The 57,671-nt window shown below is 43.6% G+C and carries 49 protein-coding genes and 1 tRNA gene (2 of these 50 only partly in view); 13 read left to right on the top strand and 37 right to left on the bottom strand.

What is annotated here, in order from left to right:
- Window positions 1-577, bottom strand: the 5' portion of a protein-coding gene (locus tag ACFSKO_RS18190) for a threonine aldolase family protein (protein ID WP_380254281.1). The gene continues 488 nt to the left of window position 1, outside the view; the window shows 577 of its 1,065 coding nt (coding positions 1-577); its start codon is at window positions 575-577; its stop codon lies beyond the left edge, outside the window.
- A 169-nt stretch (window positions 578-746) separates the two neighbouring features.
- Here ACFSKO_RS18190 and ACFSKO_RS18185 point away from each other — a divergent pair, with 169 nt between their 5' ends.
- Complete coding sequence (locus tag ACFSKO_RS18185; RefSeq protein ID WP_380254279.1) at window positions 747-1,232, top strand: Lrp/AsnC family transcriptional regulator; 486 nt, start codon at window positions 747-749, stop codon at window positions 1,230-1,232.
- 19 nt (window positions 1,233-1,251) lie between these two features.
- Here the strand turns inward: ACFSKO_RS18185 and ACFSKO_RS18180 are convergent, their stop codons facing one another.
- From ACFSKO_RS18180 to ACFSKO_RS18150, 7 genes are all read right to left on the bottom strand, one after another.
- Window positions 1,252-1,998, bottom strand: coding sequence for a sulfite exporter TauE/SafE family protein (locus tag ACFSKO_RS18180; RefSeq protein ID WP_380254277.1), 747 nt, complete (start codon window positions 1,996-1,998; stop codon window positions 1,252-1,254).
- Between the two features lie 271 nt (window positions 1,999-2,269).
- On the bottom strand, window positions 2,270-3,478 hold the full coding sequence (locus ACFSKO_RS18175) for an aminotransferase-like domain-containing protein (RefSeq protein WP_380254275.1): 1,209 nt from the start codon (window positions 3,476-3,478) through the stop codon (window positions 2,270-2,272).
- Between the two features lie 157 nt (window positions 3,479-3,635).
- Window positions 3,636-4,235, bottom strand: coding sequence for a class I SAM-dependent methyltransferase (locus ACFSKO_RS18170; RefSeq protein ID WP_380254273.1), 600 nt, complete (start codon window positions 4,233-4,235; stop codon window positions 3,636-3,638).
- Between the two features lie 2 nt (window positions 4,236-4,237).
- Window positions 4,238-6,064 carry a TRAP transporter permease gene (locus tag ACFSKO_RS18165; RefSeq protein WP_380254271.1) on the bottom strand — a complete coding sequence of 609 codons (1,827 nt, stop codon included), beginning with the start codon at window positions 6,062-6,064 and terminating at the stop codon, window positions 4,238-4,240.
- A 93-nt stretch (window positions 6,065-6,157) separates the two neighbouring features.
- Entirely contained in the window at window positions 6,158-7,114 is a 957-nt protein-coding gene (locus tag ACFSKO_RS18160) for a TAXI family TRAP transporter solute-binding subunit (protein ID WP_380254269.1), read from the bottom strand.
- A gap of 211 nt (window positions 7,115-7,325) precedes the next feature.
- Window positions 7,326-8,360 carry an aldo/keto reductase gene (locus ACFSKO_RS18155; protein ID WP_380254267.1) on the bottom strand — a complete coding sequence of 345 codons (1,035 nt, stop codon included), beginning with the start codon at window positions 8,358-8,360 and terminating at the stop codon, window positions 7,326-7,328.
- 122 nt (window positions 8,361-8,482) lie between these two features.
- Window positions 8,483-8,752, bottom strand: coding sequence for a hypothetical protein (locus ACFSKO_RS18150; RefSeq protein ID WP_380254265.1), 270 nt, complete (start codon window positions 8,750-8,752; stop codon window positions 8,483-8,485).
- 391 nt (window positions 8,753-9,143) lie between these two features.
- Between ACFSKO_RS18150 and ACFSKO_RS18145 the strand changes: the two genes are divergently transcribed.
- A complete protein-coding gene (locus ACFSKO_RS18145) occupies window positions 9,144-10,277 on the top strand; it encodes a M14 family metallopeptidase (protein ID WP_380254263.1) in 1,134 nt (377 codons plus the stop codon).
- Between the two features lie 53 nt (window positions 10,278-10,330).
- The gene (locus ACFSKO_RS18140; protein WP_380254261.1) at window positions 10,331-12,289 is read left to right on the top strand and encodes an ABC transporter substrate-binding protein; all 1,959 of its coding nucleotides are present in this window, start codon (window positions 10,331-10,333) and stop codon (window positions 12,287-12,289) included.
- Window positions 12,290-12,338: 49 nt separating this feature from the next.
- On the opposite strand, the gene ACFSKO_RS18135 is transcribed toward ACFSKO_RS18140, so the two are convergent.
- The 9 genes from ACFSKO_RS18135 to ACFSKO_RS18095 form a co-directional block, all read right to left on the bottom strand.
- Window positions 12,339-13,118 carry an MBL fold metallo-hydrolase gene (locus ACFSKO_RS18135; protein WP_380254259.1) on the bottom strand — a complete coding sequence of 260 codons (780 nt, stop codon included), beginning with the start codon at window positions 13,116-13,118 and terminating at the stop codon, window positions 12,339-12,341.
- A 4-nt stretch (window positions 13,119-13,122) separates the two neighbouring features.
- A complete protein-coding gene (locus tag ACFSKO_RS18130; protein WP_380254257.1) occupies window positions 13,123-13,911 on the bottom strand; it encodes a TatD family hydrolase in 789 nt (262 codons plus the stop codon).
- Window positions 13,911-15,500 (bottom strand): methionine--tRNA ligase, encoded by a 1,590-nt coding sequence (gene metG, locus ACFSKO_RS18125; RefSeq protein WP_380254255.1) that lies wholly within the window; start codon window positions 15,498-15,500, stop codon window positions 13,911-13,913. The genes ACFSKO_RS18130 and metG overlap by 1 nt, the downstream gene beginning before the upstream one ends.
- Before the next feature lie 7 nt (window positions 15,501-15,507).
- On the bottom strand, window positions 15,508-16,614 hold the full coding sequence (locus ACFSKO_RS18120) for a DNA polymerase III subunit delta' (RefSeq protein ID WP_380254253.1): 1,107 nt from the start codon (window positions 16,612-16,614) through the stop codon (window positions 15,508-15,510).
- Window positions 16,598-17,248, bottom strand: coding sequence for a dTMP kinase (gene tmk / locus ACFSKO_RS18115; protein WP_380254251.1), 651 nt, complete (start codon window positions 17,246-17,248; stop codon window positions 16,598-16,600). Before tmk ends, ACFSKO_RS18120 begins: the two co-directional genes overlap by 17 nt.
- 5 nt (window positions 17,249-17,253) lie before the next feature.
- Window positions 17,254-18,411: a D-alanyl-D-alanine carboxypeptidase family protein gene (locus ACFSKO_RS18110; RefSeq protein WP_380254249.1), complete on the bottom strand. Its 1,158-nt coding sequence runs from the start codon at window positions 18,409-18,411 to the stop codon at window positions 17,254-17,256.
- A 98-nt stretch (window positions 18,412-18,509) separates the two neighbouring features.
- Window positions 18,510-19,463, bottom strand: coding sequence for a septal ring lytic transglycosylase RlpA family protein (locus ACFSKO_RS18105; RefSeq protein ID WP_380254247.1), 954 nt, complete (start codon window positions 19,461-19,463; stop codon window positions 18,510-18,512).
- Between the two features lie 144 nt (window positions 19,464-19,607).
- Window positions 19,608-20,849, bottom strand: coding sequence for a lytic murein transglycosylase (locus ACFSKO_RS18100; RefSeq protein WP_380254245.1), 1,242 nt, complete (start codon window positions 20,847-20,849; stop codon window positions 19,608-19,610).
- A gap of 102 nt (window positions 20,850-20,951) precedes the next feature.
- A complete protein-coding gene (locus tag ACFSKO_RS18095; protein WP_380254243.1) occupies window positions 20,952-21,425 on the bottom strand; it encodes a hypothetical protein in 474 nt (157 codons plus the stop codon).
- Between the two features lie 139 nt (window positions 21,426-21,564).
- Between ACFSKO_RS18095 and ACFSKO_RS18090 the strand changes: the two genes are divergently transcribed.
- The 3 genes from ACFSKO_RS18090 to ACFSKO_RS18080 all read left to right on the top strand — a co-directional run bounded on the left by ACFSKO_RS18090 (window position 21,565) and on the right by ACFSKO_RS18080 (window position 22,597).
- Entirely contained in the window at window positions 21,565-21,903 is a 339-nt protein-coding gene (locus tag ACFSKO_RS18090; protein ID WP_380254241.1) for a hypothetical protein, read from the top strand.
- 69 nt (window positions 21,904-21,972) lie between these two features.
- The gene (locus tag ACFSKO_RS18085) at window positions 21,973-22,332 is read left to right on the top strand and encodes a FliM/FliN family flagellar motor switch protein (RefSeq protein WP_380254239.1); all 360 of its coding nucleotides are present in this window, start codon (window positions 21,973-21,975) and stop codon (window positions 22,330-22,332) included.
- A gap of 175 nt (window positions 22,333-22,507) precedes the next feature.
- Window positions 22,508-22,597: transfer RNA gene (locus ACFSKO_RS18080), tRNA-Ser, on the top strand.
- 87 nt (window positions 22,598-22,684) lie between these two features.
- Here the strand turns inward: ACFSKO_RS18080 and ACFSKO_RS18075 are convergent.
- From ACFSKO_RS18075 to ACFSKO_RS18060, 4 genes are all read right to left on the bottom strand, one after another.
- A complete protein-coding gene (locus ACFSKO_RS18075) occupies window positions 22,685-24,652 on the bottom strand; it encodes a nitric oxide reductase activation protein NorD (protein ID WP_380254237.1) in 1,968 nt (655 codons plus the stop codon).
- 62 nt (window positions 24,653-24,714) lie between these two features.
- A complete protein-coding gene (locus tag ACFSKO_RS18070; protein ID WP_380254235.1) occupies window positions 24,715-25,497 on the bottom strand; it encodes a CbbQ/NirQ/NorQ/GpvN family protein in 783 nt (260 codons plus the stop codon).
- A gap of 113 nt (window positions 25,498-25,610) precedes the next feature.
- Window positions 25,611-26,957, bottom strand: a complete 1,347-nt coding sequence (locus tag ACFSKO_RS18065; protein ID WP_380254233.1) for a cbb3-type cytochrome c oxidase subunit I — start codon at window positions 26,955-26,957, stop codon at window positions 25,611-25,613.
- Between the two features lie 18 nt (window positions 26,958-26,975).
- On the bottom strand, window positions 26,976-27,431 hold the full coding sequence (locus ACFSKO_RS18060) for a c-type cytochrome (protein ID WP_380254231.1): 456 nt from the start codon (window positions 27,429-27,431) through the stop codon (window positions 26,976-26,978).
- Between the two features lie 363 nt (window positions 27,432-27,794).
- Here ACFSKO_RS18060 and nirK point away from each other — a divergent pair, with 363 nt between their 5' ends.
- Window positions 27,795-29,099 carry a copper-containing nitrite reductase gene (gene nirK, locus ACFSKO_RS18055; protein ID WP_380254229.1) on the top strand — a complete coding sequence of 435 codons (1,305 nt, stop codon included), beginning with the start codon at window positions 27,795-27,797 and terminating at the stop codon, window positions 29,097-29,099.
- A gap of 66 nt (window positions 29,100-29,165) precedes the next feature.
- The gene (locus tag ACFSKO_RS18050) at window positions 29,166-29,957 is read left to right on the top strand and encodes a formylglycine-generating enzyme family protein (RefSeq protein WP_380254227.1); all 792 of its coding nucleotides are present in this window, start codon (window positions 29,166-29,168) and stop codon (window positions 29,955-29,957) included.
- 27 nt (window positions 29,958-29,984) lie between these two features.
- On the opposite strand, the gene ACFSKO_RS18045 is transcribed toward ACFSKO_RS18050, so the two are convergent.
- The 4 genes from ACFSKO_RS18045 to ACFSKO_RS18030 form a co-directional block, all read right to left on the bottom strand.
- Window positions 29,985-30,497, bottom strand: a complete 513-nt coding sequence (locus tag ACFSKO_RS18045; RefSeq protein WP_380254225.1) for a hypothetical protein — start codon at window positions 30,495-30,497, stop codon at window positions 29,985-29,987.
- Window positions 30,498-30,576: 79 nt separating this feature from the next.
- Window positions 30,577-31,308 carry a Crp/Fnr family transcriptional regulator gene (locus ACFSKO_RS18040; RefSeq protein WP_380254223.1) on the bottom strand — a complete coding sequence of 244 codons (732 nt, stop codon included), beginning with the start codon at window positions 31,306-31,308 and terminating at the stop codon, window positions 30,577-30,579.
- A 21-nt stretch (window positions 31,309-31,329) separates the two neighbouring features.
- Window positions 31,330-32,085: a Crp/Fnr family transcriptional regulator gene (locus tag ACFSKO_RS18035; RefSeq protein WP_380254221.1), complete on the bottom strand. Its 756-nt coding sequence runs from the start codon at window positions 32,083-32,085 to the stop codon at window positions 31,330-31,332.
- Between the two features lie 152 nt (window positions 32,086-32,237).
- On the bottom strand, window positions 32,238-33,551 hold the full coding sequence (locus ACFSKO_RS18030) for an NAD(P)/FAD-dependent oxidoreductase (RefSeq protein ID WP_380254219.1): 1,314 nt from the start codon (window positions 33,549-33,551) through the stop codon (window positions 32,238-32,240).
- A gap of 363 nt (window positions 33,552-33,914) precedes the next feature.
- On the opposite strand from ACFSKO_RS18030, the gene ACFSKO_RS18025 reads away from it, so the two are divergent.
- Window positions 33,915-34,790, top strand: a complete 876-nt coding sequence (locus tag ACFSKO_RS18025; RefSeq protein ID WP_380254217.1) for a LysR family transcriptional regulator — start codon at window positions 33,915-33,917, stop codon at window positions 34,788-34,790.
- 131 nt (window positions 34,791-34,921) lie between these two features.
- Here the strand turns inward: ACFSKO_RS18025 and ACFSKO_RS18020 are convergent, their stop codons facing one another.
- The 3 genes from ACFSKO_RS18020 to ACFSKO_RS18010 form a co-directional block, all read right to left on the bottom strand.
- The gene (locus tag ACFSKO_RS18020; RefSeq protein WP_380254215.1) at window positions 34,922-35,095 is read right to left on the bottom strand and encodes a hypothetical protein; all 174 of its coding nucleotides are present in this window, start codon (window positions 35,093-35,095) and stop codon (window positions 34,922-34,924) included.
- A gap of 368 nt (window positions 35,096-35,463) precedes the next feature.
- A complete protein-coding gene (locus tag ACFSKO_RS18015) occupies window positions 35,464-36,117 on the bottom strand; it encodes an EndoU domain-containing protein (RefSeq protein ID WP_380254460.1) in 654 nt (217 codons plus the stop codon).
- An 89-nt stretch (window positions 36,118-36,206) separates the two neighbouring features.
- A complete protein-coding gene (locus tag ACFSKO_RS18010; RefSeq protein WP_380254213.1) occupies window positions 36,207-42,911 on the bottom strand; it encodes a VWA domain-containing protein in 6,705 nt (2,234 codons plus the stop codon).
- Between the two features lie 552 nt (window positions 42,912-43,463).
- Between ACFSKO_RS18010 and ACFSKO_RS18005 the strand changes: the two genes are divergently transcribed.
- Window positions 43,464-43,709, top strand: coding sequence for a hypothetical protein (locus ACFSKO_RS18005; protein ID WP_380254211.1), 246 nt, complete (start codon window positions 43,464-43,466; stop codon window positions 43,707-43,709).
- 624 nt (window positions 43,710-44,333) lie between these two features.
- On the top strand, window positions 44,334-44,810 hold the full coding sequence (locus tag ACFSKO_RS18000; RefSeq protein ID WP_380254209.1) for a helix-turn-helix domain-containing protein: 477 nt from the start codon (window positions 44,334-44,336) through the stop codon (window positions 44,808-44,810).
- Between the two features lie 180 nt (window positions 44,811-44,990).
- On the opposite strand, the gene ACFSKO_RS17995 is transcribed toward ACFSKO_RS18000, so the two are convergent.
- The 3 genes from ACFSKO_RS17995 to ACFSKO_RS17985 form a co-directional block, all read right to left on the bottom strand.
- Window positions 44,991-45,116, bottom strand: coding sequence for a hypothetical protein (locus tag ACFSKO_RS17995; protein ID WP_380254207.1), 126 nt, complete (start codon window positions 45,114-45,116; stop codon window positions 44,991-44,993).
- 192 nt (window positions 45,117-45,308) lie between these two features.
- The gene (locus ACFSKO_RS17990; RefSeq protein WP_380254205.1) at window positions 45,309-45,632 is read right to left on the bottom strand and encodes a hypothetical protein; all 324 of its coding nucleotides are present in this window, start codon (window positions 45,630-45,632) and stop codon (window positions 45,309-45,311) included.
- Window positions 45,619-46,680: a phosphotransferase family protein gene (locus ACFSKO_RS17985; RefSeq protein ID WP_380254203.1), complete on the bottom strand. Its 1,062-nt coding sequence runs from the start codon at window positions 46,678-46,680 to the stop codon at window positions 45,619-45,621. The genes ACFSKO_RS17990 and ACFSKO_RS17985 overlap by 14 nt, the downstream gene beginning before the upstream one ends.
- 122 nt (window positions 46,681-46,802) lie before the next feature.
- On the opposite strand from ACFSKO_RS17985, the gene ACFSKO_RS17980 reads away from it, so the two are divergent.
- Window positions 46,803-47,453, top strand: coding sequence for a DsbA family oxidoreductase (locus ACFSKO_RS17980; RefSeq protein ID WP_380254201.1), 651 nt, complete (start codon window positions 46,803-46,805; stop codon window positions 47,451-47,453).
- A 49-nt stretch (window positions 47,454-47,502) separates the two neighbouring features.
- Here ACFSKO_RS17980 and ACFSKO_RS17975 read toward each other — a convergent pair whose 3' ends face one another.
- From ACFSKO_RS17975 to ACFSKO_RS17955, 5 genes are all read right to left on the bottom strand, one after another.
- Complete coding sequence (locus ACFSKO_RS17975) at window positions 47,503-48,771, bottom strand: TRAP transporter large permease (protein WP_380254198.1); 1,269 nt, start codon at window positions 48,769-48,771, stop codon at window positions 47,503-47,505.
- 9 nt (window positions 48,772-48,780) lie between these two features.
- On the bottom strand, window positions 48,781-49,302 hold the full coding sequence (locus ACFSKO_RS17970; RefSeq protein ID WP_380254196.1) for a TRAP transporter small permease: 522 nt from the start codon (window positions 49,300-49,302) through the stop codon (window positions 48,781-48,783).
- Between the two features lie 109 nt (window positions 49,303-49,411).
- Window positions 49,412-50,401 (bottom strand): TRAP transporter substrate-binding protein, encoded by a 990-nt coding sequence (locus tag ACFSKO_RS17965; protein WP_380254194.1) that lies wholly within the window; start codon window positions 50,399-50,401, stop codon window positions 49,412-49,414.
- Window positions 50,402-50,695: 294 nt separating this feature from the next.
- A complete protein-coding gene (gene mfd, locus ACFSKO_RS17960) occupies window positions 50,696-54,178 on the bottom strand; it encodes a transcription-repair coupling factor (RefSeq protein ID WP_380254192.1) in 3,483 nt (1,160 codons plus the stop codon).
- A gap of 88 nt (window positions 54,179-54,266) precedes the next feature.
- On the bottom strand, window positions 54,267-54,551 hold the full coding sequence (locus tag ACFSKO_RS17955; RefSeq protein ID WP_380254190.1) for an FAD assembly factor SdhE: 285 nt from the start codon (window positions 54,549-54,551) through the stop codon (window positions 54,267-54,269).
- A gap of 124 nt (window positions 54,552-54,675) precedes the next feature.
- Between ACFSKO_RS17955 and recG the strand changes: the two genes are divergently transcribed.
- Window positions 54,676-56,757, top strand: coding sequence for an ATP-dependent DNA helicase RecG (recG, locus tag ACFSKO_RS17950; protein WP_380254188.1), 2,082 nt, complete (start codon window positions 54,676-54,678; stop codon window positions 56,755-56,757).
- 3 nt (window positions 56,758-56,760) lie between these two features.
- Here the strand turns inward: recG and ACFSKO_RS17945 are convergent, their stop codons facing one another.
- Window positions 56,761-57,671 carry the 3' portion of a DUF502 domain-containing protein gene (locus ACFSKO_RS17945; RefSeq protein WP_380254186.1) on the bottom strand. The gene runs 517 nt beyond the window's last position, so only the last 911 of its 1,428 coding nucleotides appear in the window; its start codon lies beyond the right edge, outside the window; it ends in the stop codon at window positions 56,761-56,763.

Below are 57,671 nucleotides of genomic sequence, written 5' to 3'. Positions count from 1 at the left end.
CAGCCGGTGTAGCCCCCAAAGATATCGATGCATTGAACAATCGCGCGCCGTCCATATGAAGAGGAATAGACCGAGCTTTGGCAAATTCAGAGATGGCTTGGATATGATCAAGGCTAACACAACAGCCCCCGTCCCCATTATGGGTGTTCTCAACAGCAATCCCACCGAGTGAGGGGCTAAGAATTGATGGGTGAGAACCCGCAGGTATTACCAGCCAGCGCTCATTCAACATATCAAGGTCAAAATATCCATGGATGGTCTGAACTGGGTAAGAAGTCAACCCACAGACAGAGGCCAGATGCCCTGTTTCGTTGAGGTGTAGATGTGATGTTTCACTGAGTATCATGGCTTTGCCCGGTGAAACCTGGCTACGCACAGAAATCAGATTTCCCATGGTTCCACTTAAAACAAATAGAGCCGCTTCTTTGCCCAGAAGTTCAGCAACATGGTCTTCAAGCTTTCTAACTGTGGGATCTTCCCCGTAAAAATTATCACCAACTTCAGCATTTGCCATACAATGCCGCATTTCCTCACTCGGCTTGGTGAGTGTGTCACTCCTGAAGTCAACTCTACGCATTGAGCACCCTGTGTTCTTTAAAATACAATCATAGTCGTCATGGTTACAGGTGCATTATGTTGGATTCTTTTGGAATATATAATCATAATCATTGAATATATGAAGTATGACGACATATTATTGACGTATTTTGAATTTATGGATCAAAACTGGATTAAGGTTAATCACGATGACATCACGACGGGCTGATCTGGATCAGGTTGATCGAAAAATACTGAATATCCTGCAAAACAACTGTAAAATCACCAATGTCGAACTGGCAGAAATGGCCGCAACCTCTGCGCCATCCTGTCTGCGACGGGTTAAACGATTGCGTGACGAAGGCTATATAGAACGGGAAGTTGCCCTCGTTAATCCGGAAAAAGTTGGAGCCAGTTTGGTGGCAATCTCGGAAGTACGATTAACTGGACACAATTTACAGGCACGAGAAAAAGCAATCCAAACTATCCGCAATATTCCCGAAGTTACTCAGTGTTATAACGTCACGGGAGATAAAGACCTCCTTTTTATCGCCATTTTGACAGACATGGCCGATTTTGAAGAAACCATCACAGAACCCTTGGCCGCCATACCAGAGATCCGTTCTATCAATAGCTATTTTGCGATCAAACGGGTTAAATTTGCCCCCATGATCCACTTTGATGAAGAGCGCTGAAATCGTTCAGATTATCCTCTCAAGTGACTTGAATAATGGCCTGATAGAGCATTCTGAAAGCCAATAGTGTGAGGACAGTGTTAAAGACGATCTTGAACATGCGTTCGGGGATCCGCCATAGAATAGATCGACCTGCCAATGACCCCAAAAAACCAGATAGTAACATCGCAACTAACAAGCCGACCCAAGGCGTGAAAACAAAACCCAAAAGCCCCAATGCGATAATCTTTAAGCTATGTTGCAAGAGCATAATAGCCGCATGGTTTGAAACAATCTCCAAGTGGCTCAATTTTGATTTTGGTAGAAATGCTGCAGCGATAGGCCCGGAAGCTCCGATAAACATGGAGGTAACAGCTGAAATAACGCCACCAAAAACAAGAGATTTCCGGCCATTGCTAATGTTCTTAAACTTAGGCCCCCACGCGCTGTAGAGAATAAATAACCCCATGATTAACTGTAGAAGATAAAGTGGTAGTGTCACCACGATTTGACTGGCAAAAGTAATGCCAGCAATTCCGCCCAATGAAAACCAGATTACGATTTTCCAGTTAATATGACGACGCAACAAATACGCACGACTGGTATTATTCGCGGTTTGTACCGCACCATGCAGAGGGATGATGGCGACAACAGGTAAAACATTAGCCATGATCGCCAGCATCACTAATCCACCTCCCAGCCCCACGGCAGTAGTGATACCGGACGTGATAAAGCTGGCCGCTATAAGCAGCAAGGTAACTTCAACAGTTAAGTCTGCTGGAATCAAAAAATTAATAATGTCTTCCATGTATTAAAAGGATATCTTTAGATTTAAATTTAAAGGCAGAAAAAGTAAAATCAACGACACTCCTACCTTTTCAGATGCATATTTTAAGGTGTGATCAGGATCATAACCATCGGATTTACTTAGAGCAAATTTCTCGAAAACAGATGAAAATTTTCTAGCTACCCATACGATAAAAGGGGACAACGTTAATTGCCCCCTCACCGTATCACGATAGTAAATTCTAGAAACTAAATTTGTTAGGTTAAAAGTCTCATACAGATTTCAACAACATACCTAGCCTGCGAATACCTTCGTTGATGGTCTCTTCATTTGCCTGTGAAAAGCTCAGACGCATTGTATTGCGGTTCGATCCGTCTGCGTAGAAAGCGTGACCGGGAACAAAGGCAACCCGTTGAGTTTCGATTGACCTGGCCAAAAGATCGGCGCCATCCCATCCTTGAGGAAGGGTTAACCAGACAAACATCCCGCCTTCCGGTTTTGTCCAGCTTACGCCTTCGGGCATGTGTACTTCCAGGGCAGAAAGCATACAATCGCGACGGGCGGAATAGGCCACAGAAATCTTGGCAACCTGTTTGTCAAAACCTTTGGACGCAACTTCATGGATTGCAATCTGGTTGATGGTCGAAGAATGCAGGTCTGCGGCTTGTTTCATCAAAACCAGTTTGCTGATCACAGGCTGTGCAGCGCAGACCCAGCCCACGCGCAACCCCGGCGCAAGCGTTTTGGAAAAACTACCGCAATAAAGGGTTCTGGTTTTATCAATGTGTCCATTGCGTTCGATATCAAGGGCCAGTATCGGCGGGATGGCTTCGCCGTCATAACGCAGGGACTGATAAGCGGCATCTTCAATCACTGGCATGTCCAGATCTTGTGCAAGATCGAGAAGGCGTTCGCGACCGGGACGATCCAGCGTTTCACCCGTTGGGTTGGCAAAGTCGACTGACACATAGGCGAACTTAACCCGACTGTTGTTATCGGCCGCAGTATCCCGGTATTCCGCCGCAGAACGGTTGCCGTTGGCCATCAAGCGGTCATACACAGGCTCATAGGCATTGAAGGCCCCAAGAGCGCCCATATAAGTCGGCCAGGTTACAAGAGCGGTATCATTTGGAGACAACAACAGCTTACCAAGATAATCCAACGCCTGCTGAGATCCTGAGGTAATGAGGATATTATCAATGGAACAGTGAATGCCCAGTTTTTCCATTTGCCCGGCAATCCACTGACGCAAAGGGACATAGCCTTCACTAACAGAATATTGCAAAGCAGCGGTTTGTTTTTCACCGCTCAAAGTATTGGTAAAGGCCTGCTGGAATTCTTCCGTAGGAAAGAGTGCGGGATCTGGAATACCACCTGCAAAGGAAATGATATCTGGCTGGTCTAAAAGTTTAAGTAACTCCCGGATTTCCGAGGCTTTCATCCGCGATGATCGCGAGGCAAATACGTTTTCCCAGTCCATGAACCACAACTCCTGTTAGTTTAGAAATTACCAGTACTTCAGGACACGTATTTATGTCAATAATGATGATATAATTATGATGCTTGTCGTAGATAACTCTCGGTCAAAACCCTTAAAATATAGAGGTCACTTATTTCATTATTAAGTTTTTTTTCGGTCAGGTTTTGTACAACGCATCCACCCAAATCCAGCGTGTCGGCTTATTATCGCTTCCAAAACCATCAATCGTCTCAATTTTCTCTACTTGGAACCCACTGTTTTTTAATAAAAATTTTAGTTTTTCAACATCCATCCCACAAAATTTACGACCAAACTTATCAACCCAATCTTGATCTTTTTCCTTAAAACTGGCTGTTAAGCCCCCTCCTCTCTTAAGACTATTAGCTATGAGATCAAATATTTTTGCTAAATTATCCGAAGGCACATGGAGTAAGGAAGCTGAAGCCCACACACCATCAAATTCATTATGAAATTCAATTTCAGAGAAATCTTTAACCAGAACCTCCCGTTCCGTTCTTTTCTCAGCCAAAGCCGCGAGCTCTGTTGATCCGTCTAATAGGGTGACATTAAACCCAGATTCCATAAAAGTCAGGGCATCATGTCCCCCACCGCACCCCAGCTCGAGTATTTTATTCCCCGGCAAGAAGCGGGATATAAAGGAGGCTCGCTTTATCAGGAAATCTTTGTCGGGTTCTCTTTTTGCATATTCTTCTGCATTTTTAGCATAATACCGAAGTGTGTCTCCCTTTACCGTCAAACTTATATTACCTCCAAAAAAAAGATAACGACCAATCCCAACCCAATAATACCGACCTTTGGTAGGATCGAACGTGCTGCGATAAGTCCATAAGATATGCAGCTCAGTCCTAGTCCAATTTGAACAAAAGCAAGCATTGCCAATACCGGAGAACTCGACAGGGCAAGGATATCCGGGTTCGCAATCATGCCGAGGGGAATGATATAGAGCCCGACCCCCAATGACATGGCCGTTAAGGCAACCTTAATCCAGTTTTCGCCGATCATCCCCGCAGCGATAAAAACGGCTCCGCAAACCGGTGGGGTAATCGTGGAAAGCAGGGCGAACCAAAAAACGAACAAGTGTGCTTGAAGTGGCTCTAATCCTAGCGATATCAAGGCAGGGCCTGCAACCGATACACAGATCACATAAGCCGCCGTTGTTGGGACTTCCATCCCCAAAACAAGGCACGCAATAGCCGTTAGAAATAAGGATGGCCAGAGTAACCCACCAGAACCGGACAAGATCATCGAGGTGATCTTTACCCCCAATCCAGTGATAGAAAGAACACCGATAATAATGGAGGCACACAGAATGATGGCAGCGATCATTGAAACTTGTTTGGCAGAGTTTATAACTGCATTTTCAAATCGTTGTGAGATTTCTTTAAGATCAAAACTTAGATTTTTATTACCACACAACATCACCGCGCCAGCGATAATCGCCATACAGGCAGCGTATTGAGGGGTAACCCCAAGACCAAACATTCCCGTAAGAAGCACAGTGAAGGGAACAAGAAAGAAAGCAGAGGTAATCAGAACATCTTTCAGCTTTGGTTTGTCTTTATCAGCAATACCCTTGAGGTCATGATCTTCTGCATAGGCGTTTATCCCCACCCAAACCGCAACAAAATAGAGAACAGCAGGTAATAAAGCGGCTGCCATGATACTGGTATAAGGTACACCTGTAAGCTCAACCATGACAAAAGCCCCTGCCCCCATAAGTGGCGGCATGATCTGGCCACCGGATGATGCAACCGCTTCTACCGCCGCCGCCAGACGCTTGGGGTAGCCGAGCTTTGTCATCGCTGGCAGAGTAATCGCGCCTGTTGAAGCCACATTGGCTGATGCTGATCCAGATATAGAGCCAAACAGGGCGGAAGAGATTACGGACACCTTAGCAGCCCCCCCTTTTAGCCGCCCAGCCGCCGCAGCAGCGACATTCATAAAGCCTTGCCCGGCCTCACCTGCATTCAAGACGGCGCCAAAAATAACGAAGATCGCAACAATGCCGACAGATACACCTGTCAAACTACCCCAAATCCCACCTTCGGCAATGGTCAGTGTGCCCAAAAAGCTATTAAGTGGCGTTCCTGCGTGCCCAAATTCCCCTGGAATGTATTGCCCCAATACTCCGTACAGCAATGCCAAGGCAGCAACGATCGGTAAAGGCCAACCAATCGCCCGTCTTGCCGCCTCCAGAATGACGCCCAGAAGGGTTATCGCCATAACGGTTTGCAGATCGTTTTCCAAAAAACCGTATTGATCTGCAAGAATGTCGTGATTTAAGGCAATCCAGATACAACATGCTCCAGCTGCAATCGTCAGCACTCCTCCGCTCACTTTAGAACCCCATCCGGTAGTTCTGGAACTAAAAACCAAAATCCAAGGCAGAATAAGCGCCATGTGAAGGGGGCGGCTCACCAGGTTTGGCACCAAGCCTGAAAAGATCAAGCTTAAGTGAAAAGCCACCAAAACAGCTGCCAACGCAAACAGGGCAAAGCGATGCAACTTAGGCGTTTTGATTTCCGGGGAGATAGGTTCTTGTAGAACTTGGGTTGGGTCAACCATAGAGCGGTACTTTATGAAAAGAAGAAAAAATCCCGACCATTATTATAACGGTCGGGATTATATTTGAATACACAGACTTAAAACATAAAAGAGCTATTTTTGAGCATCGGTAAGACTGTATCCTTTTTCAACGTAATAACGGACCGCGCCAGGATGAATTTGCCCCTCGATGTTTGCCATTAGCCCCTTGTCCACACCATTCCACCAAGCGGCAGATACACCCATTTTTTCTTTTTGTTCCCAATAGGTTTTGGTCAAAGAATAGGCTGTATCATCATCCATCGCTGTGGTCGTATAAGCAACCACGGGCAAGGATGTGGTTGTAATATCATTTTCTTGTCCGGCATAGGTTCCTGCTGGAATGGTGAGCTCCGAACGTTTGGATGCTTTAATCTGATCGTTGCTCAAAGAAAGAACATGCACACCGGTTGAAGCTGCTGCCTCAATTACATTTGGTGCGGGCCAGGAACCCGCAGTGACAAAGCCGTCAATTTGACCATTTTTAAGTGCGGGAACAGCATTGGATAGTTCAACGTTAGCCAATTCGACCTTACTTTCCAAACCAAACAACTTTAGATATTTAGCGCCTTCTTTTGCACCAAATGATCCTTTTCCAAGAAGGATTTTTTTACCTTCTAACCCAGCAAAACTGGTTACACCACTTTCGCTTGAGACCACAAAATGCATTGTCAGTGAAGGAATAGGGAAAAGCGCTCTGATTTCATTAAATTTGGGATCACCTTTGCCTTCAAACATGGCTTTACCTGCTTTGGCAAGGCGTACAAGCGCTGGAGGTGTGGTAAAAACATAATCACCGCCACGGGCACGAACTTCCATGACGTTTTGAACTGAGCCCTGACTTTCTTCCACGGTAACGATTATTTCCCCCTCAGTTCCAGCTTTCATAGCTTCTGAGATTTGAACCGCCATTTGATAATATGAAGATGTGGTCTTAGCTGATTTGTAGGTAATCCGAGTTTCAGCAAGAGATGGCATTATCACAGCAACTGACATCATGGCAGCAAGACTGATTTTCTTCATGTGTTTCATGATTTATTCCATAGGTGTTCGTTTTGAGATTTTATAGCTTTAGAAAGGTGAGCACTGTTCAAAGTAACGATATTCAACATGTTAGGATGCGTGCCTACAAAGTGTCAATCTTACCTCTGACCAGCTTGAAAATACATCAGTTATAATTTCCAAGCTGATATTGGCAACAGCTAACACTATAATAAAGGCAGCTTGAAATTATTTTCATTCGTTACAAATCGACTTTACGTCCTTCCAATGGATAGCTGGGATCAGTGTATCCTGGTGTAGAAGCATGCCCGGCAGCGACTAACCCGTTGAGAAGCTCTTCATCTTCTGCATCATAAGGATAAGATAATGCACTTAGATATCCTTGGAATTGCTCCAAAGTCCTTGGTCCAGCAAGGATAGAGCTAACGTACTGATTAGCAAGCAACCAGCCAATGGCAAAATCGACAGGGCTGTACCCTTTCTTTTCACAATGATGTTTAATTCTCTGGACAATTTCGAGTGATTCCGGTCGCCATTCCGTTTCCATCATACGCTTGTCGGCCGCACCAGCTCTACTGTCTTTATCCGGTGATACATTCGAAAGATACTTTCCTGTTAGAACGCCTCTCGCCAGTGGGCTGTAGGGAACAACGCCCAGACCATAGTAGTTGGAGCTGGGCAAGACTTCTACCTCTGGCTGTCGATTCAAAGCATTATAATAAGGCTGACAGACAATAGGCCTTAGAATAGACAATTGATCACAAAGGCGACAAATTTCTGCAATGCGCCACCCCCTATAGTTACTCAAGCCAAAATAACGAATTTTACCTGATCGAATGAGATCCCCCATTGTCTGTACCGTCTCCAACAAAGGAGTACCGTGATCTTCGCGATGCAAATAATAGATATCAATAAAATCGGTTTTTAAGCGCGAAAGCGAAGCCTCGACAGCCCGCATGATCCATCTACGACTCAAACCTTTTTTCTGTGGATCAGATTGCATTTGATTGGCCACTTTTGTTGCCAGAACCCAATAATCACGATCGCCCTTGATAGATTGGCCTACAATTTCTTCCGACCTTCCTTCATTATAAACATCGGCTGTGTCAATGAAGTTCAGCCCAGTTTCTCTGGCTGAAGATATGATTTCCATCGAATGAGCATTATCAGTACGTCCACCAAACATCATTGTGCCAAGGCAAATGCTCGATACCATCAAACCAGAATTACCAAGCGAGCGAAAATGCTTATCCCTATCCAAAGGATTTGATTTCATATTCATATGACTAGGTTTACTTTCATTAGAATGGGCAAAAATTAAAATAAGAAAAAGGTCAATAAATAACAAATAGTTACTTATTGACCTTAATCGTACACATCAAATGATAAACGTAAATATTAAAGTGCAGCAGGATAATCTTGTAGTGAATTCCCGAAGGTATAATCAGTCCACTTCAAAAGAATCACACCAACTATAGCAACAACAGCAGCAATAAGAGCTGAATAAATCAATGGTTCCAAAAGTAACTGACTATTATTTCCCAAAATGGGAAGAAGGCTTGCAAATGCACTTGCGGCAAAAATTGTAGCCAATAGGGTTCCAATTCGGCTTAACACCCAACCGGAAGATTTAAGGATCACTGGTAAATAGGAGGGTAAATCACGCATGATACAACTACCTTTCTATGCAGTAAGGAGCTAACACTACCTGTTGTTGATTATCTTTTCAATCCTGTGCGCAAATTTGCCACAAAGATTAACGTTTAAAATTGATTGTAATGATGAAGATATCTTGAACCGACAGTCACTGTATCCCGACAGCAAATTAAATTTCTCAAATGCTTAGATCCTTTCTATGTATTATTTACCCGTGAATTTTAAGAAATAAAAGTTTCATCGAAATTTTGGTTAAACGCGACCAATTTAGAAGAAACGGCTAAGAGAATCGCTTTGAACATAAAAAAATATCCTTAAACCTAAAGACTGTTCTTGCTGCCTATTTCACTTAGGGTATGCTGTTATTAAATAATTTTTGACCGTAAGTGAGCGATATTTTCCCATGATCCGTATTTCAAGTAATTTTGATTCAGGCAACATCAGTTGCCTTTCTTCTGACAACGCAAAAGATATCCAGTTGGAAATCGAAAAAGATACCAACTCCCATTTTTATCAATGGTTTTATTTCAGAATGACAGGTGCACAAGATCAAGCCTGTACACTCAAAATACTGAACGCCGGTGGCGCAGCCTATCCTGCTGGATGGGAAGACTATCAAGCAGTAGCATCATACGACCGGGAAACCTGGTTTCGGATTCCAACTACATCCTACGACGGTGAAACCCTCACTATCGATATTATTCCTGATTATAACTCTATCTACTTTGCCTATTTTGCCCCCTATTCTATGGAACGTCATGCCGACTTAATTGCAGATGTTCAACATGCCCGTTGCGTTGATTTGGAAATCCTCGGCAAAACTCTTGATGGGCAGGATATGGATCTTTTGACAATTGGGGAGCCTGACAAAAATAAAAAGTCATGTTGGATTATCGCGCGACAACACCCCGGTGAAAGTATGACAGAATTTTGGATGGAAGGCTTTTTAGAACGTTTACTTGACGAAGATGACCCTGTCGCCCGTGAATTATTGAAAAAAGCTGTCTTCTATGTTGTCCCCAACATGAACCCGGATGGTAGCAGACGCGGTAACCTACGGGTTAATGCCATTGGTGCAAACCTCAATCGGGAATGGCAAGCTCCTTCTCTAGAGAAAAGCCCTGAGGTTTATTATGTTCGTAATAAAATGATGGAAACAGGTGTTGATTTTATGTTCGACATCCATGGTGATGAAGCAATTCCGCATAATTTCATCGCTGGAACTCACGGGATTCCATCTTTTGATGACCGTCTTTTAAACCTGTTAAATCAATTTAAAGCCTATTATATGGAAGCGAACCCTGATTTTCAGGTTACGTATGGGTATCCTCAAAATACGCCCGGAAATGGTAACCTGACCATGTGTGGCAACAATACAGCCGAAACTCATGACTGCCTTGCCATGACGTTGGAGATGCCGTTCAAAGATACTGACAACAATCCAAACGAGTTTGAGGGCTGGTCTCCAGATCGCTCGTTCAAACTCGGTGCTAGCAGTCTTGATCCGCTTTATCGTTTAATAGATAACCTGAGATAAAATGTTTAATCGCTTGTATAAAAACAAATAATGACAAATTTTGTGAGGAATAAATGAGGCTCGGATTATCTGGTACCCTCGTAAAAAATAAGCTAAAAGTGTTGGTATTGACAGCAGCGATGTTCTCTACACAAAATGCTATTGCCGAGATTTATTCCTCACCACAATCAACTCTGGTGCGAGACAACCTCAAAGAAACACCTCTTTTTTCTTCGAGCGTAGCGAGTGGTAAGCTTCCCCCCATTGCTGAACGTCTCCCCAAGTCTCCTTATGTTGTTAAACAAACCCATGAATGGGAACCAGGACAGCACGGCGGAAGCATTCGAAGCCTGATTGCAAAATCCAAAGATGTTCGATTGTTTTCTGTTTACGGATACGCTCGCCTCGTTGGCTACACGCCCGATCTAGATTTTACAGTTGATATTCTCGATAATCTAGAAGTAGAAGAAGGTCGTATCTTTACCTTGACCCTGCGGAAAGGGCATAAATGGTCTGACGGACATCCTTTTACTTCTGAAGACTTCAGGTATTTTTGGGAAGATGTTGCGAATGACAGTAACCTTCATCCTTTTGGTCCGCCAGCAGAGCTCATTATTGAAGATCATCTTCCAACCGTCGAAATATTGGACGAAATCACAATAAGATACAGTTGGCCAGTTCCGAACCCTTTTTTCCTTTCACAACTCGCTGCTACCAGACCTTTGTTCTTGTACCAACCCGCACATTATATGAAGAAATTTCACGCAAAATATGTGCCTACAGACCGACTTGAAGAAAGGGTCACAAAAGCAGATGCCCGTAATTGGGTTCAATTGCATAACCGTCGTGCAAGGCAATATAAATTTACCAACCCTAAATTGCCAACACTTCAGCCTTGGGTAAACACCGTAAAACCACCATCGACAAGGTTTATAGGAAAGAGAAACCCTTTTTATCACAGGGTGGATGAACTCGGCCAACAACTCCCCTATGCTGATGAGATGATCCTTGCAGTCGCCGGTGGTGGATTAATTCCAGCAAAGGTTGGAGCTGGTGATTCCGATATGCAATCAAGAGGATTAAGTTTCTCTGATTACACTTTTCTAAAGGGAAGTGATAAACAAAATGGCTATACAGTGCGTTTATGGAAAACAGTACGCGGCTCGCACTTTGCTCTCTACCCTAATTTGAACGCCAATGATCCAGAATGGCGAAAGCTTAACCGGGACAAACGTTTTAGACATGCACTCTCCTTAGGTATTAACCGCCACGAGTTAAACCAAGTGCTCTATTACGGCTTAGGGCGCACAGGAAACAATAACATCCTACCTGGCAGTAGCCTTTACACTGAAGACTATTTCAAACGTTGGACGCAATATGATCTGGCGAAAGCAAATGAACTCCTCGATGATATCGGACTAATAGAACGTGACGAGGATGGTCTTCGATTGCTTAGTGACGGTCGTCCTATGAAGATTATTGTTGAGACCGCTGGTGAAAATAGTGAAGAGGTTGATACTCTTGAATTAATTAGCGATTCTTGGCTGAAACTGGGTATTAAGCTTTATCCAAAACCTTCACAACGGGAAGTTTTAAGAAATAGAATTTTTGCTGGCGAGACCAATATTTCACTGTGGTATGGTAACTTAAACGCCCTCCTAACTCCTCACTCATCTCCAGAAGAGTTTGTCCCGCGCTTACAACAGTCTTTCCAGTGGCCCAAATGGGGACAATATATTGAAACCAAAGGTAATGCTGGTGAAGTTGTCGATATTGAAATTGCCCGAGAGCTTAATGATCTTTATCTCATGTGGCTTACAGCAAAGTCATTAGAAGAGAAAAAATCAATCTGGAACAGAATTCTACTCATAAACGCAGAAGAAACCTTCACGATTGGACTTGTTGCTGAGATTCCGCAACCAGTTGTTCTCTCCACTAACCTAAAGAATGTACCAGAAGATGGTTTTTATAACTGGGAACCTGGCGCTCTCATGGGGATTTATAAACCGGATGGCTTCTGGTTTGAAAAATAATACAAGGGCGGTGTTTTTCACCGCCCTTGTTTGCAATATCCAGATTTCTTTACGGGATTTCTATTATTAATCCATCATACCCCGGCTCGACACCTGTAGGGCAGTTAGAAAGCAGGTCGTCATAATCGACTTGCTGGTTCATGTGCGTTAACACAGCTCTCTCTGGATTCAGTCGATCAATCCAACTCAGAGTCTTTTCAAAATGAGCATGCGAAGGGTGTGGCTCGTAGCGCAGGCAATCAACAATCCAGTATTTGATACCAGCCAACGTTTCAAATGCACGCTCATCCAAATCGAAAACATCAGTCGAATAGGCAAAATCACCAAATCGAAAGCCAATTGACTTTGTGCTACCATGATCCTGATAAAAAGGAATAATATCAATTGAACCAATGGTAAAAGGACCATTGATCGTTTGATCATTCATCATTGGAGTATAACTACTTTCCGGGTCACATGATGACGTAAATGCATACGGAAAGCGAGACGTGATTGTCTCACGATCTGATTCATCCATATAGGCTTCTATGGGGCCGCCAGCTTTGTATGATAAATATCTAAGCTCATCTAAACCATGCGTATGATCAGCGTGATCATGGGTGTAGAGCACTGCATCAATATGCTCTACACTGGCATCAAGTATTTGGTTACGAAGATCCGGCCCTGTATCAACGAGTAAACAGGTATCTTCATGTTCAACAAGCACAGAAACCCGGCGCCGTCTATTTTTGGGATTTTCTGGATTACAGTTCCCCCAGTTTCCCCCTGGTGTTCCTGAACATATTGGAACACCACCCGAACCACCACACCCTAACATCGTAATTTTCATAGGACTAATTCACTATTGGTCGTTGTGCCTTGGTAAAAAGGCGGTAGAAATTGTCACTGGTCGTAGAATGAATTTCTTCGACACTCACACCTTTAATATTAGCCAAAGCTTCTGCAGTATGGCGAACAAAGGCAGGTTCATTCTTCTTACCACGCATTGGTACAGGCGCAAGATAAGGACTATCGGTTTCAATTAAAAGCCTGTCTAAGGGCGCATTCGAAATAGTTTGGCGAATATTTTCGGCGGATTTATAAGTAATAATACCCGACAAAGAGATATAGAACCCCATATCCAGAGAAGCTTTGGCCAATTCTGGCCCAGCCGTGAAGCAGTGTATTAACGCAGGATAAGCACCTTTTTCGTATTCTTCCCTCATAATAGAAACAGTATCGTCATCGGCGTCACGCGTATGAACAACGAGCGGAAGTCCGGTTTCTCTTGCAGCAACGATGTGAGCACGAAAACTCTCAGCCTGACGTTCACGTGGTGCATGATCATAATAATAATCAAGACCGCTTTCACCAAGGCCTATGACTTTAGGATGTTGTGATTTTTCAATCAAAAGATCTGGCGCAGACAAGCCTTCAGACTCTGCTTCATGCGGATGAACCCCGATCGTGCAGTAGATATCATCATTAGCAACCGCAATTCCCAAGATAGTATCAAATGTCGAAAGCTTGGTGCCAATAGTCACCATACAACCGATACCAACATCCCGGGCTCGCTTTAAGGCGCCGTCTAAATCACCATCTTTAAGAAAATAATCTAGGTGACAATGAGAGTCGACAATCATTACGCCCCCTCTTCTTCCACATAGCGCGGGAAGATACCTTCAGGTTTATCGATAGCAATACCCGACTGTAAAGGCGTTGTCAGATGACTAAACACGCGAACATCAGCAGGCAGACTTAACTGATCCAACATTTTGTTCATAGATTGAGGCATCACAGGTTGCAACAATATCGCAATCTGACGAATACTCTCTGTGAGAACGTAAAGAACAGTTCCCATACGCTCCATATCGGTCTTACGAAGTGCCCATGGCGCTTGTTCGTCAACGTATTTATTGGCAGAGGAAATAACTTCCCACACAGACTCCAAACCTTTATGGAAGTTCTGCCGATCAAATTCGGTTCGCAATTTCTGATGTAGGCCAGATACACTATCAAGCAAGAGTTTATCCGCATCGGTAAACAGGCCGTGTTCAGGAATTTGTCCATCACAGTTTTTGAAGACCATTGAGAGAACACGCTGGGAAAGGTTACCAATATCATTGGCAAGATCCCCGTTCATACGTGAAATAATCGCACGTTTAGAATAGTCACCATCTTTACCGAAGGGAACTTCTCTCATCATAAAATAACGCACTTGATCCAGCCCGTATTCGTCAATAATCGCAAGAGGATCAATAACATTACCAACAGACTTGGAGATTTTCTGACCTTCATTTGTCCACCAGCCATGTGCGTAGATACGCTTGGGAAGCGGCAGATCAGCGGCCATTAGAAAAGCGGGCCAATAGACGGCGTGGAAACGAAGAATGTCCTTACCAACCATGTGTACCGTGGCCGGCCAGAACTCTTTATAATTCGAATTATTTTCGTCAGGATATCCAACCGCAGTCAAATAGTTGGTTAAGGCATCAAGCCAGACGTACATGATGTGTTCATCATTGCCCGGAACAGGGACGCCCCACTTGAAGGTTGTCCGACTTACAGACAAATCGCGAAGGCCACCTTTGACAAAGCTGATAACCTCGTTACGACGACTATCCGGCAAGACAAAATCAGGGTCACTTTCGTAAAGCTCGAGCAATTTATCACCAAAGGCAGATAACTTGAAGAAGTATGACGGTTCTTCCACCCACTCTACTTCGGCGCCTGTCGGGGCAATTCTTTTGCCATTCGCATCTTTTGTAAGTTCTGTTTCCGTATAAAAAGCTTCATCACGAACCGCATACCAACCGGCATAGCTTCCGAGATAGATGAACCCCTTATCTTCAAGAACTTTCCAGATATGTTGACAGGCTTTTTTATGGCGTTCTTCAGTTGTCCGAATGAAGTCGTCATTTGAAAAGTTACAAACTTTAGTTAAATCTCGGAAATTTTGTGATACTCGATCCGTAAAAAGCTGTGGGTCAATGCCCGCCTTTTCAGCTGATGCCTCTACTTTTTGACCGTGTTCATCCGTTCCTGTTAAGAACTTAACATCATACCCATCAAGGCGTTTGAAACGTGCAAGGACATCGCATGCAAGTGTCGTATATGCATGACCGATGTGTGGCTTGTCATTTACATAATAAATGGGTGTCGTGATGTAAAAGGATCCGTTTTTCGATCCGCTCATGATGAACTCCTGATAACAAAGCGCGCCATTGGGCAAGTATGCATCAGGACAGAAGTGTTTGGATCTCCATAAAGGTCGTCACTACCACTTGTTTTTTGTCCAAATTTGCATGTGTTGCACGGGCATAATTAGTCGAGCACTTCTCCCACAGGCCGAGCCATTGCGCAAGACCATGTCGCTCAATTAATGAAGAGATAAGTTTCTGTTCCTCAGGAATAACCAACTCTGGAATTTTGCCTTGCCCTGAAATCTTGGTCAAACGCGCCAACCACCACAGAAATAACTCCATTCCCGTTTTAAAGGCTTGTGGGTCTGAAACACTTAATTTATCCGCAAAGGCATACAATCGAACCATATCAAGGTTCGGTAGTGTTCCAAGCAATGCGATCATCTCTCGGTACAAATCAAGGCCACCACCAGCCCATAAATCAAGCGCTTTACCAACAGAACCTTCTGACAGCCTTGAAAGTTGAGCGGCATCACTCTCTGAAATTTCAGGAGCCTGCTCTTTTAAAAGCGTAATAACAGTCTGTTCGGTCAAAGCCGTCAATGGAAGATGACAACACCTAGAATGTAAGGTTTGTAATATTTGACCAGGAAGATGACAAACTAAAAGGAGAACCGTTTTTTCAGGCGGTTCTTCCAACACTTTAAGTAAAGCATTAGCAGCATTTCGGTTCATCTCTTCAACGGCATCAACGATAACGACACGCCACCCGCCTTCAATAGACGTTTTATGAGAAAATTTGACAATTTTACGGACGTCATCAACAGGGATAGATGTACGCATTTTTCCCTTTTCATCAGGGCTGAGTTCTAGGGTAACTAAATCCCCATGACCACGTGCAGCAATGCGTTTCGCGACCGGGTTTTCCGGTCCAATATCCAGTGATGTCGGCGGCGCCTGCTCACCAAATAACCCTTGGTCAGCATCACCTTCATTCATTAGAAAACGCGCAAACCTATACGCAAGCGTTGCTTTACCAATACCCTTAGGCCCAGTGAACATCCAAGCGTGGGGCAGTTTTCCTGAATTATACGCCTTTATCAAAGTACTCTCGGCCTGAGGGTGCTCAAGAAGGGTTTGTGTAATCCGGGGATGAATCCGAGAATTATTGTCTTCTTCTATTTTTTTAGCAGCTTTGGCCATGTATCATCTTTCCATACTTGGCCATGATAACTTTGATAACGTCGTTTGTGACTTCATTTTCCGATTTGGTCGCATCAATCACAATACAACGATCCGGATTGGATTTTGCAATAGACAGAAAACCTTTCCGCATTCTTTCATGAAAAGACACATCCATTGACTCAAATCTATTTTCTCCTACTGCATGACCCTGGGTGCGTTGTAAACCCAAAGAAACTGGAAGATCAAAAATGAGTGTCAGGTCTGGTTTAAAGTCTCCAAGGACCCATTGGTGCAAACTTTCTATACTATCCATTCCCAGTCCGTGCCCGATACCTTGATAAGCAATAGACGAGTCTGCGAAGCGATCACAAAGAGTCCATTTCCCCGTGGCCAGTGCAGGTTTTATCGTTTTTTCGACATGCTCTTGTCTGGCAGCAAACATTAATAACGCTTCAGTTTTTGGAGTCCATAAAGAGACATCGCCTCTGACGAGCAGGTCTCTAATTTTCTCTGCTCCAGGAGTGCCACCAGGTTCTCTCGTTTGGATATTTTTTATGCCGTTATCAGTGAGATAATTTGATAAAGCTTTGATTTGAGTGCTTTTTCCCGCACCCTCACCGCCCTCAAGTGAGATAAAAACGCCCCGTTCCATAACTTTTATGACTTACCTAAAATCAGATAATTTAAAGCAGAAACAATTCGACCAAAGCCACCCTCTCTTTCCACTGAATTTGCTGCAACCAATGGAATTTCTACAGTATCGATATCAGGTGCTTCAATCTTTAACGTACCCAATCGTTCACCTTGTTCAATGGGTGTTTGGATCGGCCCCATATAGCTAACAGTTGCCACCATCTTGTTTTTTGCATTTCGCGGAAGGGTCATAACAAGATCTTGTTCAGGAACCAAATTGATTGTTTTATCCGTCCCGAGCCAAACATCTGCAGATTCAACAGTCTCTCCTGCTTTAAATAGTTCAAAATTATCAAACTCTCTAAAGGCCCAAGACACCAATCGTGCTGACTCTTCTGATCTTTCCTTAGCGCTTTTCATACCATTCAAAACAAGAATAATGCGTCTATCACCTTGTGCCGCAGATGATGTGAGACCATAACCTGCTTCTTCGGTATGTCCTGTTTTTAGACCATCAGCACCAATATTTTTATATAAAAGAGGGTTTCTATTATCCTGTTTTATCCCTGACCAGGTAAAGGATTTTTCAGAATAAACCCCGTAATATTCTGGGAAATCAGTAATGATGCGATCTGCAAGTGTCCCAAGGTCTTTCGCTGTCATTCGCTGTCCAGGATCAGGCCACCCTGTAGCGTTTGCAAAACTACTATTTTCAAGTCCAATTTCACGCGCTTTTAATGTCATTTCCTGGGCAAAGTTTTCTTCCGAACCACCAAGACCCTCCGCGACAACGATACAGGCGTCATTTCCAGATTGAACAATAATTCCTCTCAAAAGGTCGAAGATAGAGATTTCAGTCCCAACCTCGACAAACATTTTTGAGCCACCCTTACGCCATGCATTTTCACTGACAGGAAGTTTATCATCCAAGGACAAGCGTCCGTCTTTCAAGCGCTCAAACACCATATAAGCGGTCATGATTTTACTCATAGACGCTGGTGGCATGGATGTCTCAGCATTTTTATTTAACAGAACTGTTTTTGTCGTATAGTCGATCAAATACGCTTCACGAGCTGAGGTATCAATTGCAGCACTAGGTTGAGAGAGAGCCAGTAAACAGGCACCCCCTAAAAGAAGGGATTTTAGGGCAAAGCGGAGAGATGGCATCTTTGAGTTTAGCAAATTTTTGACCTGGTCTTCTGGAAAGTGAGAGTAAAAATGTTAACGAGAACCAAATTTATAGAAAAAATGCGCCCGTAATAAGGCCTCATTAATCAAAATCAGTCCACGATAACGCGTGCTTCATTGTACCCATTGTCGTGAAGTATCTGCAAAAGCTTATCAGCCTCCTCAACATTAGAGAGTGGGCCAAGACGTACGCGGTAGAAAGTCCGTGAGCCCACAGGTGCATTAGCAACCTGCGCGGTTCCTAATGACGCCAAGCGCGCTCTAAGCCGATCCGCGTTATGAATTTGGAGAAAAGACCCTGCTTGAACATATATTCCACTTGGTGCTAACGGTGTCTGTGTGACGACACCGTCGGTAAAATTTGCAACGGGTTCCGCGCGAACTGAGGTATGACTTGCAGACTGGACTGGTTCAACAGAAGTACCTTGAGAAGCCCCCAATGGTTCCGCAGTAACTTCATCGGTTGGCGCTGCCAAAGTCGTGTTCTGACTAGAGGCTACTTGTGGTATGTATTCTTCACCTTGCGCTTGCGCAGCTAACTGACGGCTTTCGTCTTCGAGGATTTCGACTTTTACCTTAGCCGTTCCTTGGACTTCAAAGCCCAATAATTGGGCCGAGCGACGTGAAACATCAATTATTCTATTATTAGAAAAAGGTCCGCGATCATTAACACGTAGTTTAATTGAACGCCCATTTCCCAAATTAGTCACTCTGACAAGAGAGGGCATTGGCAATGTGCGATGTGCCGCAGTTAAAGCATATTGGTCGTAGATCTCACCATTGGCGGTTGTCTTACCGTCAAAACCAGGCCCATACCAAGAAGCAATACCGGTCTCGCTGTATCCGTAATCAACCGCTGGGTAATACCAGATTTTTTTAACCTGATAGGGAGATCCAACTTTAAAACGTCCCTTGGATTTGGTTTCGTTAGTACTAACAATTTGCTTCGTAGCATGGGAAGCAAGTTCGATTTCAGCACAACCGCTCAAGCCGATTGTAAGAGCGCAAATACATGCCGCCATACCATATGATTTTCTTAAGCGCATCGTGCCCCCCAATAATTTTTTAAGATTGTAAGCTCCTAAAGAAGATCGATCAATCAATTCTACAAATGTTGTATCACCCTAAAGCAAATTTTTATACCTCTTTAGGATCACAAGACGCAGTGTTAATTTTAAGATGTAACAGTTTTAAGATTTTCTCAATTTCAAGAGAAGTTCCTCATTAGGATAACCGTCGCCGGGTAAACCAGCCTTAATTTGAAATTCCCGAATACCCTCACGAGTTTTCTTACCTACAATTCCATCTGCTTTTCCGACATCATATCCTTGCTGAGCAAGAAGACTTTGGATTTCTTCTACCTCAGTACGACGCAACGGACGCTCGCCTTCTAAACGCTTGGTTTGCAAAGGTGCTTTTCCTGCAATGCGATCAGAAAGATGTCCAACGGCTAAAGCATAATTAATGGAACGGTTCCAATTCAAAATTTTTCTAAAATTATTATAAACCAGGAAAGCAGGCCCTTTATGGCCAGAGGGAAGAATTAATGAAGCTTCAAGATCAACGCTTGGAAGTCTGTTACCGGATATTTTCAACACACCAAGTCTGTGCCACTCTTCAATCGTCTTTTTTGTATTTAATCCAGCGAGTTCCCAATCAAAGCCTTTTGGCAAAGCGACTTCACGTCCCCATGTATGTTCGTCATCCCAGCCAATTTGGCTTAAATAGTTGGCAGCAGAACCAAACACATCAGGCAACGTGTTCCAAATATCCTGACGTCCATCTCCATCTTCATCCACCGCATAAAGATTGTATGTCGAAGGAATAAATTGAAGATGTCCCATAGCTCCGGCCCATGACCCTTGCATATTTTCAGCCGTAATGTGTCCTGCTTGAATTATACGTAAAGCTTCCAGCAATTGGGTTCTAAAAAAATCGCTACGACGTGTATCATAGGCAAGTGTTGTGTCGGCAGCTATCACAGAAAAACCGCCTGTATGTTGTCCAAAGTTGCTTTCCAAACCCCAAAAAGCGAGTAAGAACCGACTCTGAACACCATATTTTTTGCTAATTTCTCTTAATAAAGACGCATGCGTAACCTGAAGCTCTTGAGCTTTTTTTATCCTTTGGGCGCTAATCGCTCGATCAAGGTATGTCCAGAATGTATGGGTGAATTCGGGTTGACGGCGATCATACTCTATAATCTTCGGTATCGGCTTTATATCTTTAAAACTGACTTCCAAAGTTTGATCAGAAATCCCTTTACTCTTAGCTTCAATTTTAAACTCATGAAGCCATTGCTCGAATGGGATTGAACCTTCAACACTTAAAGAAGTTGGTTCTTCGGCAAATCCGCTCGTAGACAAAACAGCTGAAACGACTAAAACGTATGACAGACTGTACTTAGTAGCACTGCGCAAAAAAGGAAACAAAGCGAGCTCCGAATCGCAAAAAAGGATAAGAATGGTTAATTCATAGAACTTTAGCCGATAAAGTCATAGAAACACCACCACGATTACAGAGATAAATTTTTATTAATTACTCGCTAAATTAAACTGGGTGTGAAAAACATCACAGTTTGATGTCCCCTGCCCTTTAAACAGATAGATTTTATCTTTATTTCCAAGACCTTTAGGGTCGTGCAGCATATTACTTTTATAAAGAGCTGCGCCGTACTTTCTTCCACCGACGACAGCAATATAGTGCATTTCTTTTTTTTGAAGGAAACTACCGCGCTGACAAGCCAAACTTAACTCGGGATCTTTCGTAAATAACGTCTTTATCGTGTCTGCCGTTTTGTATATGAGCCGACTACCAAGATAAGGCTCTTTTTTCATGCCCTTACTGGAGCGAACACCTGCCGTCAAAGGAATGGTACTCGAAGATTTTTTTGGTGTAAGATACCTTTTTTCAGCAGCTTCAATATTACCTGTAGGAATAAGTAGTAAACAGGCCCCCATAATAATGAGAATTTTACCGGACAGAAAAAACATATTTGAATTACTCATTATCATTATCAAGGCATTAAATTGAATGCGTATTATATGAGAAAAAGAAAAACGTTAGGTTAATATCTTGTTTCCCTTTTTATGGGATCTTAAGAGTTGTAAATCATATACATTATATCTATTGGGATTACGCTTGATCATGATCAAGAATTTATTAGACAAACTATTTGGTAAGAAAGAAATACGCCGCGAAGGTCGTGAATTTGGTATTACGGGCGAAATCATTATTGATGAAACGCCCTATAAATTAAGCAACTGGAGCTCTAGTGGCTTTGCTATTACAAACTACGAAGGCCTCCTTATTCGCGGTGATCATATTGACGTTAAATTTAAACTCATCTTGGATGGGGGCGCATTGGAATTTAGTTGCAAATCCATAATTGTACGCGTTGATGAGGTCAAAAAAATATTGGCAGGTGTTTTTGTTGAAATGGATACAGACACCCGTGTGACCATTGCGAATTATTTTGATAGCTAAGCAACCAAAGCAGGCGTATTCTTATTTTCTTATAAGATATTTATTACAAAGCTAAGGAAAGTAACGTCCATGTCCGACGACGATGCCATGAACAACGACGACGTTGACGATATATTCGACCAAGCACCAGATGCGCCAGTCGACGAATCCCCCAAAACGCCCCCTAAACAAAATGACTCTGGTGATCGTATCGTCCCGGCTGTTCACGGTGTCGGCCTTGAAGTATCTGCAATATTAGGGACGGCACAAATGCCCGTTAGCCAATTACTCAAAATGGGTCGTGGCGCAGTTGTAGAACTCGACAAGTATATTGGCGATACCATAGACATCAGTATCAATGACCAGATGATTGCTCGCGGTGAGGTCATGATTAAGGAAGATCGTTTGTGCGTTGAAATAATAGAGATGATCAAACGCACTGGAGATTAACACTTAATTTCAAGGCCCATTTTTCGTATTTTTCACCAATAAAATAAAAAATCTCATTTTTTCCAATCTAAGCATTTGACAGTACGTTCAAATGGGGATATTTCAGAGCCCGTCGGAACGATAAACCCTACATAAGGTTATCAAAAACCTCGTTAGTTTCTCGTTTACGATTTGTGGAAGGATGGCAGAGCGGTTGAATGCACTGGTCTTGAAAACCAGCAAGGGTGCAAGCCCTTCCAGGGTTCGAATCCCTGTCCTTCCGCCATTACCTCAAAGATAAAGCGCCTTATAGGCGCTTTTCTTTTTTTGAGGCTTAATATTTCACTATTGAAACACTTAAGTTCAAATCTTCTCAATCGGAAAATCGAACCAATTGTCTGTATATTTTTGGTAATGATTGTGAAAGCCGAGATACATTACCGACGATGTGATAAGCCCCACGACCAAAAATAGTCGGGAAATACTCCTTGGCTTCTTGATCAATCGTTACACCAAAAACGGTTATCCCTTTGCGTCGACATTCCTGAACGGCTTTTCTGGCATCCTCTATACCATAGCGACCTTCATAATGATCAACGTCGTTGGGTTTTCCATCCGTCAGAATAAGAAGTAATTTTTGTTTATTCGGGCGTAGTTCCAGATCCTCTGCCATGACACGAATTGCCGCCCCTATCCGAGTATAATACCCCGGTTTCAACGCTTGGATTCTCCTCATCACTTGATCGTTCAGAGGCTCGTTAAACCCCTTTACCCGGTCAATACGGATATAATTGCGTTTACGTGAGGTAAAGGTATGTATCGACAAATCATCACCCGCGGCATCCAACCCATTGGCCAAAATTGCCAGGGATTCTTTTTCAACATCAATCACCCGCCGATCATCCAGCCAGCTATCCGTAGACAAGGAAACATCCATAAGAATGGACACGGCAATATCTCTATCTACTTTTTGAGTGTTGAGGTAAATACGATCGGATCCCAGACCATTGGCCTTAAAGTCTCCTTGCGCCCGAACAAGGGCCTCAATATCCAACTCGGTTCCATCAGGCTGGGCTTTGAGTTGCTTGCGGTCATTTTTAAAGGACTCGAACTGGCGTCGAACCAATCTGATCTGACGGGCGGTTTTATCATCAATTATCCACCCCTCACCTTCTTCTGAGGCTTCGCGCATGGTTATTGCACAATAATCTGGTAAATAGACTTGTTTGCGATAGTGCCATTCGTGAACTTTACGCTTTGACTCGATAAGTCTTTGATCCAACTCATTCGCAGGTAAATCGAGATCAATTTTAATCTTGGTCGCGACTTTTTCCTCGTGATCACTTAATGTTATTCTGTCAATGTCATCGGCTGTTTCCAGGGCATCATCTTCTTCATCTTCTTTGATATTACGGTTCAGGTTTATAATATCCGAAACGGCCATGAGCTTGTCATAAACACTGACAAAAAATCCATCGTCTTTTTTTGTTTGGTCAAGACTTTGACGCTCAGCCCTTCTTTTTTTGCGATCGTTCGATTTTTTAGAGTTACCACCTCGGGTTTCAGAGTCCGATTGATCAGAACTGAAAGAGCTTTCTATTACCTCTCCCCACAAAGGAACAGGCAAGAAAGGTTGATAATTTTTGTGTGCTTTTTCCAAGTTCTTAGATGCCTGAGCCACTGATAAGTCTGAAACAGAAGAAACTACAATCTCCAAAAATTGCATTCCAAGAGGCGACAACTCTGTTTCAGAACCCAATAATCGCAAAACGACCTCTTCAACTGCGATTTCCTGTTTAGGGAGATAATCACGTTTGGGGCGCAAGATTCGTAAATGAGATGCAAGTTCCTCTTGGATAGATTGCAGCCCAGGCAATCGTTCTAAAACACCTATGGATTTTTGGTATGATCGCCGAAGAAATACAAGATCATTACACAGAGGATCTTTGGGATGGATTAAGGGCTCTATCAGGCTTTGCGTAAAAAACGCCGCCAACCAAAAGTACAAATCCTTGTTATGGTCTTTATTGGGATAGATGGCGATCACGTCCGGCAACATTAGAGTACGGCCATCAAGCGTTGAGCGCTGAAGTTTTTCAATATCAATACCAAGCTTTTGACGAAAGGAGAGCCTGTGTCCAGATTTCTCCTGACCAGTCGCCGCAATTTCAACTGCATTTTCCCCACCAAGAGCACGGAAAAAAACACTCAATGGGGCTTTGACATCTTCCAGCGAAATACTTTGCTCATCGTAAGAGCGATAACTTTCGGCACCTGATATAATCTTGTGCCATTTTCGTCCGACGAACTCTTCAACTTCAATGAGTTCCATAATACTCATAGTGAGTTCTCCTGAGCTTTATCTCTAACCTATAAACAAGAGTCCGGTATAAACTAACAAACCTAGCCGAAACTCACCCGAACGACTTCTTCCAGTCCTTGTTTGACATCATACTCGTCAGTTAAAGGTTCGATCATTGCATGGCGAATGGCTTCATCAAAACCCAAGCCAGATTTAATAAGGGTTGCACAATAAACCAGGAGACGAGTTGAAACCCCCTCTTCCAAATCTTGGCCTTTCATCTCCCGCAGCTTATGTGCCAGACGAACAAGGCCCATCGTACGGTCGAGATCAAGGCCCGTTTCTGTAGAGACAATCCGAGCTTCGGTTTGCGCGTCGGGGAAATCAAACTCAGCCGCGATAAATCGTTGCCGCGTACTCGGCTTCAAACTTTTCATCATGTTTTGGTATCCAGGATTATAAGAAACCACCAGCATAAAATCATCAGGAGCTTCTAGTAACTCTCCAGTCCTCTCAAGAGGTAGCAATCTGCGGTCATCTGTTAAGGGATGCAATACCACAGTGACGTCTTTTCTCGCTTCGACCACCTCATCCAAATAACAAATTCCGCCTTCACGCACCGCCTTTGTCAAAGGACCATCAGTCCAGACAGTATCGCCCCCCTTCAAAAGAAAACGCCCTGTCAAATCAGATGCAGACAGATCGTCATGGCAGGAAACAGTATGTAAAGGAACGCCGATCTTGTGCGCCATATGACTGACAAAACGTGTTTTTCCGCACCCGGTTGGCCCCTTTAGCAAAAGAGGAAGTTTGTTTTTAAATGCCTGATCAAAAAGAAGACACTCATTCGCCGTTGGTTCATAATAAGGTTGTGATTGAGCCATAACAAACACCATTTGGTAAAAATGAAAAAACGAAATTTACAAATTCAATAGAAATTAATTTTGCGAGCAAAAGGCGTCGGGACTTCTAAATTAAAAGCCCCGACACATATCACCTATTCGGCAGGTTTAGTTTGCGCAGCTTTCACACGTTGTGTTTCACGACCTGGCACCAGGAGTGAATAAACAATGATGAAAGCACCAATAACAACAACAAGCCCGGCACCCAAACGAAGTTGGTAGAAGAACATCATCTGATCTTGCACATCCATATAGGACTCGCCCAAGAACCTTTGAACGTGAGACTGGATCACCCCAGCAAACGTAAGAACAAAAGTCATGAAAGCAACACCGGATGATGTTATCCAGAAACCCCACATGTTAAGCATTTGGTTGTAAGGCTCACGACCGAGCAATTTAGGCATTGCATAGGTGATGATCGCGAGATTGACCATTACATAAGCGCCATAGAATGCGAGGTGTCCGTGAGCCGCAGTTACCTGAGTGCCATGCGTGTAGTAGTTGACGTTTGCAAGGGTATGCAAAAATCCCCAAACACCTGCACCAAAGAAGGCAAAAACAGAACAACCAAGCGCCCAAAGGATCGCTGCGTTATTTGGATGTTTCCGGCCACCTTTCCACACCATGTAGAAGGTAAAGAGAACCATCGCAAAGAAAGGCGCAACTTCAAGCGTAGAGAAGACGGAACCAATCCATTGCCAATAACCAGGTGTTCCGATCCAGTAGTAGTGGTGTCCCGTTCCCAATAATCCGGTGAACAGAGCCAAACTAACAATGAGGTAGAGCCATTTTTCAACGATTTCACGGTCAACACCGGTCATCTTGATCATCAAGAAAGCAAGGATGGAAGCCATAATCAGTTCCCAAACACCTTCAACCCAAAGATGGACAACAAACCACCAAAAAATCTTGTCTAAAACAAGGTTTACCGGATTGTAGAAAGCAAACAGGAAAAGTAACGCAACCATCCACAGACCAACGATAAGAATCATTGATACTGCAGTTTTTCTCCCCTTGAGTACGGTCATACTCAGGTTAAACAGGAACATCAGCATCACAACGACGATGGCCAGTTTAATCCAAAGCGGTTGTTCAAGGAACTCGCGTCCACCGTGAATCCCCATCATATAACCAACAATCGCGGCTGCCCCTCCAAAAAGGAACAACCAAAATTGTATTTTTGCGATAAGCGGGCTGTAGATCTCGGTTTCAGACTCTTCCGGGATCAAATAATAAGCTGCCCCCATAAATCCCATCAATAACCACACAATCAGACTATTGGTGTGGATCATACGGATTATGTTAAAGGGCAGAGTTTCTGCTAATAAATTTGGCCATACGTAAACGGCTCCTGCCAAGGCACCAAAAGTTACCTGTGAAAGAAACAAGACCAGTGCTCCTACAAAGTAATAGAGAGCAACTTTTTGAGATTGGTATTTCATTCGACGTCTCCTTCTGGCCTAGCCTTCATCGTTAGGTGGCCAATTTTGGGTATTAATCCCATTGGTCCACTTGAAGAATTCAACAAGACCGTTCAACTCCTCATCACTAAGATTAAACTGAGGCATCTGGCGACGATCTTCGATACCGGTTGGTTGAGCCTTCATCCACTCTTTGATGTACTCGCTGGCTCCTTCTGCGTCTTCTTCGCCACCCCGGCGCGCCCATACATTGCCAAGCTCAGGGGCAAAATAAGCTCCCTCGCCCAACAGACTATGACAATTAATGCACGAATGCCGTTCCCAAACTTCTTTACCCAACGCAACCTTTTCGTTCAGTTCGTGTGCATTTGACGTTTCAGAGTCAGTTGCATAGTTCACTGAGTTGATAACCAAACCAACAAAGATCACGGCAAAGAAGATAGTTCCTCCGTAGAAGATATTCCGGGCGGCGCTGATTGATAAGCGCTCATTCATAATGGATCTCCCCACTAGCTATACCGATGCAAGAGATCACAGCACAACGCCCGACGACCTCTCCATCAAAACCATAGATACATTCAATCCACATCTTTAAACTTGATGTAGGTCAAGTCGTAATAAATTACTTAAAAATTGAAATTCTTAAAGTTGAGAAAAATGAAACATGTGTTGCTTTTTATTTTATAGATTTCAGTTAATTCAACCCTCTGTGACAAAATGTACCAAATTTTATATTTTCTATATATATCAATGCATTAAATGATTTAAAATACATATCATCTGATAGGAATTCCCCACCTTACCCAAAGTCAAACCCCCTAATCTTCTTCAGGTTTAAGTTCTTAGTGTGAGTTGTAGATGGGACAACTTGCAAACGAGGATCACCCTTTAAGAGTGATTGCAGGAGATTTTAACAAGTATTCCAACTCGGATTGGAATCTTGATGAGGAGCAAAAGAAGACTATGGAAAATAATAACAATAAAACGATGGATCGCCGCAGCTTTTTACGAAATACAACATTAGCATCCACCAGCGTTGCAATCGGTGCCCTTACAATGGCTGGAACCGCAGAAGCAACGTCCCCTGAAAACCTGAGGAACATCATTCCGGGTCAAGTTGCGGATGCAACCACAAAAATAAAAACCTCTCTTACAGAAGAGGAAATTGCAAAACTACCTCGCGTAAAACAGAAAATGGTTCCTCCTCCTTTTGCCCCCGCACATGATCATATTGCTGAAGGTGGACCAAAAGTTGTTGAAGTGACACTTGTAATTGAAGAAATGCCTTGGACGATCAGTGATGAAGCAGAAACTATTGCTTTGACCTTTAACGGTAGTGTTCCTGGTCCATTGATCGTTGTTCATGAAGGTGATTATGTTGAGTTGACCATGGTTAACCCCGAAACAAACGCCATGGAACATAATATAGATTTCCATTCATCTACAGGCGCTCTTGGTGGGGGGGGATTAACCCACGTCCTACCTGGTGAAACGACTGTCTTAAGATGGAAAGCAACAAAACCTGGAGCTTTTGTTTATCACTGTGCTCCTGGGGGTTCAATGATCCCTTACCACGTCATCAAAGGTATGAACGGTGCCGTCGTTGTCCTTCCGCGTAATGGTATTACCGATGGTCGCGGTAAACCGCTGACCTACGATAAAATGTATTTTATCGGGGAACAGGATTTCTATGTACCAAAAGACAACGAAGGCAACTACAAAAAATATGAAGATGCCGGGGAAGACTTTGATGATGTGATGGAAGTCGCCCGCAAGCTTATACCAACGCACGAGGTCTTTAATGGAAAGGTCGGCGCGTTAACCGGTGAAGGCGCCCTTAAATCGAAAGTAGGTGAAAGCGTGCTCTTTGTTCATGCTCAAGCCAATAGAGACTGTCGCCCACACTTGATCGGTGGACACTGGAACTACTCCTGGGAATTTGGATCATTTGACGACATTCCAGGCCGAGGACACGAGACAGCTCTTGTTCGTGGGGGATCAGCTGGCACGTTCCTCTATACATTCGAACAACCCGGTGTTTATGCCTACGTAAATCACAATCTTATCGAAGCCACGGAACTTGGCGCAGTAGCTCACGTTATTGTCGAAGGTGAATGGAATGATGATTTGATGAAGCAAATTAAAAAGGGTGATTCTGCTTAATACGCCCCTCTTAAAAACTTGATATATGGTTTGGCTCTAATTTAGTTACGTTGACAAGGTGTTCAAATGATAAAATATAAGTCTTTATCATTCATAGCTTTAACCGGAATTATACTGGGTACTGGCGCTGTATTTGTATCACACAGTGCAGAGAAGACGGCACGCATTGATGCGGTCTTGTCAGAAACCCCAGAGTATCATCCCAAACTTGTCGCCATTGAATTAGAGCCAACCAATCAAGAAGATCAGGACACTACAAAGAAAATTTATGTGGCCTATTCGGAAGTAACCATTGGCCAGTGGCAAAAATGCTTTGACGATGGTGGCTGTGATTACACCCCCAAAATGCGCGCGAATGAGACAGAATTCCATCCCGTGACCAAGGTTAGCTATTTTGATGTGGCTCAGTATCTAGCTTGGGTTTCAGAAAAAACGGGGCAACAATTTAGATTACCGCTTGAATCTGAATGGAACTACTTTTCCCGTGATGTCATTAGTCCTCCCAAAAAACTGTTTGATGACCCCCGCATGGCTTGGGCCGCTGAATACGTAACCTTTCTGGAGCGACCAACCACGAGCAAAACCAAACCTGTTGGCGGACATGGTACCAACAAATACGGCTTAGTCGATTTAAAGGGAAATGTTTGGGAATGGACCCAAACCTGTTGGAGTACAGATTACAGCACGCTGGAAACATCTGAAGAACGCATTACTGCCTGTGGCGGCATACGTATAATGCAAGGCGAACACAGATCCTATCAATCCGAATTGATACGCGACGCCAAAATAGGTGGATGCTCTGTTGGTTCCCCGCCCAATAATCTAGGGTTTCGGATTGTTGTCGATGAAATCACTTAAACGTGAAAGCGCAGGGAAAGCAGTGTTTTAATTTTTATCCAACAATAAAATGACAAACCCCGTGTGCTCTTCTTCTACTTGCCCGGACCAATTACGCTCTCCCAGTAGAAACCGTAGTCTTTGAGGAAATGCTGATATTTTTACACGCAGTCTCTCTTCTTCCGATGATCGATCAATAAAGCGTATTACTTCAAGGAAGTTATCTGGAAATTCCAGATCCATAACATCCATATTGACCATTTCACCATCGAACTTAAAGGTTGCCTTTTTATTTAGAGCCTGGGATTTTTCTTCATTAGAGCAATTGCGCGAAATTAAAAATGACCATCCCTCTTTGATTGCTTCCCGTTCAACCTTACAGCCCATTTTTTTCAATCTAAGACGTAGAGGAATGGGATCAAAGTTTGATTTCAATCTGACTTCTGAATAGACATCATCACCAAATATAGCATCGATTACCGCATCAACCGGAACCATCCCTTTCGAGAGTAAATCCTCTACACTTAAATCACAACAACGATATACCGTTTTAGAAGACATGTTTTTAAGCCATTCCCCAGATAATTCCTGCACCTTTAAAAGCTTGCTGTTTAAGGAACACGCCATTTTGGCAAAGCCCTTAAGCGGACATCAATAACTTGTCCTGATCAAAGACGTACCCGAAATCAGCACAATAATTCCGCAGCTTGTCAGGGTTTTCGATGATCACTTCCTGTCCCTCACAAACAATCCCGGCCTCCTCAAGCCGGCGTAGAACACGGGAAAAGCTTGCCGGATCGATACCAATATTACTGGCAATAGTCTGCTTGCATCGCGGTAGATTGCCACGACCTTTCCACTCTTGGCTCTCATAAAGAGCAAGAAGCTTTGAGGCCACCCTTTGACAAGGAGAAAGACTTTTCAGAATTTTGATTTCGCTGACGAGAAATTGTTGTCTTTGGATAAGCGCACTTAAGAGATGTAACGAAGCCTCGGGATCACTGGATATTTTCTTTTCAAAGATAGGTTTTGAAATTTTGATAACCACCGAACCAGGCATGGCTGTCGCATTGATAGGAAAGACACCCAGCCCGAGCATGGCAGCCTCGGCAAAACTTTCTTCGGGCTCGACAATCCGCACCAGACTTTGCGCCCCGTCCGTGTTCAAAACAGTGAGATGAACTTCGCCTTGTAGTAAAACATAGAAACCATCCGCCGTGTCCCCCGTCATGAAGAGATTGGTTTGACCTCCATAAAACGTTGCTGAGGCATTCTCAAAAAGGTCTTTCAGGAGTGTTTTAGGTAATTGTGAAAAGATAACCACCCGTGACAGAGCCTGAAATTCATCATCCCCAATGGTAAAGCGTCTCATTATTACGCCCCTTATCTCTGTCTAAATTTGTGAGTACCCACAATAATCAACGAGCTTTTCAACATCATCTATATCAACCTTGTTTCCTGATGTGGTGTGCACGCCAACTTTACGTAATTTTGCAAAAGTCCGCGACAGGGTTTCCGGAGACATTCCCAGCTTATCGGCGACAACACGTTTATCATACGGCAGTGTTAACTGGCTTTGTCCCTCAACCTTGCCCGATAGCTCTATCAAAAACATACTGAGGCGTTCAGCCGTGGTACGCATCTTCAAATCAGCAATTTGGCTCATCAAAGAGTGCATGTTTAAAGATAGCCGCCCCATCATTTTAAAAACAAGTTCGGGATCGTCCAACAAGATCCTGCGCAGGACATCACCGGGAATAACCCGTAATTCGACATCATCTAAAGCCACACAGGTAAATTCGTAAAGCCCCGAGTTTGTCGCAGAAGCCTCACCAAAGGCACCACCGGGTCCAAGAACATCAATGGTTGATTCCTTCCCGCCATAGGAAGACGGCAACATTAACCGGATGAACCCATCTTCGATAACGTAAAAATTATCCGCTCTGGTACCAAATTCAACGATCGTTTCACCAGCTGGAAAGTGCTCTATCCGACTAAGCGGCAGAAGCTGCTCTTTTTTCTCAGCGGCCAACTCGAGAAAAGGAGACTGAAGGCTTTGCTCCTTTGAGACACGCTCTTGATAGCCCTTTAAATGCTTTGAAAGCCCATGATTAGAGGCCTGGTCATCATCTGTCCTGTAGCTCGGCATACCTATAGGCCTCCATAATAGGTCATAAAATGGGCATTTTAGATACAACTACTCGATATCCACGTCAGATCACATGACTTGGATCAATTCTGATGAAATAAAGGTAGTCACAAGCTGAGGCCGTTGCCTCACGATTTAAAGGCCCCCTAAAGCTATCGATCCAGACCAACACCGATAAAGCGGGTCTTAACTTTAAAGAAGGCTCCGATATCCAGAATTGGCCGTGGCGGGATCCAAGACGCTGGCGCAGAGGCCAGACAGTCATTGATTAACGCAGACTGTCCGCCATTTGCATAGTCAGCCAACGCAGCACCAAAGGCTGTGCCTCGGCTCACACCTGAGCCATTATATCCCCCGGCCAGAAAAACATTATCGCTTTGCTTGCCAAAGAAGTTTGTAAAGTTCTGACTGATACCTTCAACCCCGGACCAGGAAAATTCAAAAGGGACATGCGCCAGTTGTGGAAAGCGTTTATCAAAGGCTGCACGGTGGATCGCCTGCCGCCGGGCCAGCAGCGTATCTGACATCAAAGCCGCACCGTGATATTCAGCAGTATTACGCAAAGATATTCGCCCATCCAGCGTCAAACGAACGGTAGCTCCACCACTGTGCAGAGAAAGAACACCCCATTTTTTGAGACGCCCCAAGCTGTTTAGTTCTTCCTCAGTCAGTTTTCGTGTGAAACTGCCGGATAACGTGCTGCCGATAACATGACGCTTGATAAATCCAAGCTTGGGCGCTTCGTAGTTAGTGGCGATAAAAACCTTATCAGCCGTGATATCCCCCTTTTCCAGTTGAAGCTTTACCTGCGCACCCTCGATAATTTTAAGAACAGGGCTTTGCTCATAAAGCTTAACGTTTGAAGGCAGGCTATCTGCCAGTCCGTGAACCAAAGCTGCGGGTTGTAACAGCACCCCGTTTGGTACATGAACGCCGGATTTATAAAGTCCTGTCCCCAAAAGATCTGTTAACTCATCCCGATCATGCGCTTTGTGTTCTATGTCGAGGTGATCAAGATAATTGAGGAAGTGGTTATACTCTCGTAAGGACTTTGTATCTGCCGCCGTGTGGAAAAATCCATCCTCTTGCCATTGGCACGCAATAGAGTTGTCCTGTACCTGGGGCTTGAGGAGATCGAGGCCACTTTGATTTATCCGGTTAACCCGTTTGTAATTATCCGTCTGCTTATCATCGTAGGGGCCTGAAAACTGACTTGTAGAGACGGCATAGCCGGAATTGCGTCCAGAAGCGCCCTGCCCGACCACGCGCGCGTCGAGAAGAATGATCTCATCACCGGGGTGCCGTTCAGCCAGTCTGCGCGCGCAAGAAAGACCTGTCACACCAGCGCCAACCACGACCCAGGGCGCACGATGGCTCCCGTTTAAGGGTTTCGTTGGCACCCTAACTGGTAAAAGCTCAGCCCACCCGTGGTTGTCTGTGGGGAAATTTTGCGCACTTAAAGCCATGACGACATCCGAATTAACGTGGTTCAAAAAACTGTGTAATAAATCTGATATAAAAACCTAAGGTAAAGGCTGTCGCATAACCAGAAGATAGGGTCAATAAAAGATCCCCTAGAAAGGTGGATAAGGGGCCTTGTAATTTGCCTCCTCTTTATCAAAAGAAAATTGCTCTTCACTTAGTCCCATATCACGCCGCATGTGAAAACTTAGAGTGCACGGAACCTTATTATGGTTTATTTTCAACAATCTAAATAAGTATATTAACATTCAACTTCGCCTATATTATTTATTTCTCCTTATTTGACGTCAAATGTGATAAACAATAAATTATCTAATTTTGTAACCATCTATTCAAAAATGAATAATATGAAATGGAATGATTTAAGAGTTTTTTCAGTTGTCGCCAGTGCAGGCTCCCTGTCCGCAGCAGCACGGGAGTTGGGCATCAGCCAACCAACGGTTGGACGCCATATCGACAGCCTTGAAGCCACTTTAAACAAAAGGCTGTTCGATCGACAATCGCGGGGTTATGTCCTGAGTGATCAAGGTCTGGAATTACTGCCCAAAGTCGAAGCCATGGAACGCGCAGCTTTCGCCATAGAAGAAAGCTCGCAATCGGATTTATCCGGGGTGATCAAACTTGCCATCCCCGAAATTACCAGCCGATTTTTGGGTAAAAGACTGCTGCCCTTACAAAAACTCTATCCCGGACTGACAATCGAAATTGCCACGTCCAATCAATTTGTCAATCTGTCCCGACGCGAAGCAGATATCGCCCTGCGTACCGAATTGCCAAGCCAGGGCGACCTCCGGACCAAACGGGTCATGAGCACACAAGCAGCCGTTTATGCCAGCCATCAGTATTTAGCCGACAATCCCCAAGCCTTGAGCGACGCGCGATACAACGACTGTGACTGGATACTCCCGCTCAAAGAGGTCACTTCCAAGCAAGCCTCAAGCTGGTACGCCCAACATATCAGGGAAAAAAATATCCGTTACCGCTGCGGTTCCTTGCATGTCATGATGGATCTCGCCTTAAGTGGCGCAGGCTTGATCTTATGGACAACGGGTTATGCCAAAGATGTTCCGGGCCTTAAAAAGGTCTCTCCCGCTATCCCCTCACAGAACAGAGATTACTGGCTCGTCGCCCATAGCGAAGCCCTTAATCAGCCAAGAATAAGGGCAGTATGGGATTGGCTGGTCGAGCTTCTGGATAAAGAGCAACACAGGTTTAATTCCTAGCCGTCATCACCTTCAAGATCATCTCGCGACATCTATTTAAAAAATGTATTTTTCGACAGCTACCCAGTAAAGCATGGTAAACCTTTTTATCAACTTACCATCCCCAAACAACTACAATATATAAATAATACCTAAGGTATTTTACCTTTTTCGTGTAAATCGACAACATAACCAGCCCCTGCCCCGACGGCACCACCGATGACGGCTCCACAGGTTATGCACCCCCCTGTTAAAGCTGTGCCGACAACGCCAACACCCGTGCCAATCGCACCACCGCTTAGAACGCGCTGTTGCGTGTCAGACATTCCGCTACACCCACTAATCGCCAAAATCGATATAGTGATAGTAGGAACTAAAAGGTATTTAAATTTCATATCCAACCTGTAAGCATCAAAATTATAAAGACTTAACCAATATAGATACTTAATGATGCTAATAGTGTATCTTCTATGGGTCGAAATTATGTCATAGTTGGGCCACGATATTTTTGACTTTTAGAAGTTGTCATTCTAAAAAAATCTTCCCTAACAGGTAACCAGATTATCCCGCGCGCCCTGTACAATTGGATAAAAAGTAATAATCCCACGTGGACTTGCCACAAAGACTGCTGAATACTTAAAACAGTCTTCTTCGATCATGTAACGGCAAACAACTTTGTTATTCCTAGAGTTTCCTAGGGTTTGAGACGCCAGTATATAGGTAATTGTAACCTCAACAAAAAAAGCTCTTCGGCATCCAGACTGTGACTATACCCTTTCACACAAGAGCGCCTTTTGGATTTATTGGGTCGTTGATAAAAAATACCTATGGTATAAACAGGTTGAGATATCTGCATCCTGTGACAACTTAAATCGATACCGCCCCAGCCCTCTTCCTGCATTTGTAAATAACGCCCGCGATAATGTAGGCCAGCAACCTTGTTGGCTTTGGGCTCTCCACAGAAAATATGGCGAAAACCATTGGCATCAAACCATATTTTTGTGAAATCAATCTTAAGCCTCTCTCCATTATCCTTGTATAAAATACCCCGCATCACATTGAGTGATAAACCATCATTATTCATTCTGATCTGCAATAAGTTAAGCAGTTCATCCCCATGTTTACCACTTAACATTTTTAAAAACTCAACTTGAGATACTGCGCTTTCCCAATCTCCACACAACCTTAGAACTTCGTGCCCAATTTTCGTGATAATTGGCGCATGTGGTGTTGGATCATTGATCTTTTCGTTCTGAGTATCAAAAAAAGATTGGAATGATTGCGCACCTACAGACATGGGGAGCAAAAGAAACAACATTATCATTTGAACTGTGATAATTCGCATCATTAAAATCACGGTAATTTCCATTGTTAAAGTAAAAAAGAAACCCCACTCTCACGAGTAGGGTTTCAGTTCTCATCTTAGATTTTAAATGATTATAAGGCGACGGTGACCATCACCTCATCATCATCAAGGATGACCGTAAGGATGTCAGTTGCAACAACTCCTTCGAGAACCGCAACTTCTGTGTAGGTAACACCATCGTTGGACACTTCAAGCGATGTACCAGCCCCAGTATCGGTTGCCCGTACAAAGTCTGCAACCACGTCACCCGTTCCATCCGTAAAGGTGATGAGATCACTCACATCTAGGATATCACCTTCGGATTGGTTATAGTCCGTGACAGTATCAACATCTACGCCGACGTTCTGACCATAGAAGAGGAAAAGATCTGCACCATCTCCACCTGTAAGGGTATCTGAGCCAGCGCCACCGATGAGCGTGTCATTTCCATCGTTGCCGACAAGTGTATCATCCCCATCACCACCAACTAAAATTTCAACATCATCCGTACCTGTAATCGTGCTTCCATCTTGGTATTTGACAACTACATCAGCAACATCAGTCGTTAACGTGTCTGAAATACTGTAATCAAATGCACCATCATCTGGAGACACAAGATCTGTGCTTTCAATAGAGAGCTCTGCTTCATAGGGCCGGCTACGATCAGAGTTGTTAGAAATCCCATCCGTAGATTCAACTCTAATATAGTAATTTCCAGAACTTGGTGCTGTATAGGTCTCTCCGGGATTAAAATCGGAATCCAGAACAGATCCTCCAGGACTATAAAGAACAACCTTTAAATTAGAATGTCCTGTGAAACTTTCTAGAGAGAATGTCTCACCACTCAGTAAAGCAACTTGATAACTATCCCGGTCATAACGTGTGTTCGGATTATCCCGAGCATCTCTTATCCGTCCTCGGATATCAACCAGATGAACAACTTCATTAGCTGGGGTGCTGCCATCTCTCACCCAATTCGAACGACCAAGTTGAGTAGATCGGTTAGAACCGGAAGTATCCCGATCACTATTAGATTCGTTATAGTGAAGATGATCTGATCCGTAATAAGGGTTATGATATTCATAGCCATCAGACCCATAATTTCTTTCCGAAATTGTCTGGACCGTACTACCGGATCCAAATCCCAAGCTTGAAACATCCATGCTATCTGGAACGAAGGTCACGACACCGCCACTTTCGCTGACGGCCCCGTTTACAGGATTATCAACATCGGTGAGTGATGTACCACCATTGATGTCATCATTAAATAGCAATGCTGAGTCCGGAATATCGATATCACCAGAGGTAATGTTTGTTAGAATGATATCATTTACCGCATCAACTGGCTCTGGCAATGTTACACAGACTTTCAGATCTGCGGAAGAAGGATCGCCATCGCCATCGACCATGGTATAGACAAAGATTTCTTCATAATCGCCATTAACTGAACCGGGTGCTGTATAGGTGTAATCACCTGTCGCGGTATCAACCACCAGCTTACCACCTTCAGCAGTTGTGGCGATGGTTATGACGCCATCACCGCTGCCGTCACCTGCATCGGTGTAAACAACACCGTCGTGGAGAACTTCGGTAATTGCAACTGCTCCAAATCCATCCGCGCCGGGTTGGTCATTGGTCAGGAGGTTACCACTTGCTTCGGTACCACCGATTGTCCCATCCAGAGCATCTGCCAGATCGTTAAAATCTGGAACACTGACAAAGCTATAGAGGCTGGCCGGGATAGAAGGGTTACTTCCATCACCACCACCGGTGTTGAGGAAATAATCCTCTAGTCCGTCTTCAACGGAAGTACTCGTACCAATACCAACACCAGTGACCTGAATATTATTATCGACAATCGCAGTTGCAACGTCACTATCAATTTCATCGTCATTGCTTGTGCTGGTGTCATTAGGTCCACCATCACTGATGAAGTAGAGATGGTTTTCAGCAGACGGCATGCTCATTACAGGATTATCCAGATATTCGGAACTTCCGCTGAACATAGATGCCATACCAGCATCATAGTTGGTTGAGCCTGAACCATCATATGCCCCGTAGATTATCGAGAGTTGATCGTCCAGAGTTGTTGATGACAAAGTACCATCATTATTGAGGCGTTTGAAATCATCTAGGTTAAGTGTTCCACCTGCAAAACCATCAAAGACAAAGGTACCATAATCTTCTGCGTTCGTTCCGAAAGTTACCAAGGAGAAGGCCAGTGTTTCCAATGCAGTACTATCAGCCACCAGGTTGTCAATAAAGCTACGAACACCATCAATTTGAGTCTGGTAGTCTGATTGACCAATAGATCCGCTTTCATCAATCACAAAGGCGATATTCAGGGGCGGGGTTTCACCCGGTAGAGCAACCAGACATAGCTCGTCATTATTCGCCGTCGGTTCATCGTCTTTGATACAGATTGTTAAATCTGCAGAAGATTTGTCACCGTCGTTATCAAGAATAGAGTATGTAAACACATCATCGATGGAATCATCAGTTGGTGTTCCCGGTGCGCCATGTTGAACTGCTGGCAAGCTGGTGTAAGTATAATCACCAACAGCATTACCACCACTGTCTTCAAGGTAAATCTCTAGCGTTCCTTTGGTTGACGTAACGGTTAAGAGTTTGGATCCATCGTCATAGGTTGCAGATGGTGTACCCGTTGTTGGGCCAGACAGGTTACCCGTATCATCAACGCTAAAAGTCGTACCATCGACCTCAATATCGCTAATGCGATCCAGTCCATCGGCACCTAACTCGTCGTTGGTGACAACGTTACCACTAACGGTGTTACTCAATCCGATTGTTCCAACCAGCACATCAGCAAGATCTTCGAAAGTCGCCGCGTTTAAAACTTCGCCATCATTGGCAACAACGCCGCCATCAAAGAAGTCGACAAAATCGCTGGGTTGAACGCCACCACCGATACCAACAGCTGTAAACTCGATATCACCATCTAATAGATCAGCCTTACCGCCACTATCAAGTACAATAGATCCATTGCTTAGCGGTGAAGCGCCGTCATTCTGTTCACCGTCACTGAGGAAGAAGACTTGGTTATTGGCACCTGGAACATATTCAAAGTTACCGCCGCTGTCAGAGAATAACATCTCCATAGCTGCTTCATAGTCCGTCGCACCGGAATTAATGATACCACGGCTGGTGCCATCAAGTGCGGCTTCAGCAGAAGCCAAGTCAGTGAAGGTTCCAAGGTTCGCAGCGTCAGCACCAAAGGCCACAAGTGATACTGAAACACTTGCCCCAGATGCAAATAGCGTCTGGATAAAGGTTTTTACGCTGGCAATTTCTGTGGCGAGGTCGCTATTGCTGACTGACCCACTGAAATCCATCACGATGCCGATATTTTGCGGTTGGGTCTCAGTTTCAACCTCAGTTACACATTCTTCGTCATTATGGGCAAGCAGGCCATCATCTTTTACGATGACATCGACAGATCCCCAATCATAATCCCAGTCTCCGTCAACAAGTTTGACGTAGAACTTCATTGGAAGCGGATCATTGTGATCATTCGTATTCGGGTGTTCCAGTGCGATAAATTGCTCGTACTCGTAGGTCCCGTCAGGATTTACCGTAAAGGTGAAGGCGACGTCACCACCAGCCCACCCGGTGAGTACATTGCCAACTTGTGAAGTTGTAATTGACGTATCTGTTTCAGCGGTTGTGATGCCACTGGTGTCTACAGAAATTTTGATAGCGTCGTTATGAGGGGACCAGCCGTAGTCAGTTTGTGGTCCATCGGCCCCGAAATCAAAGATATCAAACGTGCCACCATCCTTTATCGATACATTGGTGTTCAGGTCAGTCTCATCAACCATCACCATTTCCTGACCACCTATATCAGGACCGTCATCAAGAACTTTAAGGAGGACGCTACCATAAGCCTTGTCGCCGTCACCATCTTTAATTCGAACCGAAAATTTCATTCCAATGGGTTCGTTATGGTCATAAGGGTTCCAGTGTTCTAAGGCCGCGTATTGTTCATAGCTGTAGGATCCATCCGGATTAACTGTGAACCTGAACACTTCCTCACCATCAGCTGTACCTATTAAGGTATCACCGGATTGGCTCGTACTGACAGCGTGGTTTCCATCGGATGTTCTGATGGTACCAAGAGAAAACATGCTGATACGAATGTCGTCAATGGCTGGGCCATCAGCGCCAAAGTCAAAGGTATCGAATACACCTGAATCAGAAATAACCGCGCTATTATCAAAATCGGTTTCATCGACACAGAGAAACTCATGCCCGCCGATTTTAGGACCATCATCATCAAAGTTGATTCTCAGTTTCCCGATATTGCTCTGGTCACCTTCATCATCAACAGCGAAGAACCTCAGCTTCATTGTATTGATGTCTTCGTCGTGGCTATAGGTTTTAGGATGCTTGAGCGACAGATACTGTTCGACATAGATATCGACGTCATTTTCGCCATTTGTAAGGTCAGCACCAATTGTTACCACAAAGGCCAACTCGCCATCTTCGCCGCCGACACGTCCGTAGATAACGGAAGGATCAGAGTCCGAGGAATAGAGATTGATATGTGAGCCATCAGTTGTTTTTACACCACTGTATGCGCCGTCATAGTCAATAAAGCGAATATCTTCTAGATCATCAGGTGGTGAGAAGCTGGGACTTGAAGGGGCATCAGTATCCAAAGGCCCATCAGAACCATCTGCTTCGTCATTAGATCCGTCGGTATAGAGGTTTAATCCATCTGCAATCGATGTGAAGCCTCGGCTGACGATTTCACCACCGAGTACAGTGTCCGCAGCCATCGCCGTTGCCAGGACAGCTTGTGCATCTGAAACTCCGGGAACATCATTGGCAGCACGCCATTCATCTGATGTCTGAACACCTTCGGTTTCATCAAGATATAGTTTTGCATAACGAACAATATCTGGGATATCTTCTTCAATATCAAAGACAAAACTACCCTCAGCAAAAGCCGTGTTGTTTTCTGTGGTTAGCTCATCCGTACCAATATCTGTTTCTTGTTCTTCAGCGATCGCCTTAACCGTAATAACAACAGGACCATTCGTATGGGTCGGGCCTTCTTTATACCGTCCAACATCTTCATCATCATTAGGTTGATATATAGAAGGACCATCTGTTAGTGCTGCCAAGACTGGGATTTCATTACCCTCACCGCCTTCACCTCCCTCAACACCGGTTGTCGTATAATCATTGGTATTAAAAGCAACAATGCCGCCAAACTCAGTAAAATCAGTAGTTTCTGAAGGATCAAGATCAGGATCATCTGCATCGGGAAGGTCTCCGGTATAGCGGAGAATGTACTGAACAAACTGTCCAGACCCCTCTTCAAGAAGGGTCTCTTCACCGCCTTCGCCACCAGGACTATCATCTGGCACTATAGGGCCAAAAATTTCCCAACCTTCCGGTAGCTTGGTACACTCTTCGTTAATGGTAAATCCAGCTGGCACACCAGAAAGTACGAGTGTCAGGGTTTCTGATCCGTCTTTGTCACAGAGTTCAGCGTTAATAGGGAGCTTGATTACGCTCTCTTCGCTAATCAGGCCATTTTTACCGTCATTGAGAAATACTTCATTGTCATTATTATCAGGTTGATCCGTAATTTGATCTTGTAAACGAATATCTGGGTAATCATTTTCTCCACCTTCGCCGCCTTCATGCTGCCCAAGGGTAAGCAAAGGCATATCAGCGACCGCGTCAATAATGGCTTCAGCAGTAAATGGAAGAACGGAAGCAAGGCCGGAATCCGGGTCAGAAATTGACGCCGATCCTGAAACAATAATATCTTCATCAGAGTCTGGAGGCGGTAAAATATACACATCCCCAAAGTCTTCTGGAGATAAAATGACAGGGAAAGTTCCTGTGTATTCATCAGCAAGATCTGACCCTCCGATAAAGAGACGGGCACCATCGGGCAATGCATCCATTGTCACGGAATCAAGAGTTTCATTGTCTTCTGGAACAAAGGTGAAAATCACTTGCATAGGGGCTGCGGCAAACTCTAGAACAGGTTCTTCGCCTCCTTCCCCTCCTTCGCCACCAACGAAAGGATCGTCATCTTTATATTGATCCCCCCATGGGAGATTTTGATTAGGAAGCCAGTCTTCAAAACCGCCTGCAAAGGTACCTGAAATACCACCTAGTTCATTACCTGAAATATCTGTTGTCGTCGTAATAAAACTAACGTTAAAAATTCCGTTAGCGGGATCAGTTACATCGTCAATACCTTCAAGCAAACCAAACTCTAATTCGGTTGGGTCAATTACACCTTGAGCATTTAACAGATCAATACTATTACCTAAATTATCATCATAGGTACTTCCTCCTCCTCCGGTTGGGCCTGCTCCAGCACCAGCCGCAGTTTCTAGGGGAAGCTCACCAGCTTGCGCGAGTACCAGGTTTATAAGCTGGCCTGCGGCAACTTCTGTACCATCAATAACAAGAACAGGTGCTTCACCCTCAGCAAAATCACCTGCAAGGTTTTCAAAAACAATACTACTTTCGGGTGTTCCATCTTGGTCTATATCAAAATTAAGAATTAAATTTTGTCCATCGACTGCCGCAACAGCTTGTGTAGCATCAAAATTTAACTGTAATCGTTGTCCCGCTTGCGTAGAGATCGATTGGGACGTTCCTTGAGCTGGCAAACTAACAGAAATATCAGTTGCTTCCTGACCAATTACTTCAACGCCTTCTACAGTCAGTGTTGTCGAAATTTCTGGGGGTGTTGAGGTCTCAAGAGTCTCATCACCAGGATTACGTGGGGTGTTGGAATCTGACATTTTAGCCTCCTCGGCTCCTAATACTGGCTCTGCCCCCTCAGGCAATTACAGTCAGGCCATAGTTAAGGAAAAATTATCGACCAATAATAGCAGTAATTAAAATTTTAGATATAATTTATATTCAAAAAACACCATATTTATGTATGATTCTTTGTTGTAATTAGTATTCACTTTAAAAATAAATGACTTACTTACAATAAAAATAAATTTAGCGCCGTCAAACACACATAAACATTTAAGAGATTATATTATTTACTATCTACAATACATATAACTACCAAGATTTTCTTCAATAATAATAATTAATTATATATTTAAAATTTTTTACTAACACATTGCTTGAAAAGAATTTATATAACTATATTGACGTTTTTTAACGCCATAAACGAAAGTCAACCAATATTAAGATTTTAGAATTAACTGATGTCCCTGTTTTATTTGACCCGCAGGGTATAAGCCAGCTAGTAAGAACATCAAGTTCACTGTTTTAATGCAAATGAGGAAATCGACAAAACGATCGATAATCTCATGTATTTTTTGAAAGCCTGAGGAATGAATAAGCCTGCAACAATCCCTGATATTCAAAAGCAATTGGAGATTATTAGTCAGGAGTTGATGACTCTTATTCAAAAATACGAACTTGATGCGGAAAATCCACTGGATGTAATTCCCGTCGCACGAAAAAAAATTACTGAAACAAAAGATTATACCCGATTTTTAGAGCTTTCTCTCGAGGGCCGATTACTCGGTGAAGCCGCTGAACATATCCATACCAATAACGAAACACTTCAAAGCTAAGTATTTTTAACAAGTCATAAATGGATCTTCAAAAATAAGGTTCGATAAAATTAAATTTTCACAGGAATACCCGTTAAGCTCTTTTCAGTTTCTTTATGTCCATAAACGACATTAGTCCTGATAATTAGCCCTAGAGCAAATAGTAATCCTTTTCCTTCTTATCAGCGGCCACTCATAAAAATCATTGAAAACAGCTCCTTGTTTCCTAAATGGTCTGGAGAAAAATGAGAATCGAGCTGTGATGACTTTTACACAAAAAAACTTGCAAGGCGAATATGAATATTTTCTTATTTCTCATCAGATTATTTGATTTATTAAACTTAAAGTGAGAATAACTATAAGATTTTCACTGAATAGAAGTACTTTTTCATAATATTAGGAATTTATTCAAATATATATCTGTTATCATTTAGTGATTTATTAAGGCAGTTGGAGCATAAGTATTATTTAAGGGCACGCTTTTGAATTTGCTCGCACAGCGAGTTCTAAAAATTGACCAACCTTTACTACTAAAGGCTGGCAACTTGTATCAAATAGCGTTTCTAGGCTTAAGAATTCCATAAGGATACTTGAGCTAATGTGCGCGGAATGGTCGTATAACCATCGCAACCATTAAGGTTTAGCATGAGAAATAAAAAAACACTTCCTAAGCGGATCACTGGTGTACCAAATGCAGTCGACGTCCATGTCGGACAACGGTTAAGGTTACGAAGAACTCTATTGGGTTTAAGTCAAGAGAAACTTGGAGAGGCTTTGGGCCTGACTTTTCAACAAGTTCAAAAATATGAACGCGGCACCAATCGTATTGGTGCCAGTCGCCTCTACGACCTTGCAAAAGTTTTAGACATCGATGTGGGATATTTCTTTAATGAAATGACTGAAGAGGTATCGCACCGATCTCCTGGGCAAATTAGAGGCATGGTCGAAGAAGGTGAAGAACTTCCCTTTCAGAAAGATCCCATGGCCCGCAGAGAAACTCTCGAACTCGTACGAGCTTACTATAAAATCGACGACGGAACAGTTCGGAGACGCCTACTGGAAATGGCAAAAACACTTGGAAAGGTATCTTTGGATACGCCTGATACGCCTGAAGTTGAATAGAACCCAACTGACAAAACGCGAAAAAGGATTGAAGAAGAAATTCTGCAATCCTTTTTTTGTGCTTAAGTTTCCAGCTTGTTATATGCGACACAGAAATCATGTATGAAAGAAAACAGTATTCATGCGTGAATAGAAACGTAACAGTATCAATACATAATATAGATACTGTAAATAATTTAATTACTGGGCCATCACTTGAAAAGCAGTAAGCCAGCCATAAGACAATACGAAAAGGAAAAACCCGAAACTTCCAAATGCAACTAAACTACTCAAAAGATAATCCAACATTGATGTTTCGTCTCTCATTTAAATCTCCTGTTCGATAAATCGCGTCATGCAGAACATTACAAGAACACTTATGCCAGAACATATATACTTACGTCAAGAACAAAAAGAGAACATAAGGAAGGGTTGTTTTTTTGATTTCTAAATTATCTATAACAAACAACAAGGTAATATAAATTTTATCTTTGTATTTTTTTTCTAAACGTAATCTGATTAATCGAGCAATCCAACATAGCCCTTTAAACTTTCTGGGCTAATAATTTTCAGTTTTGAATGAGTTCTTCGAAAAAGCTTTTGATAAAGACAGTTATCTCCATCATATATACCTAGCCTAATATCTTTTGAAACTTCTTCGTCCATAAAGTCAGCATTGAAAACGTCTAATGCCTTATTGTTGGCTGAGTTAAGAGAATTAAAAATACGTGTAATGCGATTAATGGCTTTCTCTTCGTTTGAATGTAAAACAACATTTTTTAACAATTTATCTTCAGTAATCTTCTCCGCTTGCTTTAACAATTTCTCACTAAGAATACGCATCTTCGCCCTCCATTATATCGTCAATTTTATTTGGCCAATGACACGGCGCAGTCATTTCCAGCAACATCATTTCGATTTCAAAAGGTCTAACTAAGCCAGTTAAGCCAAGCTCTAAATCATTTTCACCGTCAACAAAGTTCCGATCACCTTGTTGAATAGCGATTACCAGCCAACGTAATAATGACATAACTTCCCAGAACAAAACTTGGTTGTGGTCGACGTCCTCCCCGGTAACCGAAGTATATCCTTTATAAAAACTTTCCCGGGTCGAAATCCCCCCTGCGGGGGTTACTTCATGGCCATATCTCCAACACCGCGCACAGAACCATCCGAGATCACTGTAGGGATCTCCCCACCCAGAAAACTCCCAGTCAAGCAGCCCAACAAGCCCGTCGCGTGTAACCAGATAATTAGCCGTCCTAAAATCCCCATGCACAAGAACTTCAGGCAAGACTGGTCGTGTTTCCTGCTGCACCAGACACCAACGCATGGCCCACTCTGCCACAGAGTTACATCCTTCTCTATCATCAAAGAAAACACGATAACGATCGATGAGATCTTCTACCGGAGAGTAAGCGGATTTTTTAAGAAACGACAATTCATCGGGAAGCAGACGATGCAATTGAGCGAGTTCTACACCTAGTTCAAAACCAAGTGCTTCGCCCATGCCAAAGGCCCTGATCTGCTCAAAATTTGTAGTGCCCGGCAAATACTCCATTAAAACGAAAGGTCGCCCCATAAGGGTCTGATCTTCGCACAATGCCAACGGCCTCGGCACCCTTACCCCCGCGCGCCAGACAAAGGATAAAATATCAAATTCATTCCTCTTGCTGTGACTGCCTGGCACACATGTTGCTGCATCAGCCCGAATAACAACGCAACCCTGTTCTCCAGAAGCGCACTTATAGTCCAGCCGCCAATTTTCTTGAATAGCACCTCCGGACATTGTGAACATGTTATTGATGACCAACCCTTGACGGCCAAGAGCTTGACCAACAAACTCAGCCAAAGCATCCAATTTAATATTGTCAGAAAGTACTTGTTCCACTGCATGGCCCTAAAAGCATATACAAATATGAGAATCATAACGCCTTTCTCATATCAAAGGCACAGGCAAATCCACAAACGAAATCTGATATCAAAACTTCTCTCTAAAGGCTTGTTACTCGCATGAAGAAAACATCTATCGAAATCGATATCTATTCCGACCCAATCTGTCCTTGGTGTTACATCGGCTTAAAGAGGTTTCAAAAAGCCCAGGCTCAACGCCCTCATTTTGACGTAAAGGCACGTTGGCTCACTTTTCAATTAAACCCGGATATGCCAGACGAAGGCATGGATCGCCAAGCCTATCTTGATAAAAAATTTGGTGGTCGCGCAAATGCCACGCAATTTTATAGCCAAATTGCGGCTGCGGGATTAACTGACGGGATTAATTTCAAATTTGAACAAATCAAAAAAACACCAAATACTGTAGAAGCGCATCGTCTTTCCTTATTGGCCAGAGAACAGAACAAACAGGACCAAGTCATGGAGCGTTTGTTTGAGAGCTATTTTCTAGAAGGAAAGAACATTGGTGAAAGGGATGTCCTGCTAACGATCGCGACTGAAACTGACCTAACCGGGGCAGAATCCTATTTAGATAGCGATCAAGGTCATGAAGACGTCCTTTTCACAGATCAAAACGCCCGGTCGCTTGGCTTAACCGGGGTGCCTTGTTTTATTGTCAACAGACAACACATTTTACCCGGAGCCCAGAGCCCCGATACCCTTGCCCAAATGCTTGATATAGGTTTCCAACAACAGAATGAAGAGAAATAGTTCTTCCGACAAAAGCATGCGGCATACACAATAAATTATGTCTCATATACTACATATACGGGAGATACATAGCCATTCCGGGAATAAACCAGAGCAAAACTGCTGTACTGAGCATAATCAGAACAAAAGGCCATACACCTTGAATAACTTCTGATAGTTTCGCCTTGCCCACGGCTTGAACCACAAAAAGGTTCATGCCAACGGGCGGCGTTATCAAGGCACACTCAATCATGATAACAAACATGATTCCAAACCAAATTGGATGTAACCCCATAGGGGCCAGAGATTCAATAAGAACGGGCATCATAATCAAGAGCATACTCAAAGACTCAAGAAACAACCCCATGACCAGCAAGACAATACAAATAATCAGTGTAAAGAGCCAAGGTTCGGCAAAAGCAGTAGCGACAAACGCTGTTATATCCTGAGGAATCTGATAAATCGTAATGGATTTTCCAAAAAGTGCGGCTGCCGCCACAATTAATAAGATGGTTACTGTTGTTTTCATTGCAGCCATGGCTGCTGTGTGAATATCACCAAAAGTGTTTTTACGCTTTGCGAGAACAATCGCCAGTGAGAGAACGAAACCGACACCTGCAGCTTCACTCGGTGTAAACAGCCCTCCATAGATGCCTCCGACAACCACAAAGGCGATAAATACAACTGGTAGGGCAGATATTGTAGCGGTTACTCTTTCTTCTCTAGTGGCTTTTTTTGAACGACTATAGTTTTTGTTAAACTTGGCAAACATGAAGCTATAAAAAATAAACATACTCGCAAGGAATAGCCCTGGGCCTATCCCGGCCAAAAACAATTTAGGGATAGATGCTTCAGTGATCACACCGTAAATGATCATAGGAATGGATGGTGGAATTAAAATACCAAGTGTTCCACCTGCTGCAACCAAGCCTAAGACAAAGAATTTTGGATAGCCCCTTTGTGTCATTTCAACAATAACGACAGTGCCAACAGTCGCAGCAGTTGCAACAGAAGATCCTGAAATAGCTGCAAAGAGAGCGCAGGTAATAACAGTCGCGACAGCCAGCCCTCCAGGCCAGTGACCAACCCAGGACTGAACAGCTCTAAATAAATCAGAACCAATGCCGCCAACCAATAAAATATGAGACATTAACAAAAACAGAGGAACAGCGAGAAGCTCAAAGCTATCAACCCCAGAAATCATAAACTGACTTACCATGATCATAGGTAAGCCTTTAAGCCACAGTAAAATAGCCCCAAGAGAAGCCATAGCAATCGCGACAGGTACTCTGAGAAGTAACAAACAGATGAGAGCGAATAGAATAAAAATCGTGTCCATAATCTCTTCCTATTCCACAAGATCTAATTCACTGGACACGACTTCCGACCCTGTGAATGTTTTATAAATTTCAGAAATACACTGGAGAAAAAGTAAACCAAGACCGATTGGTAAGGAGATTTGAATAATCCACATGGGAATTGCCAAGACACTATCCGTTGTCGCAGAGGTTTTAAGGGAATAACCGATGTCCTTAAAACTATTAATACTCGCAAGAATACAGAATAGAGCAGTAAGAGTAAGGGCAAATATATCCAAAACTTTACGTACAGTGACGCTGATATTATCGCCGATAATATCCACAATAATTAAACTTCTTTTTTGCAAAGCAAACGACACCCCCAGATAAACACACCATATTTGTGCAATTTGAGAGAATTCTTCTGTCCACTTTGTCGGCATGCCAAATTTGCGCATCACCACTTCATAAGTCACGAAAAAGCCGACAAAAACGAACATCCATGCTGTAATAATTCCAGAACAACGTGTCGTATTATCAATAGCTTTGGAGATTTCTTTAAGTAGTTTCATGAAAAATACCAGAATGAAGTGCGATGCTAATTATCTAACCGAATAAAGATTAAATCAGGAGTAAGTACCGATGTTACTCCTGATTTAATTCCATAAATTTAGATACTGATTATAACTTACCGGCTTCGGTAACGATCGCTTGTCCTCTGGCTCCTGCTCTTTCCACATAAGCCTTAACAACAGACGCTGTAGATTTTTTCCAAACAGCTCTTTGTTCGTCTGTCAGCTCGATAATTTTAATTTTATCAGCTAAGAATTCACGGGCAGCATTTTCTTTATTGATGATAGAAGTCCGTAATTCTTCTTCAACACGTTTTCCAGCTTTACTTATTATTGCACGCTCTGAATCCGATAGCGCTTTCCATACATCGTTGTTGATAACCACAATAAATTCAATGTCAGCGTGATTGGTCAAAGTCAGGTAATCCATAACCTCATAGAGCTTTCTGGATTGTACGGCCGTAATGCCTGTCATACCCGCATCAACTGTACCATTTTGATATGCAAGAAACTGTTTTGAGCCAGACATAATTGTTGGAGCAGCACCAATTGCTTCAATTGTATCAGAAATTGTTGCGCCAAAAGATCTGATCTTCAACCCCTTGGCATCTTCTGGAACAACAATTGGCTTATCACCTTTAGTTAAAACAACAGCACCACCAAATGCTTGGTACCATAAAGGCTTAGCACCAGTCTCTTCAATTGCTGGATCAAGAATTTTTCGAATTGAACTTCCCGGAGCAGCAGCAGCTTTAATTTTATCAGAGCTATCAAAAAGGAAAGGAACATAAAAGGCATCAACAGCAGGTACAGTTCCAACAAAACGCGTTAAAGATGCAACCCCCATTTCAATCGCACCAGATGCGACAGCCTGAGGAACGTCTTTATCTTTGAATAATTGAGCCGAGGGGAAGATTTCAATCTTCACTTCACCATTTGTCTCCCGCTCAACTTCCTCTTTAAAACTCGCAACATTTTGCCCAAGAGGATGTGTCAAAGGTAACTGTAACGTTAACCGCAACGTAGTTTCAGCCTGTGCAAATCCCGAAAAAGAAGACAGAGTTACACCAGCCAAAAGACCCAGAAGTAACTTTTTCATAAATTGAGCTCCCTGTATAAGCTTTATAATTCTTGATATCTGCAGATATTGATTGAGCGGTCTGCAGTCCGAAACTGATACGACTTGAATAAAGGAGAAATTAACTCAAATCAATTGATTTGATAATTACTCGCAAAATTGACTATTCATCCAAATCGTCAATAAACATATTGAAGCGATGGTACCACGGCACTTCAATAGAAATCGCAGGTAGAAAATTCATGAGTAATTTCTGCCTGCGACCAAGTAGCTAATAAACATTTTTCTATAGATCGTAACTAAACCAGCATCAATCTAGGTTGATTTAGCAATCTTCACCAACTCTTCCATCATAGATTTAACACCTTTTAGACGGCTTCCAGCATCATCCCATGCGCGTCTGTATACCAGTTTATGGTCTGGACGAATTTTCACGGTACCGACTTGCTCTTGAATAAACATAATCAGCGCTGATGGATTTTCGAAACTATCATTTCGGAAGGAGACTACGGCTCCTTTAGGGCCTGCATCAACTTTCTCTACGCCACTAGATTTGCAAAGCCCTTTGATCAACATGACCTGTAAAAGGTTTTCAACCTCTTCGGGTAAATCTCCAAAACGATCGATAAGTTCCGCAGCAAAGCCATCAATTTCGGTTCGACTTACAAGTGAAGATAAACGCCTGTAGAGTCCCAAGCGTACGTTTAGATCAGCCACATAACGATCAGGAATAAGAACAGAGGTTCCAATATTGATTTGTGGCGACCACGCCTGATCTTCTTCGCCTTCACCTTCATCATTTCTCAGTGTGGCGACCGCTTCTTCTAACATTTGCTGATAAAGCTCAACCCCGACCTCTTTTATATGCCCGGACTGTTCATCCCCAACCAGGTTCCCTGCCCCACGAATATCCATATCGTGACTTGCCAGATTAAACCCTGCGCCAAGATTATCCAACGTTTGCATGACCTCTAACCGTCGCTCCGCAGTTTTGCTCAACAGCTTGCCAACAGGCAGCGTGAGGTAACAATATCCTCGAATTTTTGAACGTCCGATACGACCCCGGATTTGATAAAGCTGCGCGAGACCAAACATATCCGCGCGGTGTACCAGCATTGTGTTCGCACTAGGAATATCCAAACCAGATTCAATAATACTGGTTGAAAGCAAGACATCGTACTGATGATCACAGAACGCCGTCATGACGTCTTCGAGTTCACTCGCTGGCAATTGACCATGAGCAATACAAATTTTTACTTCAGGAACCAGTTTTTTGAGGCGTTCGTGTAAATCTTTTAAATCAGACAGTCTTGGACAAACATAGAACGTTTGGCCCCCTCTAAAGTGTTCTCTCAAAATAGCTTCGCGAATAATGACGGGGTCAAAAGGCAGAACAAAAGTACGTACAGCCAGACGATCTACCGGAGGTGTCGCTATCAGGCTCATCTCCTTCACGCCAGACATTGCCATCTGTAAAGTCCGTGGAATAGGTGTTGCCGTTAAAGTCAGTACGTGAACATCAGAGCGAAGTTCTTTAAGGCGTTCTTTTTGCTTAACCCCAAAATGCTGCTCTTCATCAACAATAAGAAGACCAAGATCAGAGAACTTCATATTCTTTGAAAAAACAGCGTGGGTTCCGACAACGATCTCAACAGTACCCTCCGCAAGGCCTTTCTTGGTTTCAGTCTGTTCTTTAGCCGTAGCCAAACGAGATAACTGCCCAATACGAACAGGTAACCCCTTAAAGCGTTCCAGGAAGGTACGGTAGTGCTGTCGTGCCAACAGGGTCGTAGGAACAACAACAGCAACTTGCTTGCCACTCATCACAGCAATAAATGCCGCGCGCAGGGCAACTTCTGTTTTTCCAAAGCCAACATCGCCACAAACCAATCGGTCCATTGGTCGACCAGATCGTAAATCGCCAAACACATCTTCTATTGCATTCAGCTGATCTTCTGTTTCTGGGTAAGGAAACCGTGCGGCGAATTCATCATAAATTCCTTCAGGAACTTCGATGGTATCTGCCTTGCGCAACAGACGATTGGCTGCAATGCCGATAAGTTGGTGAGCAATCGCACGAATACGTTCTTTGACCCGCGCTTTTTTTGCCTGCCAGGCAACACCGCCCAAACGATCAAGTTCAGCACCACTATCTTCAGAACCATAACGCGAGAGGATTTCAATATTTTCAACAGGAACAAAAAGCTTATCGCCCCCATGATAAAGAACCTTAAGGCAATCGTGCGGTGCGCCGCCAACATCTACGGTTTCCAGCCCAATGTACTGGCCGATCCCGTGTTCCATATGAACGACAAAATCTTTATCTTGAAGAGACGAAACCTCTTTAAGGAAATTATCTGACTTTCGGCGTCGTTTTTGTGCCCGTGCCATGCGTTCGCCGAGAATGTCCTGCTCGGTAATAAACACAACTTTAGGCGTAACAACCCCTCTCTCCAGCCCGAGAGTTAAGAACTGGACCTGCTTGCGCATGGTCTTTTTAAGCGTCTTCCAGTCTCGCAGAACATCGGTATTGGTAATGTCATGCTCATGGAACATGGAAATCAAGCGATCGCGAGAGCCATCTGTATAGCCGGTTACAACGATCTTTTTCCCGTCGTTTTGTTGGAGACGAATATAATCTCGAACGTCATCTAAGACATTGACGTCTTCCCGGTTTCTTGATTCCGAGAAGTCTTTACCCAGCTTGCCTTCTGCTTCAATTAAGTTTTCGACATGGTCCGGCAGGGCAAAAGTAGAGAACTGCGTCGTACTACGGACAGAGAGAACACCATCCCAGTCATCTTTGGACAGAAACAACCGCTGCATAGGTACCGGTTTATAAACCCAGCCTCCTTCTGACGAGCTTTCCATGGACTTTCTGGCTTGAAAAAAATCGGTAATCGATTCTATGCGGGCGTCTCTCGCTTCTTCGGCTTGGCCATCAAGGGTGATCACAGCCTCTGGCAAATAATCAAAAATTGTCTCAAGCTCACCATAAAATAACGGAAGCCAATGCTCCATACCAGGATACTGACGCCCTTCAGATATGGCTTCATACAAAGGATCTTCCTTCGCAACAGCGCCAAAAGTTTCCCGGTAGCCTTTTCGAAAACTCTCAATTGTCTTTTCGTCAAGGATAGCTTCCCCAACTGGCTTCAACTCGAGAATTTCAGCTTCACCAGTGGTGCGTTGGGTCAGTGGATCAAAGCGTCTTAGCGTATCGAGTTCATCTCCAAAAAAATCGAGACGTAGCGGGCTTTCTTCTCCGGGAGGGAAAACATCAACAATCCCCCCACGAACAGCAAATTCACCAGATTCACTAACTGTATCTGCGCGAAGATAGCCGTTGGTTGAGAAAAACTTGAGCAGTTGCTCGGTTTTGATTTCCACTCCAGGGCTTGCAACCAGTGTTCTGTTTTTAAAGAGTTCTCTCGGAGGAACACGCTGGAGAGATGAAGATATAGTCGTTAGGATCAAACGACCGGTTTTGGGTGTCGGTGTTGCTAAAAGTTTGGCAAACGCGTCAATACGCGCGGCGAGAATATCTTTGTGAGGACTGACACGATCATATGGTAAACAATCCCAAGCTGGAATTTCGATGACTTCCAGATTAGGTGCAAAAAATTGAAGCAATTCTGCCAAAACAGCTAAACGATTATCATCAAGAGCAATATGTAATACTGGCCTTGGGGCAAGTTCAATGGCCAGTTCAGAGAGAAGCTGTGCATCATACCCTTCTGGAACAGATGAAATTTGATAACGGTCAGCGGCCTGGAGCCGTGTAGCAAGTGTTTTCACAATAATATTTCTTTGTATCTAACGGTCATATTTTTGGTGATATAATTTTACAGAACAATTAAGCAATCAGCCCTGCCAGATATATTATCTAACGTTTTTTTGGGGTATACTTAAAGCTCAAAAGGTCATCCAACACCTTGTTGTGCATATTCTCTGTTGGTGCTGAATTACCAATGATCCAGTCATAAAGCACGGGATCTGGAATTTCGAGAACACGCTCAAAGAGATTCAATTCTTCCATGTTCATTTGCCCCACATTTTGATCTGCAAAGCTTCCGATTATAAGATCAGCTTCTTGAGTGCCTCGATGCCAACTCCGGAACCGGAGTTGCTTTCGTCTATTATCCAAATCGCTGTTGGCTCCTGAACTCATAGAATCTCACCTGTAAAAGAATAATATTTGCTTGTTCGTTTCGCTTGCACAAAAAGGTATGATATAGGAAACATAACTAGAACATTTAATAAACATCCTCCTCATATTCTGCAAGTTAAAGCCCGTGCGCCCAGAAATTCTCTTTCCACTTTTTACACCGGTATCAACTCTTCAGGGTGTTGGACCTAGGTTAAGTTCGCTCTACGAAAAGCTTGCTGGCCCCCGTGTGCTTGATCTTTGTTGGCATCTACCTGTTGGGATGGTCGATCGACGTTACGCGCCAACCATTGAAGACGCTATCTCCGATCGAGTAGCGACCCTTAAGGTTACGGTATCAAGACATATTCCCTCCCCCAACCGCAGAAGCCCCTATAAGGTTATCTGTCACGATCACACTGGTGAAATTCTTCTTATTTTTTTCCACGCCCGTGGTGACTATCTGATGAAACTTCTCCCCCCGGGAGAAATTCGCATAATCAGTGGTAAGCTTGAACGTTTTGGTGACACTTTGCAGATGGCGCACCCCGATCACATGGTTCCCATTGAAGAAGAAGCCGACGTAAAAACTGTTGAGCCTGTATATCCGCTAAGTGCTGGCGTGACCCTGAAACCCTTAAGCAAAGCAATTAGAGCCTCACTTGCCCTTACACCGGCCATGCCAGAGTGGTTGGATGAAAGTTACAGAGCACAAGAATCCTGGCTAAGCTGGCGGGAATGTCTCGAAAAAGTACACACACCACTATCTGATGACGAGTTAACAGCATTTTCCCCTTTTAGAAAACGTCTCGCATACGATGAACTCCTCGCAAACCAACTCGCTATATCACTTGTGCGCGAACAACAAACTGCCGCAAAGGGTCGCATTATCAAAGGTGATGGCACTCTACGTGCACAAATGTCTGATATCCTGCCCTTTAAGCTAACCCGATCTCAAGACAAAGCCATACAAGACGTCATCAAGGATATGGAAAGTCCAAATAGGATGTTACGTTTGGTACAGGGGGACGTAGGCAGCGGTAAAACCGTAGTAGCTCTATTTCCAATGCTTTCAGCGATAGAAAGCGGATTCCAGGCTGCTATTATGGCCCCGACAGAGATCCTTGCCCGGCAACATTATAAAACCCTTAAACCTTTTGCTGAAAAACTTGGAATTTCCCTTGTTATTTTAACAGGAAGAGACAAAGGAAAAGCTAGAAAAGTCATTTTGGAAGCGATCGCCGATGGTTCGACTCAAATGATTATTGGCACCCATGCACTCTTTCAAGATGATATTGTATTTTCAGATCTTGCCCTCGCTGTGATTGATGAGCAACATCGCTTCGGCGTGCACCAACGACTCTCTCTTGCAAAAAAAGGCGCCGGTGTTGATATGCTGGTGATGACAGCAACTCCGATCCCGAGAACTCTGATGCTCACCGCCTATGGCGATATGGAGGTTTCGCGTTTAACGGAAAAGCCAGCAGGTAGACAACCCGTTGATACACGCACAGTGTCAGTCGAACGTTTGGCTGACGTTATAAATGGCGTTGCGCGGTCCTTGGAACAGGGAACCAAGGTATATTGGGTTTGTCCTCTGGTCGAAGAATCCGACAAATCAGACCTTGCCGCCGCAGAAGAACGTTATCGGGAATTAGCGGAACGTTTTGGTGATCGGGTTGGTCTTGTTCATGGACGCATGAAAGGGCCTGAAAAAGACGCTGTGATGGAGAAATTCTCCATGGGAAACGTTGATCTATTAATCGCGACAACTGTTATTGAGGTGGGTGTTGATGTCCCTCAAGCAACAATTATGGTGATCGAACACGCCGAGCGCTTTGGTTTGGCACAACTACATCAACTTAGAGGACGCATTGGTCGCGGCAGTGAGAAATCAACCTGTATTCTTTTGTACCAAGGTCCTCTTGGTGAAACCAGTAAAGCGCGCCTGACAATCATGAGAGACAGTGATGATGGATTTGTCATTGCAGAAGAAGATCTTCGCCTGCGAGGTGCAGGAGAGGTTCTCGGCACGCGTCAAAGTGGGCTCCCAGAATTCAAAGTCGCCGATCTGTCGTGTCATGGAGAACTTTTAGCTACTGCCCGCAAAGACGCGAAGCTGATAATGGACAAAGACCCTCTGCTTAAATCAGAAAGAGGGCAAGCCTTACGTGTACTGCTGTATCTCTTCGAACGAGACACAGCAGTTAAATACTTAAAATCAGGCTAGATTTTAAGAAGCCTCTTTTTGATCGATTTCAGAATTTTTAGGATCAGTATCTTCTGCCGATTCAAATGGCTTTTGCACTTCTATATCATCCTCGTGATCGATCCGATGATCTTCAGGCGTCACAATGCCCCCGGACACAACCATTTTAATCCCTTCTTCCACTGTCATGGATAAGGTTCTGGTTTCTCTTTTCGGTACAAAAAGTAAAAATCCTGATGTCGGATTTGGAGTTGTCGGCAGAAAGATGTTTATCGACTCGTCTTGCGATATATCTTTAATAAGTCGATTGGATTCACCGGTATAAAAACCAAGAGCCCATGATCCAGGGCGCGGATATTGAAACAAAACTACTTCGCTAAAAGCATTTGAATGCTTTTGGAAGATGGTTTCAATAATTTGCTTCACAGCACTATAAACAGTTCGGATAACCGGCATTTGATCGAGCAACCGTTCACTGATCCGTAAAAGTGTTTTTCCAACAATCCCAGCTGTTAGAAACCCAATAAGTGTCAGGCTTAAAAAGATAATAAACAACCCAATTCCTGGAATAGCAAAAGGAAGATAGCTCTCAGGGTTCCATTTCAACGGGATGTAGGGGCGCACCCAGTTATCAATCAGAATTATTATTTCCCAAGCAAGCCAGAAAGTAAGTCCAATAGGTGCTGTAACCAACATGCCAGCAAAGAAATAGTTTCGTAGACGCATCAGAAGGCTTGGCTTATGGCTCGCCTGCTCTTCTTCTACGGCCTTCTTCTCTTTTTCTTCCCGCGTTAGCCTCTTTATTTCAGAAGGAGACAAAATACCGGCCGAAATAACCAATTTTATCCCCTCTTCCACTGTCATATCCAGAGAGTGGACATCCTGTTCTGGAATAAAGAGTAGAAAGCCTGTTGTCGGATTTGGTGTTGCCGGAA

Source organism: Kiloniella antarctica (assembly GCF_042682825.1).
GTDB lineage: Bacteria > Pseudomonadota > Alphaproteobacteria > Kiloniellales > Kiloniellaceae > Kiloniella > Kiloniella antarctica.
This window is presented reverse-complemented; position numbering and strand designations above follow the sequence as displayed.

Excerpts from the sequence above, each read along its gene's own strand:
- ACFSKO_RS17990 (WP_380254205.1), bottom strand. The coding sequence starts at position 45,632 with ATGCGTATTCTTAGTGAGAAATTGTTAAAGCAAGCGGAGAAGATTACT.
- ACFSKO_RS18070 (WP_380254235.1), bottom strand. The coding sequence starts at position 25,497 with ATGGCTCAATCACAACCTTATTATGAACCAACGGCGAATGAGTGTCTT.
- ACFSKO_RS18095 (WP_380254243.1), bottom strand. The coding sequence starts at position 21,425 with ATGAGTAATTCAAATATGTTTTTTCTGTCCGGTAAAATTCTCATTATT.
- ACFSKO_RS18105 (WP_380254247.1), bottom strand. The coding sequence starts at position 19,463 with ATGCGCTTAAGAAAATCATATGGTATGGCGGCATGTATTTGCGCTCTT.
- ACFSKO_RS18015 (WP_380254460.1), bottom strand. The coding sequence starts at position 36,117 with ATGATGCGAATTATCACAGTTCAAATGATAATGTTGTTTCTTTTGCTC.
- ACFSKO_RS18060 (WP_380254231.1), bottom strand. The coding sequence starts at position 27,431 with ATGAATGAGCGCTTATCAATCAGCGCCGCCCGGAATATCTTCTACGGA.
- ACFSKO_RS18145 (WP_380254263.1), top strand. The coding sequence starts at position 9,144 with ATGATCCGTATTTCAAGTAATTTTGATTCAGGCAACATCAGTTGCCTT.
- ACFSKO_RS18065 (WP_380254233.1), bottom strand. The coding sequence starts at position 26,957 with ATGAAATACCAATCTCAAAAAGTTGCTCTCTATTACTTTGTAGGAGCA.
- ACFSKO_RS17975 (WP_380254198.1), bottom strand. The coding sequence starts at position 48,771 with ATGGACACGATTTTTATTCTATTCGCTCTCATCTGTTTGTTACTTCTC.
- ACFSKO_RS18075 (WP_380254237.1), bottom strand. The coding sequence starts at position 24,652 with ATGAGTATTATGGAACTCATTGAAGTTGAAGAGTTCGTCGGACGAAAA.
- tmk (WP_380254251.1), bottom strand. The coding sequence starts at position 17,248 with ATGGAACGGGGCGTTTTTATCTCACTTGAGGGCGGTGAGGGTGCGGGA.
- ACFSKO_RS18155 (WP_380254267.1), bottom strand. The coding sequence starts at position 8,360 with ATGAAATCAAATCCTTTGGATAGGGATAAGCATTTTCGCTCGCTTGGT.
- ACFSKO_RS18130 (WP_380254257.1), bottom strand. The coding sequence starts at position 13,911 with ATGATTGTCGACTCTCATTGTCACCTAGATTATTTTCTTAAAGATGGT.
- ACFSKO_RS18150 (WP_380254265.1), bottom strand. The coding sequence starts at position 8,752 with ATGCGTGATTTACCCTCCTATTTACCAGTGATCCTTAAATCTTCCGGT.
- ACFSKO_RS18090 (WP_380254241.1), top strand. The coding sequence starts at position 21,565 with ATGATCAAGAATTTATTAGACAAACTATTTGGTAAGAAAGAAATACGC.
- ACFSKO_RS18140 (WP_380254261.1), top strand. The coding sequence starts at position 10,331 with ATGAGGCTCGGATTATCTGGTACCCTCGTAAAAAATAAGCTAAAAGTG.
- ACFSKO_RS18005 (WP_380254211.1), top strand. The coding sequence starts at position 43,464 with ATGAATAAGCCTGCAACAATCCCTGATATTCAAAAGCAATTGGAGATT.
- ACFSKO_RS18045 (WP_380254225.1), bottom strand. The coding sequence starts at position 30,497 with ATGTCTTCTAAAACGGTATATCGTTGTTGTGATTTAAGTGTAGAGGAT.
- nirK (WP_380254229.1), top strand. The coding sequence starts at position 27,795 with ATGGGACAACTTGCAAACGAGGATCACCCTTTAAGAGTGATTGCAGGA.
- ACFSKO_RS18025 (WP_380254217.1), top strand. The coding sequence starts at position 33,915 with ATGAAATGGAATGATTTAAGAGTTTTTTCAGTTGTCGCCAGTGCAGGC.
- ACFSKO_RS18160 (WP_380254269.1), bottom strand. The coding sequence starts at position 7,114 with ATGAAACACATGAAGAAAATCAGTCTTGCTGCCATGATGTCAGTTGCT.
- ACFSKO_RS17955 (WP_380254190.1), bottom strand. The coding sequence starts at position 54,551 with ATGAGTTCAGGAGCCAACAGCGATTTGGATAATAGACGAAAGCAACTC.
- ACFSKO_RS18010 (WP_380254213.1), bottom strand. The coding sequence starts at position 42,911 with ATGTCAGATTCCAACACCCCACGTAATCCTGGTGATGAGACTCTTGAG.
- ACFSKO_RS17995 (WP_380254207.1), bottom strand. The coding sequence starts at position 45,116 with ATGAGAGACGAAACATCAATGTTGGATTATCTTTTGAGTAGTTTAGTT.
- ACFSKO_RS17970 (WP_380254196.1), bottom strand. The coding sequence starts at position 49,302 with ATGAAACTACTTAAAGAAATCTCCAAAGCTATTGATAATACGACACGT.
- ACFSKO_RS18165 (WP_380254271.1), bottom strand. The coding sequence starts at position 6,064 with ATGGTTGACCCAACCCAAGTTCTACAAGAACCTATCTCCCCGGAAATC.
- ACFSKO_RS18000 (WP_380254209.1), top strand. The coding sequence starts at position 44,334 with ATGAGAAATAAAAAAACACTTCCTAAGCGGATCACTGGTGTACCAAAT.
- ACFSKO_RS18085 (WP_380254239.1), top strand. The coding sequence starts at position 21,973 with ATGTCCGACGACGATGCCATGAACAACGACGACGTTGACGATATATTC.
- ACFSKO_RS18020 (WP_380254215.1), bottom strand. The coding sequence starts at position 35,095 with ATGTCTGACACGCAACAGCGCGTTCTAAGCGGTGGTGCGATTGGCACG.
- ACFSKO_RS17980 (WP_380254201.1), top strand. The coding sequence starts at position 46,803 with ATGAAGAAAACATCTATCGAAATCGATATCTATTCCGACCCAATCTGT.
- ACFSKO_RS18120 (WP_380254253.1), bottom strand. The coding sequence starts at position 16,614 with ATGGCCAAAGCTGCTAAAAAAATAGAAGAAGACAATAATTCTCGGATT.
- ACFSKO_RS18030 (WP_380254219.1), bottom strand. The coding sequence starts at position 33,551 with ATGGCTTTAAGTGCGCAAAATTTCCCCACAGACAACCACGGGTGGGCT.
- ACFSKO_RS18135 (WP_380254259.1), bottom strand. The coding sequence starts at position 13,118 with ATGAAAATTACGATGTTAGGGTGTGGTGGTTCGGGTGGTGTTCCAATA.
- ACFSKO_RS18175 (WP_380254275.1), bottom strand. The coding sequence starts at position 3,478 with ATGGACTGGGAAAACGTATTTGCCTCGCGATCATCGCGGATGAAAGCC.
- ACFSKO_RS18035 (WP_380254221.1), bottom strand. The coding sequence starts at position 32,085 with ATGCCGAGCTACAGGACAGATGATGACCAGGCCTCTAATCATGGGCTT.
- ACFSKO_RS17965 (WP_380254194.1), bottom strand. The coding sequence starts at position 50,401 with ATGAAAAAGTTACTTCTGGGTCTTTTGGCTGGTGTAACTCTGTCTTCT.
- ACFSKO_RS18050 (WP_380254227.1), top strand. The coding sequence starts at position 29,166 with ATGATAAAATATAAGTCTTTATCATTCATAGCTTTAACCGGAATTATA.
- ACFSKO_RS18185 (WP_380254279.1), top strand. The coding sequence starts at position 747 with ATGACATCACGACGGGCTGATCTGGATCAGGTTGATCGAAAAATACTG.
- ACFSKO_RS18040 (WP_380254223.1), bottom strand. The coding sequence starts at position 31,308 with ATGAGACGCTTTACCATTGGGGATGATGAATTTCAGGCTCTGTCACGG.